Annotated in this window: 51 protein-coding genes (1 of these 51 cut by a window edge); 31 read left to right on the top strand and 20 right to left on the bottom strand. The window is 72.4% G+C overall.

The window, feature by feature from the left end:
* Positions 1-851, top strand: the end of a protein-coding gene (gene nhaA / locus J5X07_RS05600; RefSeq protein WP_208478935.1) for a Na+/H+ antiporter NhaA. 1,015 nt of this gene lie to the left of the window's left edge; the window shows 851 of its 1,866 coding nt (coding positions 1,016-1,866); the start codon falls outside the window, past its left edge; the stop codon is at positions 849-851.
* Between the two features lie 120 nt (positions 852-971).
* Here the strand turns inward: nhaA and J5X07_RS05595 are convergent, their stop codons facing one another.
* Entirely contained in the window at positions 972-1,544 is a 573-nt protein-coding gene (locus J5X07_RS05595; protein WP_185731999.1) for a DM13 domain-containing protein, read from the bottom strand.
* A gap of 254 nt (positions 1,545-1,798) precedes the next feature.
* On the opposite strand from J5X07_RS05595, the gene J5X07_RS05590 reads away from it, so the two are divergent.
* From J5X07_RS05590 to J5X07_RS05565, 6 genes are all read left to right on the top strand, one after another.
* Complete coding sequence (locus J5X07_RS05590) at positions 1,799-2,260, top strand: YbjN domain-containing protein (protein WP_208478934.1); 462 nt, start codon at positions 1,799-1,801, stop codon at positions 2,258-2,260.
* The gene (locus J5X07_RS05585) at positions 2,260-3,162 is read left to right on the top strand and encodes a type III secretion system chaperone family protein (RefSeq protein ID WP_124933410.1); all 903 of its coding nucleotides are present in this window, start codon (positions 2,260-2,262) and stop codon (positions 3,160-3,162) included. Before J5X07_RS05590 ends, J5X07_RS05585 begins: the two co-directional genes overlap by 1 nt.
* Before the next feature lie 6 nt (positions 3,163-3,168).
* On the top strand, positions 3,169-4,155 hold the full coding sequence (gene miaA, locus J5X07_RS05580) for a tRNA (adenosine(37)-N6)-dimethylallyltransferase MiaA (RefSeq protein ID WP_208478970.1): 987 nt from the start codon (positions 3,169-3,171) through the stop codon (positions 4,153-4,155).
* Between the two features lie 108 nt (positions 4,156-4,263).
* Positions 4,264-5,247 (top strand): diaminopimelate epimerase, encoded by a 984-nt coding sequence (dapF, locus tag J5X07_RS05575; RefSeq protein WP_208478933.1) that lies wholly within the window; start codon positions 4,264-4,266, stop codon positions 5,245-5,247.
* Between the two features lie 71 nt (positions 5,248-5,318).
* Positions 5,319-6,722 (top strand): branched-chain amino acid transport system II carrier protein, encoded by a 1,404-nt coding sequence (gene brnQ, locus J5X07_RS05570; RefSeq protein WP_341769414.1) that lies wholly within the window; start codon positions 5,319-5,321, stop codon positions 6,720-6,722.
* A gap of 56 nt (positions 6,723-6,778) precedes the next feature.
* Positions 6,779-8,395, top strand: a complete 1,617-nt coding sequence (locus J5X07_RS05565; protein WP_341769413.1) for an MFS transporter — start codon at positions 6,779-6,781, stop codon at positions 8,393-8,395.
* Positions 8,396-8,409: 14 nt separating this feature from the next.
* Here the strand turns inward: J5X07_RS05565 and J5X07_RS05560 are convergent, their stop codons facing one another.
* Together J5X07_RS05560 and J5X07_RS05555 are read right to left on the bottom strand one after the other, a co-directional pair.
* Positions 8,410-9,054: a class I SAM-dependent methyltransferase gene (locus J5X07_RS05560; protein WP_124933407.1), complete on the bottom strand. Its 645-nt coding sequence runs from the start codon at positions 9,052-9,054 to the stop codon at positions 8,410-8,412.
* Positions 9,055-9,277: 223 nt separating this feature from the next.
* On the bottom strand, positions 9,278-10,675 hold the full coding sequence (locus tag J5X07_RS05555) for an MFS transporter (protein ID WP_341769412.1): 1,398 nt from the start codon (positions 10,673-10,675) through the stop codon (positions 9,278-9,280).
* 271 nt (positions 10,676-10,946) lie between these two features.
* Here J5X07_RS05555 and hflX point away from each other — a divergent pair, with 271 nt between their 5' ends.
* Positions 10,947-12,527: a GTPase HflX gene (hflX, locus tag J5X07_RS05550; RefSeq protein WP_208478967.1), complete on the top strand. Its 1,581-nt coding sequence runs from the start codon at positions 10,947-10,949 to the stop codon at positions 12,525-12,527.
* A 7-nt stretch (positions 12,528-12,534) separates the two neighbouring features.
* The gene (locus J5X07_RS05545) at positions 12,535-14,559 is read left to right on the top strand and encodes an ATP-dependent DNA helicase (protein WP_481736487.1); all 2,025 of its coding nucleotides are present in this window, start codon (positions 12,535-12,537) and stop codon (positions 14,557-14,559) included.
* Positions 14,560-14,605: 46 nt separating this feature from the next.
* On the opposite strand, the gene J5X07_RS12915 is transcribed toward J5X07_RS05545, so the two are convergent.
* Positions 14,606-15,664: a LysM peptidoglycan-binding domain-containing protein gene (locus J5X07_RS12915; RefSeq protein WP_243896508.1), complete on the bottom strand. Its 1,059-nt coding sequence runs from the start codon at positions 15,662-15,664 to the stop codon at positions 14,606-14,608.
* A 237-nt stretch (positions 15,665-15,901) separates the two neighbouring features.
* On the opposite strand from J5X07_RS12915, the gene lexA reads away from it, so the two are divergent.
* Positions 15,902-16,690 (top strand): transcriptional repressor LexA, encoded by a 789-nt coding sequence (gene lexA / locus J5X07_RS05535; protein WP_124933406.1) that lies wholly within the window; start codon positions 15,902-15,904, stop codon positions 16,688-16,690.
* A 125-nt stretch (positions 16,691-16,815) separates the two neighbouring features.
* Here lexA and J5X07_RS05530 read toward each other — a convergent pair whose 3' ends face one another.
* Positions 16,816-17,817 carry an L-lactate dehydrogenase gene (locus tag J5X07_RS05530; RefSeq protein WP_124933405.1) on the bottom strand — a complete coding sequence of 334 codons (1,002 nt, stop codon included), beginning with the start codon at positions 17,815-17,817 and terminating at the stop codon, positions 16,816-16,818.
* A gap of 324 nt (positions 17,818-18,141) precedes the next feature.
* Between J5X07_RS05530 and nrdR the strand changes: the two genes are divergently transcribed.
* Entirely contained in the window at positions 18,142-18,603 is a 462-nt protein-coding gene (gene nrdR / locus J5X07_RS05525) for a transcriptional regulator NrdR (protein WP_124933404.1), read from the top strand.
* A 60-nt stretch (positions 18,604-18,663) separates the two neighbouring features.
* Positions 18,664-19,794, top strand: coding sequence for a glycosyltransferase (locus J5X07_RS05520; RefSeq protein ID WP_208478930.1), 1,131 nt, complete (start codon positions 18,664-18,666; stop codon positions 19,792-19,794).
* 105 nt (positions 19,795-19,899) lie between these two features.
* Here J5X07_RS05520 and J5X07_RS05515 read toward each other — a convergent pair whose 3' ends face one another.
* Positions 19,900-20,631 carry an IclR family transcriptional regulator gene (locus J5X07_RS05515; RefSeq protein WP_124933402.1) on the bottom strand — a complete coding sequence of 244 codons (732 nt, stop codon included), beginning with the start codon at positions 20,629-20,631 and terminating at the stop codon, positions 19,900-19,902.
* Between the two features lie 203 nt (positions 20,632-20,834).
* On the opposite strand from J5X07_RS05515, the gene leuC reads away from it, so the two are divergent.
* The 5 genes from leuC to J5X07_RS05490 all read left to right on the top strand — a co-directional run bounded on the left by leuC (position 20,835) and on the right by J5X07_RS05490 (position 26,458).
* Entirely contained in the window at positions 20,835-22,298 is a 1,464-nt protein-coding gene (leuC, locus tag J5X07_RS05510; RefSeq protein ID WP_208478929.1) for a 3-isopropylmalate dehydratase large subunit, read from the top strand.
* Positions 22,299-22,316: 18 nt separating this feature from the next.
* A complete protein-coding gene (gene leuD, locus J5X07_RS05505) occupies positions 22,317-23,024 on the top strand; it encodes a 3-isopropylmalate dehydratase small subunit (RefSeq protein WP_208478928.1) in 708 nt (235 codons plus the stop codon).
* Positions 23,025-23,181: 157 nt separating this feature from the next.
* A complete protein-coding gene (murA, locus tag J5X07_RS05500) occupies positions 23,182-24,504 on the top strand; it encodes a UDP-N-acetylglucosamine 1-carboxyvinyltransferase (protein WP_124933399.1) in 1,323 nt (440 codons plus the stop codon).
* A gap of 92 nt (positions 24,505-24,596) precedes the next feature.
* Positions 24,597-25,364 (top strand): lysophospholipid acyltransferase family protein, encoded by a 768-nt coding sequence (locus tag J5X07_RS05495; RefSeq protein ID WP_124933508.1) that lies wholly within the window; start codon positions 24,597-24,599, stop codon positions 25,362-25,364.
* Positions 25,361-26,458: an NAD(P)H-dependent glycerol-3-phosphate dehydrogenase gene (locus tag J5X07_RS05490; RefSeq protein WP_341769411.1), complete on the top strand. Its 1,098-nt coding sequence runs from the start codon at positions 25,361-25,363 to the stop codon at positions 26,456-26,458. Before J5X07_RS05495 ends, J5X07_RS05490 begins: the two co-directional genes overlap by 4 nt.
* 64 nt (positions 26,459-26,522) lie before the next feature.
* On the opposite strand, the gene J5X07_RS05485 is transcribed toward J5X07_RS05490, so the two are convergent.
* Positions 26,523-27,284 (bottom strand): AMIN-like domain-containing (lipo)protein, encoded by a 762-nt coding sequence (locus tag J5X07_RS05485; protein WP_208478927.1) that lies wholly within the window; start codon positions 27,282-27,284, stop codon positions 26,523-26,525.
* Between the two features lie 84 nt (positions 27,285-27,368).
* Here J5X07_RS05485 and J5X07_RS05480 point away from each other — a divergent pair, with 84 nt between their 5' ends.
* From J5X07_RS05480 to J5X07_RS05470, 3 genes are all read left to right on the top strand, one after another.
* A complete protein-coding gene (locus tag J5X07_RS05480) occupies positions 27,369-28,556 on the top strand; it encodes a D-alanine--D-alanine ligase family protein (RefSeq protein WP_208478926.1) in 1,188 nt (395 codons plus the stop codon).
* Positions 28,543-29,607 carry a thiamine-phosphate kinase gene (locus J5X07_RS05475; RefSeq protein WP_208478925.1) on the top strand — a complete coding sequence of 355 codons (1,065 nt, stop codon included), beginning with the start codon at positions 28,543-28,545 and terminating at the stop codon, positions 29,605-29,607. The genes J5X07_RS05480 and J5X07_RS05475 overlap by 14 nt, the downstream gene beginning before the upstream one ends.
* Before the next feature lie 114 nt (positions 29,608-29,721).
* Positions 29,722-30,165 (top strand): GNAT family N-acetyltransferase, encoded by a 444-nt coding sequence (locus J5X07_RS05470; RefSeq protein ID WP_208478924.1) that lies wholly within the window; start codon positions 29,722-29,724, stop codon positions 30,163-30,165.
* 104 nt (positions 30,166-30,269) lie between these two features.
* Here J5X07_RS05470 and rpmB read toward each other — a convergent pair whose 3' ends face one another.
* Positions 30,270-30,461: a 50S ribosomal protein L28 gene (rpmB, locus tag J5X07_RS05465; RefSeq protein WP_124933394.1), complete on the bottom strand. Its 192-nt coding sequence runs from the start codon at positions 30,459-30,461 to the stop codon at positions 30,270-30,272.
* A 282-nt stretch (positions 30,462-30,743) separates the two neighbouring features.
* Here rpmB and J5X07_RS05460 point away from each other — a divergent pair, with 282 nt between their 5' ends.
* Together J5X07_RS05460 and J5X07_RS05455 are read left to right on the top strand one after the other, a co-directional pair.
* A complete protein-coding gene (locus J5X07_RS05460; protein WP_208478923.1) occupies positions 30,744-32,720 on the top strand; it encodes a DAK2 domain-containing protein in 1,977 nt (658 codons plus the stop codon).
* A 93-nt stretch (positions 32,721-32,813) separates the two neighbouring features.
* Positions 32,814-35,069 (top strand): ATP-dependent DNA helicase RecG, encoded by a 2,256-nt coding sequence (locus J5X07_RS05455; RefSeq protein WP_208478964.1) that lies wholly within the window; start codon positions 32,814-32,816, stop codon positions 35,067-35,069.
* A gap of 183 nt (positions 35,070-35,252) precedes the next feature.
* On the opposite strand, the gene rsmD is transcribed toward J5X07_RS05455, so the two are convergent.
* Positions 35,253-35,819: a 16S rRNA (guanine(966)-N(2))-methyltransferase RsmD gene (rsmD, locus tag J5X07_RS05450; protein ID WP_208478922.1), complete on the bottom strand. Its 567-nt coding sequence runs from the start codon at positions 35,817-35,819 to the stop codon at positions 35,253-35,255.
* Between the two features lie 147 nt (positions 35,820-35,966).
* On the opposite strand from rsmD, the gene coaD reads away from it, so the two are divergent.
* From coaD to J5X07_RS05410, 8 genes are all read left to right on the top strand, one after another.
* Entirely contained in the window at positions 35,967-36,467 is a 501-nt protein-coding gene (coaD, locus tag J5X07_RS05445; RefSeq protein ID WP_124933391.1) for a pantetheine-phosphate adenylyltransferase, read from the top strand.
* 25 nt (positions 36,468-36,492) lie between these two features.
* The gene (locus J5X07_RS05440) at positions 36,493-37,065 is read left to right on the top strand and encodes an ATP synthase subunit B family protein (protein ID WP_124933390.1); all 573 of its coding nucleotides are present in this window, start codon (positions 36,493-36,495) and stop codon (positions 37,063-37,065) included.
* Positions 37,066-37,107: 42 nt separating this feature from the next.
* The gene (locus J5X07_RS05435; RefSeq protein WP_208478921.1) at positions 37,108-37,749 is read left to right on the top strand and encodes a YceD family protein; all 642 of its coding nucleotides are present in this window, start codon (positions 37,108-37,110) and stop codon (positions 37,747-37,749) included.
* Complete coding sequence (gene rnc / locus J5X07_RS05430; protein WP_124933388.1) at positions 37,749-38,588, top strand: ribonuclease III; 840 nt, start codon at positions 37,749-37,751, stop codon at positions 38,586-38,588. The genes J5X07_RS05435 and rnc overlap by 1 nt, the downstream gene beginning before the upstream one ends.
* Positions 38,581-39,681 carry a bifunctional DNA-formamidopyrimidine glycosylase/DNA-(apurinic or apyrimidinic site) lyase gene (gene mutM / locus J5X07_RS05425; protein ID WP_208478920.1) on the top strand — a complete coding sequence of 367 codons (1,101 nt, stop codon included), beginning with the start codon at positions 38,581-38,583 and terminating at the stop codon, positions 39,679-39,681. Before rnc ends, mutM begins: the two co-directional genes overlap by 8 nt.
* Positions 39,682-39,917: 236 nt before the next feature.
* Positions 39,918-41,456, top strand: a complete 1,539-nt coding sequence (locus tag J5X07_RS05420; protein WP_208478919.1) for an Abi family protein — start codon at positions 39,918-39,920, stop codon at positions 41,454-41,456.
* Positions 41,457-41,888: 432 nt separating this feature from the next.
* Positions 41,889-42,182, top strand: coding sequence for a GNAT family N-acetyltransferase (locus J5X07_RS05415; RefSeq protein WP_208478918.1), 294 nt, complete (start codon positions 41,889-41,891; stop codon positions 42,180-42,182).
* A 112-nt stretch (positions 42,183-42,294) separates the two neighbouring features.
* Positions 42,295-42,912, top strand: coding sequence for a response regulator (locus J5X07_RS05410; protein WP_424924089.1), 618 nt, complete (start codon positions 42,295-42,297; stop codon positions 42,910-42,912).
* 291 nt (positions 42,913-43,203) lie between these two features.
* Here J5X07_RS05410 and J5X07_RS05405 read toward each other — a convergent pair whose 3' ends face one another.
* Genes J5X07_RS05405 through cydD form a run of 3 tightly spaced genes read right to left on the bottom strand, consistent with a single transcriptional unit; the run spans position 43,204 to position 48,951 of the window.
* The gene (locus J5X07_RS05405) at positions 43,204-45,180 is read right to left on the bottom strand and encodes a sensor histidine kinase (protein WP_208478963.1); all 1,977 of its coding nucleotides are present in this window, start codon (positions 45,178-45,180) and stop codon (positions 43,204-43,206) included.
* A 58-nt stretch (positions 45,181-45,238) separates the two neighbouring features.
* Complete coding sequence (gene cydC / locus J5X07_RS05400; protein ID WP_208478917.1) at positions 45,239-47,119, bottom strand: thiol reductant ABC exporter subunit CydC; 1,881 nt, start codon at positions 47,117-47,119, stop codon at positions 45,239-45,241.
* Positions 47,116-48,951, bottom strand: coding sequence for a thiol reductant ABC exporter subunit CydD (gene cydD, locus J5X07_RS05395; protein WP_208478916.1), 1,836 nt, complete (start codon positions 48,949-48,951; stop codon positions 47,116-47,118). Before cydD ends, cydC begins: the two co-directional genes overlap by 4 nt.
* Before the next feature lie 173 nt (positions 48,952-49,124).
* Between cydD and J5X07_RS05390 the strand changes: the two genes are divergently transcribed.
* Positions 49,125-51,485, top strand: a complete 2,361-nt coding sequence (locus tag J5X07_RS05390) for a glycogen debranching protein (RefSeq protein ID WP_208478915.1) — start codon at positions 49,125-49,127, stop codon at positions 51,483-51,485.
* A 497-nt stretch (positions 51,486-51,982) separates the two neighbouring features.
* Here J5X07_RS05390 and J5X07_RS05385 read toward each other — a convergent pair whose 3' ends face one another.
* From J5X07_RS05385 to J5X07_RS05350, 8 genes are all read right to left on the bottom strand, one after another.
* A complete protein-coding gene (locus J5X07_RS05385; RefSeq protein WP_208478914.1) occupies positions 51,983-52,201 on the bottom strand; it encodes a hypothetical protein in 219 nt (72 codons plus the stop codon).
* A gap of 440 nt (positions 52,202-52,641) precedes the next feature.
* The gene (locus J5X07_RS12910) at positions 52,642-53,715 is read right to left on the bottom strand and encodes a hypothetical protein (protein WP_243896507.1); all 1,074 of its coding nucleotides are present in this window, start codon (positions 53,713-53,715) and stop codon (positions 52,642-52,644) included.
* A 17-nt stretch (positions 53,716-53,732) separates the two neighbouring features.
* The gene (locus J5X07_RS05375) at positions 53,733-54,050 is read right to left on the bottom strand and encodes a hypothetical protein (RefSeq protein ID WP_208478913.1); all 318 of its coding nucleotides are present in this window, start codon (positions 54,048-54,050) and stop codon (positions 53,733-53,735) included.
* Positions 54,051-54,631: 581 nt separating this feature from the next.
* On the bottom strand, positions 54,632-55,054 hold the full coding sequence (locus tag J5X07_RS05370) for a hypothetical protein (protein ID WP_124934856.1): 423 nt from the start codon (positions 55,052-55,054) through the stop codon (positions 54,632-54,634).
* 21 nt (positions 55,055-55,075) lie between these two features.
* Entirely contained in the window at positions 55,076-55,471 is a 396-nt protein-coding gene (locus J5X07_RS13385; protein WP_341769419.1) for a restriction endonuclease fold toxin-2 domain-containing protein, read from the bottom strand.
* A 446-nt stretch (positions 55,472-55,917) separates the two neighbouring features.
* Positions 55,918-56,337 (bottom strand): hypothetical protein, encoded by a 420-nt coding sequence (locus tag J5X07_RS05360; RefSeq protein WP_243896506.1) that lies wholly within the window; start codon positions 56,335-56,337, stop codon positions 55,918-55,920.
* Positions 56,338-56,357: 20 nt separating this feature from the next.
* Positions 56,358-56,753, bottom strand: a complete 396-nt coding sequence (locus J5X07_RS13380) for a restriction endonuclease fold toxin-2 domain-containing protein (RefSeq protein WP_341769418.1) — start codon at positions 56,751-56,753, stop codon at positions 56,358-56,360.
* A 21-nt stretch (positions 56,754-56,774) separates the two neighbouring features.
* A partial coding sequence (locus J5X07_RS05350) for a transposase family protein (protein ID WP_208478910.1) occupies positions 56,775-57,082 on the bottom strand: 308 nt, incomplete at its 5' end.

The following is a 57,082-nucleotide window of genomic DNA, read 5'->3' as shown; positions in this document are numbered from 1 at the left end:
TCACCTGGGCGGTCATCATCGGCCTGGTGCTGGGCAAGCTCGTGGGGGTCACCCTCGGTGCGGCCCTGGTGCTGCACATGGTGCCCTCATCGCGCCTGCCCGGCCTGGACCTGCCGCGCATCATGGGCATCGGGGCCCTGTCGGGGATGGGCTTCACCATCTCCCTCCTGGTGGCCGGCATCGCCCTGGACGAGGAGGCGGTGCGCGATCAGGCCCGCATCGGCGTGCTGTGCGCCTCGGCCGCCGCCCTGGCCCTGGCCGCGCTCATCTTCCGGATCTCGGACTACCTCAGCCCCCTGCCGCCGTCACCGGGCCAGCGGCTGCGCCGCGGCGTCGATGAGGGCGTGGACCTGACCACGGGGGATCCCCGCGCCCCCCACACGCTCATCAACTACGCCGACATGAGCGACGAGGACCGCTGGCGCCTCATGGAGGCCCTCCACGGCATCGCCCACCTGCGCGACGCCGGCCAGGTGCGCCTGGTCCTGCGCCACAAGCTCTCCGGACCCGAGAGCCTGCTGGCCGCGCTGGCCCTGGAGGCCGCCAGGCACCAGGACAAGTCCCGCCTGTGGCCCTTCCACGACGCCCTGGCCAGGCTGTGCGGGCAGGTGACCCCGAGGACCATCACCCGGGCCGCCCAGGAGGCCGGCCTGGATCCCCACGCCCTGTGGGAGCGCATCGACTCCGGGATCGATGAGCCCAAGGTGCTCAAGGACGCCCTGGAGGTCGAGGGGCTCACCGAGGGCGGCGGCCCCGTGGTCTACATCGACGGTGAGCGATTCGAGCACCTGCTCAACCGCTGGACCTTCTCCGAGGCGCTCAACGGGATGTGGGAGAAGGAGCCCGGCTGAGGACGGGACTGTGATCGAGACTGGGACGAGACGGGACGAGAGACGGGAAGTGCCGCGGTCCCCGGGCGATGGGCCCGGGGACCGCGGCACGGTCGGGACTGGTGGCCCGCAGGGGCCGGATCAGGGCTGCTCCAGAGCGGCGGCGCCGAAGGAGACGCTGAAGTCCTCGCACCACAGGTCCACGGTCGGCCACGAGGACGGGTCGAAGCCCTCGGGCAGGTCGTAGACCTGGTTGCCGCGGTTGCCCTTGATGGCGGCGACATCGAGGTGCTCGTGCTGGCCCGCGGTGAACCAGCCGTCCCTGCCCTCGACCACCGGGCCGGCGCTCAGCCACACGCGCACATCGGGGCCGTTGGAGGTCTCCAGGTCCTCCAGGACCAGCTGGTGGGAGCCATCGGGATGGCGCACGATGCTGGCCGTGCCGCTGGTCTCGTGCTCGTGGGAGATGAACGTCCCGCTGGAGACCACCACCGCCGCGCCGGGGTCCTGCTGGGCGGCAGCGGGGTCAGCGGCGCCGTCCTCGCCACCCGGGGCACTGGGCGCAGCCGCAGCGACCACGGGCACCTCGTCGTCGACCTCGACGTCGACCAGCAGCAGCCATGGCTTGAACACCGCTAGGCCGGCGGCCAGGACGACCAGGCCCAGGGCCCCCAGGATCAGCAGGGGGCGGCGGTGCTGACGTGCAAACTTCATGATATCCCCTATGGATCTAGAGTGTTCATGCCCATCCCTCCTATGGGTGGGTCGCCTGTGTCAACCGAGTCCCCACCGCTGCTATTCCCGCTGTGTCCCACTGCGTCCCACTGCGTCCCGCGGCGGAGGCGCACCGGAGCCCACGGGCCCGCAGGGGCGCAGACCGGGGCGCAGGCGGGAGGGCATTGCGCTCATGGTGGAGCGCCCCGGGAGGCGCCGTCGGGCCGATGCCCTGACCGCCTACCCTGGACGCCATGTCCGGATCCGATGCCCCCGTGCCCGCGGCGCCCTCACCGGTTGACGCCGAGCGGGTGCGGGCCTGCGTCCAGGAGCTCGGGCTGAGGTACTTCGTCGACGACGAGGGGGACGTGGGCATCCCCTGGAGGCTGGTGACCGTCCACGTCGTCTTCCAGGACACGCGAGCCGTCCAGCTGCGCGGCGTGTGGCACCGCATCGCCGAGACCGAGTCCCTCGCCGCCCTGCGCGACCTGGTGGAGGACTGGAACATCACGCGCATCGGCCCCAAGGCCTACCTGACCATCTCCGACAACGGCGTCGTGCGCCTCCACGGCGAGGTGACCTACCCCCTGGGGGCGGGCATGACCGACCAGCAGCTCTCCGACTTCATCTTCACCGGGTGCCGGCTCATCATCGCCCTCATGAGGCAGGCCGAGGACCAGTTCCCCGACCCGCTGCGCGGTAGCCTGGAGCCCTGATGGCACGACGCAAGAACCGCCTCACCGACTTCATCCTCAGGCTCCTGGGCAAGGGCTGGGACCAGCGTGCCCTGCCCCCGCAGGACCCCGACCCGTGCCCACCGGCGGGTGCCGCGGGCCCCCAGGCCGGCCCGAGGGGCCGGGGATCCAAGGCCCCCGCCGGGCGCGGCCCGGGCCCCCACCCCCGCAGGCGCGGCGCCCCGCAGGCTTCGGCCGATCCCATGGGGCCCGGTACCGCCTCCGCCCCTGAGCGGGCCTCCTCCCCACCTGGCCCCCAGAGGGCCGGGAACGGCAGCGCGGACGCCACCGGCGCGCAGGCCGCCGGAGCCGGCCGGGCCAGGGGCGCGCAGCCCGCGCCCTCCGCCGCCTCATCGCGCTCCACGGCCCCGGCGGCCCCGGCGCGCTCCGCCAGGAGCGCCGGCATCCTCGGAGCGCAGGGGGCCTCGGGGACCGGCCGGGTCCTCGGCGGGCCCGAGGCGATCGGCGACCTCGACCTCGATCGCGTCGAGCGCACCATCACCGGCACCATGGGCTACTCCGTGCGCCGCCACGACGAGGACGGGCACGCCTGCCTGCTGGGCACCTGGGACGACTTCCCCTTCGTCATCGAGATCCCCCAGGGTCACGACGGCTGGCTCCTGGTCTCAGGCGACTGGCAGGAGCCGGCCCCGGTCTCCCAGCGCGACGAGATCGCCGCCAGCGCCAATGACTGGAACCGCGACAAGTTCTTCCCCACCGTGGGCATCCTGGACAGCCCCGTGGGGCCGCGGGTGCGGGCCACCTACATGATGGACATGAGCTCGGGCATCACCAACTCCCAGCTGCGCCTCCACCTCAACACCGCCCTGTCGGCCTGCACCCAGGCCCTCAGCGCCGTCGGCCCGCTGCTGCCGGAGATCTGAGTGGGCCTGCGCATCGCCGTGGTGGGGTCCACCGCCACCGGCAAGTCCGACCTGGCCCTGGACCTGGCCGAGCGCCTGGGCGCGGCCGGCCGCGGCGCCGAGATCATCAACGCCGACGCCTCCCAGCTCTACCGGGGCATGGACATCGGCACCGCCAAGGTGCCCGTCGGCCAGCGCCGGGGCGTGCCCCATCACCAGATCGACGTGCTGGAGGTCCATGAGGAGGCCAATGCCGCCTCCTACCAGCGCCACGCCCGTCAGGACCTGGCCGCTGTCGAGGCCCGCGGCCACCTGCCGATCATCGTGGGCGGCTCCGGGCTCTACGTGCGGGCCCTGACCGACGACATCGACTTCCCCGGCACCGACCCCCAGGTGCGCGCGGCGCTGGAGGAGCGCTCCCGCACCCAGGGGCCGGCGGCGCTGCGGCGCGAGCTGGCCCGCCGCGACCCCCTGGCGGCCCAGCGCATCGAGGCGGGCGACACCCGCCGCATCGTGCGGGCCCTGGAGGTCATCGAGATCACCGGGCGGCCCTTCTCGGCCAGCCTGCCCGGCCACCGGGACGCCGCCCCCACGCTCCACCTGGCCCTGCGCCCCGAGCGCCAGGCCCTCAACACCCGCATCGACGCCCGAGCCCGGGCCATGTTCGAGGCCGGGCTCCTCCAGGAGGTCGAGCACCTGGTGGGCCGGGGGCTGCGGCGGGGCAGCACCGCCCCCCGGGCCATCGGCTACAGCCAGGCGCTGGACCTGCTCGACGGCCTCATCGACCGCGAGGAGGCCATCATCCGCACCGCCCAGGCCACGCGCACCCTGGCCTCCCGCCAGATCAAGTGGTTCCGCCGCGACCCGCGCGTGCACTGGATCGACCTCGCCGCCGACAGTGCCGCCGACAGCGCCGCCGACAGTGCCGGCGCCCCGCCGTCGCGGGCTGCGGGACGCCGGGCGCTGGAGGCCGCCATGCGCCTGCTGAACCCCCTCCTGGCCCAGCGCCTCTGAGAGGCGCGGGCCGGATGAGGCCCGCAGGCCCCATCCGGGGCGGGCCCAGCCGGCCCGGGCACGACGGCGATGGCCGGGGACGGCCGGCCGTCCCTTAGGCTGGGGCCCATGCCGGACACCTCAGGCCCCAGCCAGGGCAGCGCCATGGGCCTCCAGGGGCGTGAGCTCCTCAAGGGCCACGCCACCCTCAACGACTTCCTCCTGCTCATCGACCCCGACTGCCGGGTGGCGCTCAGCGCCGACGACATCGCCGCGATCTGCGACCGGCGCGCAGGAGTGGGCGCCGACGGCCTCGTGCGCGTCGTTCGCACCGAGGCCCTGCCGGGGGCCCGGGGCTTCGCCGACGCCGTCCCGGAGGCGCAGTGGTTCATGGACTACTACAACGCCGACGGCACGGTGGCCGAGATGTGCGGCAACGCCGCCCGGCTCTTCGCCCACGTCCTGGACGCCGAGGGCCTGGCCGCCATCCCCGACGGGCAGAGCCTGACCATCGGCACGCGCGGAGGCGCCCGTGCCATCACCCGCCTGGGCGACCTGTGGACGGTGGACATGGGGCCCGCCCGCCTGGCCCATCCCCAGCGGGCCCAGGAGGAGGGGTGGGACACCGCCGTCGTCGTCCCCGGGCTGGAAGGGCCCCGGGCGGCCCTGAGCGTCCGCATGCCCAACCCGCACACCGTCGTCGCCCTGGCCGACGAGGAGGAGCTGGAGGCCGCCGACTTCGCGGGCCTGCGCGGCTCCGACGAGCCGGTGCGCTACGACCCCCGCCCCGAGGCCGGCACCAACCTGGAGCTGGTCGTCCCCCTGGGCGAGGAGGCCGACCCGCGGACGGGCCGCAGCGTCGGCGTGGCGCGCCTGCGCATCCTGGAGCGGGGCGTGGGGGAGACCGGCTCCTGCGGGACGGGATGCTGCGCCGCTGCCGTGGCCCTGAGCATCTGGAGCGGGGAGGAGGCGGGGCCCGCCCCCCAGGACTACCGGCTGCTCGTGCCCGGCGGAGAGCTGGGCGTGCACGTGGGAGCCGACCCCCTGGCCCCCGATGCCAGCGTGCTGCTCACCGGGCCGGCGCGATTGACCGCCCGTGTCCGCCTGCCCTGAGCCCCGAGCCATCGACCCATGACCCGCTTGCCGCGACCCGAATGTCCCGGCACGAGCCAAGAGAAGACACCGTGAGCCACCCATCCATCGACAGGACAGCGCCGTCCTCGCAGCCCCGGAGCGCTGCGGGCGCCCTGAGCACCGTGACCACCGGTCTCATGCTCTTCGCCCTCTTCTTCGGCGCCGGCAACCTCATCTTCCCCCCGGTCCTGGGGGCCTCGGCGGGCAGCGGGCTGCCGGCCGTGCTGGTGGGCTTCCTGACCACCGGCGTGCTCATGCCACTGGTGGCGATCATGGCAGTGTCCACCTCCGGGGAGGGCATCCTGGGGCTGGCCCGCCGGGTGGGGCCGCGCTTCGGGGTGCTCATGCCCCTGGCCGTCTACCTGTCGATCGGCCCGCTCTACGCCGTGCCCCGCGTGGTCACCGTCGCCTACGAGCTGGCCACCCGCCCGGTCCTGGAGCTGGCGGGACTCAGGCCCGGGGGCTGGGCCCTGGCCCTCCACATCGTCGTCTTCCTCGGCCTGGCCCTCCTCATCGCCATGCGGCCCACGACGATGACCAACTCCATCGGCCGGTGGCTGACGCCCGCGCTCCTGGCCCTGCTGGCCCTCCTGTGCGGGACGATACTGCTCACCGCCCCCGGGACACCCCGGCCCGCCGAGGGCCCCTACGCCCAGGCGCCCCTGGGCACCGGCCTGACCCAGGGCTACCTGACCATGGATGTGCTGGCCGCCACCGTCTTCGGCATCGTCGTCATCACCTCCCTGCGCCAGCGGGGCCTGAGGCGGCCCCGCCAGATCCTGAGGGCCACCTCAGCGGCGGGCCTCATCGCCGCTGCCCTCCTGGCCTGCGTCTACATCGGCCTGGCCCTCGTGGGCGCCCGCACCCCCGGGCCCGCCGACGACGGCGCCGCCCTCCTGCGGACCGCAGCCGCCCAGGCGCTGGGGGCCCTCGGCGTCGTCATCTTCGCCGCCATCGTCATCCTGGCCTGCCTGACCACGGTGGTGGGCCTCCTGGCCGCCTGGGCGGGATACGCCTACGCCGCCTGGCCCGCGGTGCCCTTCAACCGCCAGCTCCTGGGCGCCGCCGCCCTGGCGACGGCGCTGGCCAACCTCGGGCTCGGCGCGATCCTGACCATCGTCTCGCCCCTGACGCTCCTGCTCTACCCGATGACGATCAGCCTGGTGGTGGTCACGCTCCTGGACGCCCTCATCCCCGGGCGCCTGCGGGCCGCCTACACCTGGCCGGTCGCCGTGGCCGGAGTGCTGGGGGCCGTCTCCGCCCTGGAGGAGCTCGGCTGGTCCGCCCCCGGCCAGGCCCTGGCGCGCACCGGGGCCTGGAGCGCCTCGACCGGATGGATCCTGCCGGCCCTGCTCGCCCTGGGGATCGGCCTGGTCATCGACCGGCGCCGCGGGCGCTGGTCGGCCCCCGGGGGGCCCGCGCAGGCGCCCGCCGAGCAGTGCCCCGAGTCATGATCCGCGCAGGGCCCCGGCGCTGTACGACCGAGGGCCCGGAGGAATAGCCTCGCCCGGTGCCCGCACTGCCAGACTCCTCCGACTCCTCCGACTCCTCCGACTCCTCCGACTCCTCCGAGCCCACCGGCCCGGCGGCCCCCGCGGACCGCTCATCCGGCCGCCCCGCCATGACCCCCGGGCAGCGCAGCCTCCTGGCCATCGTCCTCATCCCGGCCTTCGTCTCGCTGCTGGCGGTCTCCAGCATCAACGTCGTCCTGCCCGCCATCGGCAGCGGCCTGGGCACCGGCAGCGGCGGGCTGCAGCTGCTGGTCTCCGGATACGCCCTGGTCTTCGGGGTGCTCCTGGTGCCCGCGGGCCGGGCCGGCGACGTGCTGGGGCGCGGCCGGCTGTTCATCATCGGGCTGCTCGTCTTCGGAGTGGGCTCGCTGGCCTCGGGACTGGCCCCCGACATCATCACCCTCAACCTGGCGCGCCTGCTCACAGGCATCGGCGCGGGCCTGTTCAACCCGCAGGTCACCGGCATGATCCAGCAGTACTTCGCCGGGGAACTGCGAGGGCGGGCCTTCGGGCTGCTCGGCGGCATCATCGGCATCTCGGTGGCGCTCGGGCCGATCCTGGCCGGGGTGCTCATCGGCTGGCTCGGCCCGCAGTGGGGCTGGCGGTCCTCCTTCCTCATCAACGTTCCCTTCGCCCTGGCGGGCGCCTGGGCGGCCTGGCGCGCCCTACCCGCCAGCGCCTGGAGCCGGGCGGGGCGGGGCGGTTCGGCCGGCGCCGGCCCCACCGCCGTCGATGCCGCGGGCGGAGGCCGCCGGGGGAGCGCGGCGCCCCGGTCCGCCCAGGGCCCCTCCCGACGCGCCCGTCCCGATCTCGACCCGGTGGGCATGCTCCTGCTCACGATGGGCACCGTCCTCATCATGGCGCCCTTCACGGCCGCCGGACACGGCGGGTGGATCTGGTCGATCCTCGTCGTGGGCCTCCTGGTCATCCTGGCCTGGGTGGCATGGGAGCGGCGCTACGCCGGGCGCGGCAGGTCCCCCATGGTGGACCTGGAGCTGTTCCGCATCCCCTCCTTCGCCTTCGGCAGCCTGGCGATCTCCATCTACTTCATGGGGTACACCGCGGTGTGGCTCATCATCGTCCAGTACGTGCAGAGCGGCCTGGGCCTCAGTGCGCTGGCCAGCGGGCTCATCTCCGTGCCCGCAGCGCTGGCCAGCGGGGCCTCCTCCGCGGCCGCCGGCCGGAGGGCGACCCGGGCGGGCCGGGCCATGGTCATGTGGGGCATGGCCCTGGCCATCATGGGGATGGCCGCCTCGATCGGGGCGGTCCGCCTCCAGGCCGGTGCCGGGTGGAGCCCCTGGTGGATGGCGGTGACCCTGGGCATCCTGGGCATCGGCCAGGGGCTGGTGGTCACCCCCAACCAGACGCTGTCCCTGGCGGATGTGCCCGTGGAGCATGCTGGAGCCGCCGGAGGCGTCATGCAGACGGGTCAGCGGATCGGCACCTCCATCGGCATCGCGATGATCACCGGCCTGGCCTTCGCCGTCGCCGAGCGCTGGGGCTGGGGGGCGGCCACCCAGGTGGGCCTGGCCGTGGAGATCCTCATCATCGCCCTGGCGGCTGCGGTGGCGGCGGCCGACCTGCGCATCGCCAAGCGCGCGCAGCGCAGGGCCTGAGGGGGCTGCCGGCGTCAGCCCTCGGGACGGGCGACGCGCAGCACCCGGAAGCCCTTGGAGGAGGCCTCCTTCGTCGTGGGCCAGCCCTGGCCGGTCAACCACCGCGCCAAGGAATCAGCGCCCAGGTTTCTGCCCACCACCAGCCAGGCCTCGCCGCCCGGTGACAGCAGGGCCAGCCAGGTGCCCAGCAGCTCGTGCAGGGCCGCCTTGCCGATGCGCACCGGCGGGTTGGACCAGATGAGGTCCACCCTCCGGCCAGAGGACCGCAGCTCGTCGAGCAGGTCATCGGCCGCGCAGGCCCTGACATTGCCCAGGCCCGCGCGCTCCGCGTTGCGCGCGGTGAGCTCCACGGCGCGCTCGTTGACATCAGCGGCCAGCACCTGCGCCCCGGGGGAGGCCTGCGCCAGGGCCAGTGCGATGGGCCCCCAGCCGCAGCCCAGGTCCAGCAGGGTCCCCTCCTGCGGGGGCAGGGGGGCATGGTCCAGCAGCACCTGGGTGCCCTTGTCCAGGCGATCGGCGCTGAAGACGCCTGAGGCGGTGACCACCTCGTAGTGGTGGCCGTTGATGAGGAGGCGGTGAGATCGCTCCTGCGCGGGAGCCGGGGGCGCGGGGCTGAAGTAGTGCTGCTCGCTCACACCCGCCAGGCTACCGCCCCCCATCCGCCGCCATTCCCGCGCTGCACATCTTCAACCGGGCCCCCAACGCCATCATGCGCAGAACCCGGGGTCCTGGGCCGGATCCGGGTCCGAAGATGTGCAACGGCCCCCGTGCTGCACATCTTCACGGCCCTGCAGCTGGCGAGCCGGCCCAGCACTGCCGGAATCATGCGGTTCCTGCAGGAGGCCGGCCGGTGAAGATGTGCAGCAGGAGGGGCGGGGTGGCTCAGGCCGCCCGCCGCGCCAGCAGCGGGGTGGCCGCCAGCAGGACCACCAGGACGAGGACGATCCCCACCAGCCGGTCCTGCTCCACCCCCAGATCGGTGGGGGCCACGAAGGCGGCCGCCAGGGTGCCCAGGGTGGCGGCGCCCGCCGCCGAGGCGATGGTCACCGAGGTGGCGGAGCGGGCCTCGGAGATGCCGTCCCCGGCCCGGTCGCCCTCCGCCGGGGGCTGGCTCACGCAGCGGATGATCGTGTCCTGGTGGGTCAGGCCCATGCCCGCCCCCGCCAGGGTGAAGCCCACGTGCAGGCACCACCAGGGCGCCTGCCCGTGGAAGGCCTCCGCCATGACCAGCCCGCCGACGACGAAGCACACCGCTCCCAGGCGGATCCTGCGCATGTAGCGGCCAGGCGCCCGGGCGGGCCTGGAGCCGCTCCACATGGCCACCACGGACCAGGCCACCCCCGCCGTCGTCAGCGCCCAGCCGATCATGTCCGCGTCCAGGCCCAGGACGTCGTGGGCCGCGGGGGCCACGAGGTAGTCCAGGGCCAGGTAGGCGGTGCAGACCCAGGCCAGGGTCGCGATCCCGGCCCGTCGCCCCGGGGCCAGGCGCAGCGTGCCGGGTGGGAAGACCCGCGCGCAGGCCCACAGTGCCGCCGCCACCCCCACGGCGCAGCCCGGCCAGAACCAGGGGCTGGCCGCGGGCAGGACCCCGATGGCCCCCACCCCGCCCGCCAGGGCCAGCGCCGCCGGCCATGGTGCTGTGGCGCCCTCCTCCTGGCCCACTCGCAGGCCGCGGATCTCACGGGACATCACCAGCCTCGCCCCGATGAGGAGGGGGATGTAGGCCACCAGCGCCCAGCGCCAGCCGTAGAGCTCGGAGATGGTGGCGGCGTAGGCGGGGCCCAGGAGGGAGGAGACCACCCAGGTCGCCGACCCCACGGCCAGGAACAGGCGCCGCCAGGCATCGGGCAGGCCCGCCACGAGCACGCCCATCGACACGGTGGCCAGCGCCCCGGCCGCCAGGCCCCGCAGGATCTCCCCCGCCACGTACACCTCGATGCCCGGGGCCAGAGCGCCCAGGACCGCCCCCGCCACCAGCAGGGCCGTCAGCGCCGTCATGAGCCGATCGGCCCGCCAGCGGGCCAGCATCGCCCCGCCCAGCGGCATGGTCAGGAAGGTGGGCACCTGAGCCGCCGCCGTCACCAGCCCGTAGTGGCTGCGGGCGTGCAGCTCGGTGGCCAGCAGGGGCAGGACGGTCTGGTTGATGTAGATCTGCATCCCGGCCAGCAGCTCGACCACGAGCATGGCCATCACCAGGTGGCCCTGGCGGGTGACCAGGGTGTTGCGCAGGGAGGGTGCGGGGGCGGACGAGCGCTCATCAGCGGCGGGGGCGTGACTCACAGCGCCCAGGGTATCGAGCCGCCCCAGCGCCTCGAGGCGCGCGCCCGGGCCGGACTGGCCTCCTGCGGTGCCGGGGGGCTATAGTCCTGCCCCATGTGGATCCTTCGCATGCGCTGAGCGGCCTGTGACGCCGCAGGCACACGACCCCCGGCCCCCTGCCGGCCCGACGGCCCCCGGGCCGCCCCCTCCCGCCCGGGAGCGGGCCGACGCACCTGCTCATGAGAAGGAACCCCCCGTGACCCACCGCCCCACCCCTGACCCCGTCATGCCCATGGCCTCCGCCGACTCCACCGACTCCACGGTCCCGGCACGCGCGACGACGGCCGAGGACATCGTCGCCCGTGTCCTGTCGCGCACGGGCACCGCTCTGGAGTCCACCGCCTCCGCCGTCCCGCCCAGGGGGCGGCAGGGCCCGGGCGAGGTCGACGACGGTGCCATCGAGCGCGAGGCGCGCGCCGGCCTGCGGCGCGTGGCCGGGCTGTCCACCGAGCTCGAGGACGTCTCCGAGGTCGAGTACCGCCAGGTCCGCCTGGAGAGGGTCGTCCTGGTCGGCCTGGACCTGCCCGCCCGGCGGGCCGCCCCGGGCCCGGGCCCCACCACCGCCCGCGAGGAGCAGGACTCCCAGGACGCCGAGACCTCCTTGCGCGAGCTGGCCGCCCTGGCCGAGACCGCGGGCTCGGAGGTCCTCGACGCCCTCATCCAGAGGCGCGACCACCCCGACCCGGCCACCTACCTGGGAAGCGGCAAGGCCCGCGAGCTGGCGGAGATGGTGGCGGCCTCGGGCGCCGACACGGTCATCGTCGACGGCGAGCTGGCGCCCTCCCAGCGCCGCGCCCTGGAGGATGCCGTGGGCGTCAAGGTCGTGGACCGCACTGCCCTTATCCTGGACATCTTCGCCCAGCACGCCAAATCCCGGGAGGGCAAGGCCCAGGTCGAGCTCGCCCAGCTGGAGTACCTCCTGCCGCGCCTGCGCGGCTGGGGGGAGTCGATGTCCCGGCAGGCCGGTGGGCGCGTGGCCGGGGGCCAGGGGATCGGCTCGCGCGGCCCCGGCGAGACCAAGATCGAGCTGGACCGGCGCCGCATCCGCGAGCGCATGGCCAAGCTGCGCAGGCAGATCAAGGCCATGGAGCCTTCCCGGGAGGCCAAGCGCGGGTCCCGGCGCCGCGGGGGGATCCCCTCGGTGGCCATCGCCGGCTACACCAATGCCGGCAAGTCCTCGCTGATGAACCGGCTCACCGACGCCGGGATCATGGTCCAGGACGCCCTGTTCGCCACCCTGGACCCCACCGTGCGCCGGGCCGAGACCGCTGATGGGCGCGTCTACACCCTGACCGACACCGTCGGGTTCGTGCGCAACCTGCCCCACGAGCTCATCGAGGCCTTCCGCTCCACCCTGGAGGAGGTGGCCGGTGCCGACCTGCTCCTGCACGTCGTCGACGCCGCCCACCCCGACCCGGTCGGCCAGGTCGCGGCCGTGCGCACAGTGCTCTCGCAGATCCCGGGAGCGCTGGAGGTCCCCGAGCTCATCGTGCTCAACAAGGCCGACCTGGCCGACGCCGTCACCCTGGCCGCCCTGCGCACGCGCCTGCCCGGTGCCATGGCGGTCTCGGCGCGCACCGGGGAGGGGATCGAGGCCCTGCGCGAGCGCATCGACCAGATGCTCCCGCGCCCCGAGGTGACGGTGGACCTGGTGGTGCCCTACTCGCGCGGCGACCTGGTCTCCCGGGTGCATGCCGAGGGCGAGATCGACACCATCGAGTACTCCGACCACGGCACCAGGCTCGTGGCCCGGGTCGGCGCATCCCTGGCGGCCGAGCTCGAGTCGGCCGGCGCCCCACCGGCGGAGGCCTGAGAATCCGGTGGCGACCACGGCGCCCCCGCCCGGGGAGCACGAGCCGCAGGTGCTGGGGGCCCTGGAGGCCGCCGTCGAGCGCCTGGGCGGCAGCCCCCGCCAGGGGCAGGCGGCCATGGCCGCCCGGGTGAGCCGCAGCATCGAGGAGGGCTCCCATCTGCTGGTCCAGGCGGGCACCGGGACGGGCAAGTCCCTGGGATACCTGGTTCCCGCCATGGTCCACGCGGTGGCCGGCGGGCAGCGGGTGGTGGTCTCCACCGCGACCCTGGCCCTTCAGCGGCAGGTCCTGGTCAAGGACGCCCCGCTGGCGGCCGAGGCGGTGGAGCGGGTCAGCGGCACCCGCCCGGTGACGGCGCTGCTCAAGGGGTGGCAGAACTACCTGTGCCTCCACCGGCTCCAGGGCGGGTACCCCGAGGATGACGGCGCTCTGTTCGACGCCGGGCTGGCGGTGGCCCGGCCGGCGGTCGGCGAGGGCGGTGAGGCCGGCGTGGGGGAGCAGGTGGTGCGGTTGCGGCAGTGGGCGGCCCGCACCAGCACCGGTGACCGCGACGATCTGGTGCCCGGGGTCTCGGACCGGGCCTGGGCCCAGGTCTCGGTGGCCAGGAGCGAGTGCCTGGGCGCCTCCTGCCCCCTGAGGCGGGACTGCTTCGCGGAGGCGGCCCGGGCCCGGGCCGCCCAGGCTGATGTGGTGATCACCAATCACGCCATGCTGGGGGTCGTGGCGGCGGGCAACCCGGGGCTGCTGCCCGAGCACGAGGTGCTGGTGGTCGATGAGGCCCATGAGCTGGCTGACCGGGTGCGCTCCCAGGGCACGGTGATGCTCTCCGCGGCGGCGGTGGCCCGCACTGCCGCCACGGCGCGCAAGCACGCCTCGGTGCTGGTCTCAGAGCTGGAGGCCGCCGGCCAGCAGCTCCAGCTGGTGCTGGCCGGGATGCCGGAGGGCCGGCTGGAGGGCGGGGTGCCCGCGGTCCTGGGGGATGCCCTCGTGGTGCTGGAGGCCGCCGCCCGCCGGGTGGCCGCGGATGTGCGCGAGCAGGCCCGAACCGCCGGCCAGCGCGGCGGGGCCGAGGCAGCGGCCGGTGCCGGTGGCCTGGCACTGGCCCGCACCGCGGTGGGGGATCTGCTGGATGCCGTGGAGAGGATGGTCTCGGACTCGGTGGCCGAGGGCCGCGATGTGGCCTGGGTGGAGCGGCCCCGCATGGGCAATGACCCGGCCCGGCTGCTCATCGCACCCATTGATGTGGCACGGCCGGTGGCCGATGCCCTCCTGTCGGACAGGGCGGTGGTCCTGACCTCGGCGACCCTGGCCCTGGGCGGCAGCTTCGACCCGGTGGCCCGATCCCTGGGGCTGGCGCTGGCGGGCCACCCCTGGGAGGGCCTCGATGTGGGCTCCCCCTTCGACTACCCGCGCCAGGGCATCCTCTATGTGGCCGCCCATCTGCCCCGGCCCGCCGCGGGGATCTCCGAGGCGGCCCTTGATGAGATGCTGTCCCTGGCCGAGGCCTCGCAGGGCGGCATGCTGGGGCTGTTCTCCTCGCGGCAGGCGGCCCAGGAGGCGGCGCAGGTGCTGCGCGGCAGTACTGATCTGCCGGTCCACGCCCAGGGGGAGGACAGCCTGCCCGCACTGGTGGAGGCCTTCGCGGCCGATGAGCGGGCCTGCCTGGTGGGCACGCTCAGCCTGTGGCAGGGGGTGGATGTGCCCGGGAGGACCTGCCGCCTGGTGGTCATGGACCGCATTCCCTTCCCGCGTCCCAACGACCCGGTGGCCCAGGCGCGCACCGAGGCTGTGAATGCTGCGGGCGGCAACGGATTCATGAGCGTCTCGGCCACCCACGCCGCCCTGCTCCTGGCCCAGGGCGCCGGGAGGCTCATCCGCCGGGCCAGTGATCGCGGTGTGGTCGCGGTGCTGGACTCCCGGCTGCGCACCGCCCGCTACTCGGGATTCCTCACCCGCTCCATGCCCGCCCTGTGGCCGACGACGGACCCTGCGGTGGTCCGCGGCGCCCTGGAGCGCCTGGCCGCCCAGGACTGAGCCCCGGCTGCCGCATGCGGCCCCGTCCCGGTGGGGCGCGGCCGCCTCAGTGCACCGGGATGGTGAGGGTCTCGCCGGCGCGGATGGTGGGGCTGTCCAGATCATTGAGCTCGACGATGGTGGCCACTGTCTGGGCCACGTCCGGGGAGCCGGTGGCCGAGGCCACCTCCCACAGGGACTGCCCGGGCTGGACCACCGTCGTCGTGGTGCGCATGGGCTCGGTGCCCACCAGGCCGGAGAGGGCCAGTCCTGAGGAGATCACCGCGATGGCCACCAGGCAGGCGCCCAGGGCGGCGATGAAGCGGCGCACCGGCCGGGGCAGGGCGGGAGCCTGGGCGGCGGGGGAGTGCGGCGGCCTGCGCTGCTCGCAGCCGGGCAGTGCCCGCGCGCCCCGGGCGCTGAGAGCGGGGCCCTGCTGGGATCGGCGCCTGGATGAGCGCACCGCGGGGTGGTTGGGGGCCAGGCGCGCCGCCCTGCCCGCCTCCGCCATGCTGCCGGCCACCGCCCTCCGGGAGCCCTCCCGCAGGCCCGTGGCCGGGGTCCTGCGCGGCTGGTCGGGGCGCGAGTCGATCCCGGTGGCCCCCTGCCCGGCGCTCCTGTGCCGCGCGCCGCTGCGCCCGTCGCCCGCCGGGCGGGGGCCGCGCTCGCGCAGGGGCAGGGGCGGGCCGGGGCGTCGGGGCGGCCCGGCCCGGTGGACCGGCGCCGTGGCCCCGGCGGGCGTCAGCGGCGAGGCGGCACTGGCTGGGAGTGGGGCTGCGGGGGAGCGCGAGGGCCGCGGGTCGCCCGGCACCGGGGCCGCAGCCGCGTGCCGCACCTCGGCGACCGCTCCGGTTCCCGCGCCGGCGATGGTGCCGATCGCGGCAGTGGCGACCAGGCGCAGGTGGCGCGTGGGGCGGCTGCCGCCCCACGGGTGCGGCACCGGGCCGGGCAGTGCTCCTGCGCCCCCCGGGGCTGCCGACTCCTGCGCCCCGGTGCCCGGCACGAGCCGCAGCGCGGGTCTGTGGGAGGAGGACTCCGCGGGGCTCCCGGCACTGGGCAGGGCGGGGGAGATGCGGTCCGAGTCGAGCCGCCTCGTGGGCCGGGGCGGGGCGATGATGGCGCTCATGTCTTCCTCCTGAACGTATGTTCGACGAACATCTGTTCGATAGACTACTGCCTGGAGGCGGGGGCGTCCAGCATCTCTTCGAACAGGTGTTTGAACTGCGCCCGTCCAGCCTCTAGGCTTGATGCGTCAAGACCACCACGGGGCACCGACACGAAAACCGACACGAGAGCACGGCTCCGAGCGCCGTCGTCGCGCTCAGGGGCGACATGGCCGGGGCAGGACGGGGAAGGCGGGGAGATGAGCGCCACAGTGGATGAGGGAGCGGCAGGGGGGATGGCCGCGCCCGCCGTCGCCGAGATCCTGAGCGACCTGGATGAGCGGGCGCTGGCCGTCTACGAGGCGGTGCGCGAGGCCGTCTCGGTGCGCGGGTACCCGCCCTCGCTGCGGGAGATCGGTGCGCGGGTGGGCCTGACCAGCCCCTCCTCGGTCAAGCACCAGCTCGACAAGCTCGAGCGGCTGGGCCTGGTGCGCCGCGACCCCAAGCGCCCGCGGGCCATGGAGGTCGTCTCCCCCTCCCCGGCGCCTCCGCTGCCGGGAGGGCGGGAGGAGCCCCCCGCCCCGCCCCGGGGCCCCGGTGGGCCTGGATCTCAGGGCCGGCGCTCAGGCGCGCTGCACGCCCTGCCCGGCGTCGAGGCGGGGCAGGCCGTGGCGGTGCCGCTGGTCGGGCGCATCGCTGCGGGAAGCCCGATCCTGGCCGAGCAGGAGGTCGCCGATGTCATGGCCCTGCCGCGGCGCCTGACCGGCGGGGGGGATCTGTTCATGCTCGAGGTCCACGGCGACTCCATGATCGACGCCGCGATCTGCGACGGCGACTGGGTGGTGGTGCGCGCCCAGGCCGATGCCGCCAATGGTGAGATCGTCGCCGCGCTCATCGAGGACGTCGATGGTGCGAGCGCCACGGTCAAGGTGCTCTCCCGGCGCGACGGCCACCAGTGGCTCCTGCCGCGCAACCCCGACTACGCCCCCATCGACGGCGACCGGGCGACGATCATGGGCAAGGTCGTCACCGTCCTGCGCTCCCTGTAGGCCTGGGCGGTCATCGACGGGGCCCGGACGCGGAAGGCGTCCGGGCCCCGTCTGCGGTCATGGTCGAAGGCTCGTCGAAGGCTCGTCAAAGGCTCGTCAGCCGCCGATGGCCGCTGGATGCCTCCTCAGTAGCCCAGGCCGCGGGCGACCTCGCGCAGGTGGTCCGCGGAGGCCTTGAGGGCCTCGTGCTCCCCGTCGGTCAGCGGCAGCTCCAGGCGCCGACCGGCGCCCTCACGGCCCACGATGGTGGGAACGGCCATGCACACATCCGAGATGCCGTGCCAGTCCTCCAGCAGCGGGGAGATGGTGAGCACGCGCTGCTCGTCGTTGAGGACGGCACTGATGATCCGCTGGACCGCCAGGCCCACGGCGTAGTTCGTGGCGCCCTTGCCCTCGATGATCCGGTAGGCCGACCGCACGACATCGTGAGCGATGCGCTCGCGCTTGGCCTCGTCGAACTCCCCGCCGTCCAGGGTGGCGCCCCACTGGGTGATCGGAACGCCGCCGATCTCCGTGGAGGACCACAGCGGGACCTCGGAGTCGCCGTGCTCACCGGCGATGTACCCGTGGATGTTCTGGGTGGCGGTGCCGGTCTCCAGGGAGACCAGGTAGCGCATGCGGGCGGTGTCCAGCACCGTGCCGGAGCCGAAGATCTGGTTCTCGGGCAGGCCGGTGATCTTCTTGGCGCAGTAGGTGACCACATCCACCGGGTTGGCCACGAGCAGGAAGATCGCGTGGGGGGCGACCTCGACGAGCTTGGGGAGGATCTTCTCCATGATGCCCACGGTCGCCCCGGCCAGCTCCAGGCGGGACTGGCCCGGCTTCTGCTTGGCCCCGGCGGTGATGGCGATGACATCGGCATCCCGGCAGATCTCCGGGTCATCGGAGCCCGAGACCGCCCCGGCGGAGGTGAACTGGATGCCCTGGGCGATGTCCAGGGCCTCGGCCTCCACCTTCTCCTTGGCGATGTCCTGCAGCACGATCTCACGGGCCACGCCCTTGGTGACGCAGGCGTAGGCGAGGGTGGAGCCGACGGCTCCTGCGCCGATGATGGCGACCTTGGAGGGGCGACCGGAGCGGGAGGTCGGGTAGGAGCCTTCAGCAGTGTTGGTGATGCGGTCGGACACGGTTCATACTCCTCGATGGGATCGACTGGCGGACTGTGCTGTCGCCCGCCCGGGGCCAGCCTACGTGCTGGCTCCGTCCGCCAACAGCCTCCGCCCCCTGATGGTGCGCCATGGCGCCCACCCGCGTGCTCCGCTCCCGCGCCCTGCGCGCCCCGCGTGGTCCTTCGGTCCCGGGCCGCCGGGCCGGGCGGCGGCAGCGGGCGAGGCGCGCGGGAGCCCCTGGTGATCAATTCCCGCCCACCTATGACCGGCCCCTTGCTATTGGAGGAGGTGGGCGTTTAACCTCCCAGTGACCGCGAGGCCATGAAATCGGAGGATGTCCGCGTGCACTGCCCCTTCTGCCACCATGACGGCTCGCGCGTTGTTGACTCCCGCACCGCCGAGGACGGCGCCTCCATCCGCCGTCGGCGCCAGTGCCAGCAGTGCGGACGGCGCTTCACCACCCTGGAGACCACCGGCCTGTCGGTGTGCAAGCGCTCGGGCGCCGTGGAGCCCTTCAGCCGGGAGAAGGTGATGACCGGGGTGCGGCGCGCCTGCCAGGGCCGGCCCGTCTCCGATGACGACCTGGCCCTGCTGGCCCACAAGGTCGAGGAGTCCATCCGGGCCGGGGGCCAGGCGCTCGTGGACTCCCACGAGGTGGGCCTGGCGATCCTGGGTCCCCTGCGCGAGCTCGACCAGATCGCCTACCTGCGCTTCGCCTCGGTCTACTCCTCCTTCGACTCCCTGGAGGACTTCGAGGCCGCCATCGCCGAGCTGCGCGCGGGCGGGCGGGGCGAGCCCGCCTGAGCCCAGCCGGGAGCGGCGGGTGCGGCCAGGGTCGCCGCGGGCGCGTGGCACACTGGCGGCGTGAGAGTCCTCATCGTCTCCGACTGCTATGCGCCGCGCCTGGGCGGGATCGAGACCCAGGTGCGCGACCTGGCCCGCAACCTCCTGGCCGCGGGCCACGAGCCCGCCGTCGTCACCGCCACCCCCGACGGCCCGGGCCGGGGCCGCAGCGTGGAGGGCCCCGACGGCTTCCCGGTCTTCCGCACCACGGTGCCCCTTCCCGGCGAACTGCCCGTCCATCCCCGGGGTCGCCGGGAGATCGAGGCGGTCATGGAGCGCTGGCGGCCCGAGGTCGTCCATGCCCACGTCGGGATCGTCTCGCCCTTCGCCTGGTCGGGCATCGCCGCGGCTCGGCGCCAGGGCCTGTCCCTGGCGGTGACCTTCCACTGCGTCCTGGGGCCCTGGGCCCGCGCCGGGGCGGCGCTGGGCCCCCTGAGCCCGGTGAGCCGCTGGCGGGGCATCGCCGACATCACGGCGGTGTCCTCCATGCTGGCCCGCGAGGTGGAGCGCGCCGGGGCGCGCGGGGGCGTGACGGTCCTGCCCAACGGCATCACCCTGGACCACTGGCGCCTGGAGCGCCCAGACGGGCCGGACGGCCCACGGCCACTGCGGGTGGTGGCCTCGCTGCGCTGGATCGAGCGCAAGCGCCCCCTGCAGGTGGTGCGGGCCTTCACCGCGGCTGTGGAGCGCAGCGGCGCGGATGCGGTCCTGGAGATGTACGGCGACGGGCCCCTGCGCGACCGTCTCGCCCAGGAGGCCGCCGACAGCCCCGTGGCCGATCGCATCACCCTGGTGGGCCGCCTGGAGCGCAGCGAGCTGGCGCGCGCCTTCACCCGGGCCGACATCTACCTGCAGACCTCCCCGGCCGACTCCTTCGGCATCAGTGTCCTGGAGGCCCGCGCCGCCGGCCTGGCCGTGGTGGCGCTGGGCTCCTCGGGGGTGGCCGACTTCATCACCGACGGCGTGGAGGGCCTGCTCGCCGATGATGACGCGGGGCTGGCCTCGGCCCTGACCGCCCTGCTGGAGGACCCCGCCCTGCTGGCGCGCATGAAGGAGCACAACTACGCCGTCGCGCCCCCGCTCCAGTGGGGCGATGTCGTGGAGCGCAATGTGGAGGCCTACCGCCGCGCCATCGCCCTGCGCCGCCGCTGAGGCGCGCCTCCCGATGGCCCGCCGCGGTGGTGGGGCGCGGAACGCCGGGGGCGCAGGCCGGCCGGGCTGCCTCTCCGGCCGTCAAGCCCCCATCCCCGTGCGCGCTCAGTCCTCGTTGCGCAGCACCTCTGACAGGCGCCGGGCCGCCGCCATGACCACGGGGCCGTGGGTGCGCCCGGGCTGGCGGCCCATGCGCTCGATGGGGCCCGAGATGGAGATGGCGGCCACCACCTTCCCCCCGGCGCCGCGCACCGGTGCGGAGACCGAGGCCACGCCCGGCTCGCGCTCGCCGACGGACTGGGCCCAGCCGCGGCGCCGCACCGCTGAGAGCATGGTGGCGTTGAAGCGGGAGCCCACCAGGCCCCGATGGAGGCGGTCGGGCTCCTCCCAGGCCAGGAGCACCTGGGCCGCCGAGCCCCCCTGCATGGACATCGTGGCGCCCACCGGGATGGAGTCCCGCAGGCCGATGGGCCGCTCGGCGTTGGCCACGCAGATGCGCACGTCCCCCTGGCGCCGGTAGAGCTGCGCGGACTCGTGGGTCTTGTCCCGCAGCGCGGCCAGGATCGGGGCCGCCACGGCCAGGAGGTGGTCCTCGCCCGCGGCGGCGGCCAGCTCATTGAGCCGGGGCCCCAGGGTGAACCTGCCGTGCGCGTCGCGGGTCACCAGGCGGTGGAACTCCAGGGCCACGGCGATGCGGTGGGCGGTGGGGCGCGCCAGGTGCGTGGTGGTGACGAGCTGGGCCAGGGTGGCCGGGCCTGATTCCAGGGCGTTGAGCACGAGGCAGGCCTTGTCGATGACGCCGACGCCACTGCTCTCGCTCTCGATCGAACTGTCCATACTCTGATACTCCCATTCCAGGAGGTGAGACCTCAAGTAGTCTCCTCCAACTAGAGGTGGCGCGGTGTCAGCATCCTGGCCACCATGCTAATGGTGGCCGACGCGCAGCGCCCGCTCAGCCCCGGGGCCGATCGGCCCGCCGTCGGGGCCGGGGCGGCTCGAGCGGCCTGTCAACGACCTGTCAACGGAAGGAAGTGCGTGCGATGGGAATGACCCTCGCGGAGAAGGTCTGGCGCGATCACATCGTGTCCCAGGGCAGTGACGGCGCCCCCGATCTGCTCTACATCGACCTGCACCTCGTCCACGAGGTCACCAGCCCCCAGGCCTTCGAGGGCCTGCGCCTGGCCGGGCGCAGGCTGCGCCGCCCCGACCTGACCCTGGCCACCGAGGACCACAACACCCCCACCCTGGACATCGACCTGCCCATCGCCGATGTCACCAGCCGGGCCCAGATCGAGACCCTGCGCGCCAACTGCGAGGAGTTCGGGGTGCGCATCCACTCCCTGGGGGACGCCGACCAGGGCATCGTCCACGCCGTGGGCCCCCAGCTGGGGCTGACCCAGCCGGGCACCACCGTGGTGTGCGGCGACTCCCACACCTCCACCCACGGCGCCTTCGGCGCCCTGGCCTTCGGCATCGGCACCTCCCAGGTCGAGCACGTCCTGGCCACCCAGACCCTGCCCATCGCGCCCTTCAAGACCATGAGCGTGACCATCGAGGGCGACCTGCCCCCGGGCAGCGGCGCCAAGGACATCATCCTGGCCATCATCGCCAGGATCGGCACCAATGGCGCCCAGGGCCACGTCATCGAGTACCGCGGCAGGGCCATTGAGGCGCTGTCGATGGAGGCCCGCATGACCATCTGCAACATGAGCATCGAGGGCGGCGCCCGCGCCGGCATGATCGCCCCCGACCAGGTCACCTTCGACTACCTCTCCGACCGCCCCCACGCCCCCCGGGGCGAGGACTGGGACGCGGCCGTGGAGTACTGGTCCTCCCTGCGCACCGACGACGACGCCGTGTTCGACACCGAGGTGGTCCTCCAGGGCGCCGACATCGAGCCCTTCGTCACCTGGGGCACCAACCCCGGCCAGGGGCTGCCCATCTCCGCCGCCGTGCCCGACCCCGAGCTGATCGCCGACGCCACCGAGCGCCTGGCGGCCGAGCGGGCCCTGGAGTACATGGACCTGGCCCCGGGCACCCCGCTGCGCGAGATCGCCGTCAACACCGTCTTCCTGGGCTCGTGCACCAACGGGCGCATCGAGGACCTGCGGGCGGCCGCCGAGGTCATCCGCGGTCGGCGCAAGGCCGAGGGGGTGCGCATGCTGGTGGTGCCGGCCTCGGCGCGCGTGCGCCTGCAGGCCGAGGCCGAGGGGCTGGACCGGGTCTTCAAGGACTTCGGGGCCGAGTGGCGCAATGCGGGCTGCTCCATGTGCCTGGGCATGAACCCCGACCAGCTCTCCCCCGGGGAGCGGGCGGCCTCCACCTCCAACCGCAACTTCGAGGGCCGCCAGGGCAAGGGCGGGCGCACCCACCTGGTCTCCCCGGTGGTGGCCGCGGCCACGGCCGTGCGCGGGGCCCTGTCCACCCCCGCGGACCTGCCCCCGCTCGATGAGGGCGGCGCGGCCGCGGACCGCATGGCGCCGTCGGCCGTCGCCGTGGCCTGAGCACGAAGGAGTCGCATCATGGAGAAGTTCATCCGCCACACCGGCATCGGCGCCCCCCTGCGCCGCAGCGCTGTGGACACCGACCAGATCATCCCGGCGGTCTACCTCAAGCGCATCACCCGCACCGGCTTCGACGACGCCCTGTTCGCCGGCTGGCGGGCCGGGGAGCCCGACTTCATCCTCAACCAGGAGGCCTACAAGCGCGCCTCGGTGCTGGTGGCGGGCCCCGACTTCGGCACCGGCTCCTCGCGCGAGCACGCCGTGTGGGCGCTGAAGGACTACGGCTTCCGCGTCGTGCTGGCCCCGCGATTCGCCGACATCTTCCGGGGCAACGCCGGCAAGCAGGGCCTGGTGGCCGGGATCATCGGCCAGGAGGACTGCGAGCAGCTGTGGAAGATCCTGGAGACCGAGCCGGGGGCCGAGGTGACCGTGGACCTGGAGTCGCGCACGGTGGAGGCGGGGGTCTTCCGCTGCTCCTTCGAGATCGACGACTACGTGCGCTGGATCCTCATGGAGGGCCTGGACGACATCTCCCTGACCCTGCAGCACGAGGAGGAGATCGTCGCCTACGAGCAGCGCCGCCCGGCCTACAAGCCCCGCACCCTGCCGGCCAGGCACCTGCCCAAGGAGGAGGTCGTGCCCGCGCGCTCGGCCGAGATGCCCGTGGTCCACATGCCGCTGCCATCGGTGCGCCCGGGAGCCGCGCCCAGCAGCCCCCGGGGGTGAGGGCGCCGCTGAGGGTTGGGTCCTGAGGCCAAGGCCACCCGTGCCCGGGCGCCCGAGCGGCGTCCCGCCACAGCCGGTGCGCTTATGCTGGGACAGCTGCGCGGCCGGGGGCAGCCCCGGCGGTGGCAGTTTTCCACAGCACACGATGGAGGTACGCATGGTCGACGGTCTGCTCCAGGTCGAGGGCGGCCGCCCGCTCAGCGGGGAGATCACGGTCCGGGGGGCCAAGAACCTGGTGCCCAAGGCCATGGTCGCCGCGCTCCTGGGGGCCACGCCCTCGGTGCTGCGCAACGTGCCGGTCATCCGGGACGTCGACGTCGTCTCGGGCCTGCTCACCCTCCACGGGGTCTCCATCGACCACGACCCGGCCGAGGGCGTCCTGCGCCTGGACCCCTCCCGGGTGGAGTCCGCCCACGTCGCCGATATCGATGCCCACGCGGGATCCTCGCGCATCCCCATCCTCTTCTGCGGCCCCCTCCTGCACCGCCTGGGCGAGGCCTTCATCCCCGACCTGGGCGGCTGCCGCATCGGGGACCGCCCCATCGACTACCACCTGCAGATCCTGAGGCAGTTCGGCGCCAGCGTGGACAAGCAGGTCCAGGGCATCCGGCTGACCGCCCCCGACGGCCTTCACGGCACGGTCATCGACCTGCCCTACCCCTCGGTGGGCGCCACCGAGCAGACGCTCCTGACCGCCGTGCGCGCACACGGCCTGACCGAGCTGCGCGGAGCCGCCGTCGAACCCGAGATCATGGACCTGGTCGATGTCCTGCAGAAGATGGGCGCCATCATCTCGGTGGACACCGACCGCACCATCCATGTCGAGGGCGTCGAGGAGCTCTCCGGCTACAACCACCTGGCGCTGCCCGACCGCATCGAGACCGCCTCATGGGCCTCCGCCGCCCTGGCCACCCGCGGCGACATCTTCGTGCGCGGGGCCCACCAGAGCGACATGACCACCTTCCTCAACATCTTCCGCAAGGTCGGCGGCGCCTTCGATGTGCGGGACGAGGGCATCCGCTTCTACCACCCCGGGGGCGACCTGAGGTCCATCGTGGTGGAGACCAATGTCCACCCCGGTTTCATGACCGACTGGCAGCAGCCCCTGGTGGTGGCCCTGACCCAGGCCGCGGGCCTGTCCATCGTGCACGAGACCGTCTATGAGAACCGCTTCGGCTTCACCGGTGCCCTGCGCAAGATGGGCGCCACCATCCAGGTCTACCGCGAGTGCCTGGGCGGGACCGCCTGCCGCTTCGGCCAGCGCAACTTCTACCACTCCGCCGTCATCTCCGGGCCCACCCCGCTGACGGGGGCCGACATCGTCGTGCCCGACCTGCGCGGCGGCTTCTCCCACCTCATCGCGGCCCTGGCCGCCGAGGGCACCAGCCGGGTCGAGGGCGTCAACCTCATCGACCGCGGCTACGAGAACTTCATGTTCAAGCTCGCCTCCCTGGAGGCCGCCGTCACCCGCCTGGCCTGAGCGGCCCACCCGCGCCCTGGCTGGGGTCGGGCGCGGGGCCGCGCCGCCCCTGGGGACCCGGTAGGCTTCGGGCCGTGCCCACCACGCGACGCATGTCCCCGTTCTACCGATTCGCCTCCCGCGGGGCGATCATCCCCTTCCTCAAGGCGGTCTCCCGCCAGCGGGTGGAGGGGGTGGAGAACATCCCCTCCCAGGGCGCCTTCATCGCCGTGGCCAACCACCTCACCGAGCTGGACTCCCTGACGGCCATGCGCGCCCTGGTGGACCAGGACGTCCCGGTCTACTCCCTGGCCAAGTCCACGCTCTTCGATGTGCCCGTGCTGGGCTCCATCCTGCGGGCGGGCGGGCAGATCCCCGTCCACCGCTCCAGCTCCGCGGCCTCCTCCTCCCTGGGTGAGGCCGAGCGGGTGCTGCGCGCGGGGGAGTCCATCATGGTCTTCCCCGAGGGCACCCTCTCGCGCGATCCGCTGCGGTGGCCCATGACCGGCAAGACCGGCGCGGCCCGCCTGGCCATGGCCACCGGCGCCCCCGTCCTGCCCATGGGCCAGTGGGGGGCCCACCTCATCCTCGATGGCTACTCCAAGAGACTGCGGCCCTTCCCCCGCAAGGATGTGCGCGTCCTCATCGGCCCGCCCCTGGACCTGACGCGCTTCGGCACCGACACCGCCGACCACGAGGCGGTGCGCGCCTGCACCGCCGAGATCATGAGCGCCATCACCGCCCTGGTCGAGCAGCTGCGCGGGGAGAGGGCGCCGCGGCCCTATGACATGAAGTACGACGGCGACCCGGGCAAGGGCCAGATCGGGGTGCGCCGGCCGGATCCCGAGCCGCAGGAGCCCGAGCACGGGGAGGCCCCGTGAGCATGGTGCCCGGGGCGGCCGGCGGCGCCGGCGCGCCCGACGACGTCGCCGCACCCGCCGTCCTCAGCGCGCCCGCCCCTGAGCGGGCGGCCGTCATCGGCTCGGGCGCCTGGGGCACGACCTTCGCCTCCGTCCTGGCCCAGGCGGGCACGCCCACCACCATCTGGGCGCGGCGCCAGGAGATCGCCGCCGACATCAATGCCGGGGCCAATGAGCGCTACGTCCCCGGGCACCGCCTGCCCCCCGGGGTGCGGGCGACCACCGATATGAGCGCGGCGGTGGAGGGAGCCGTGCTGGTCGTGGTGGCCCTGCCCTCCCAGCAGGCGCGCGCCATCATCTCGCCCCTGGCCGGGGCGCTGGCGGATCAGGCGGTGGCCGTGTCCCTGATGAAGGGCGTCGAGCTGGGCACGGGTCTGCGCATGAGCCAGGTCCTGGCCCAGGCCCTGGGCCTGGAGGCCGGGCGCGTGGCCGTGGTCTCGGGCCCCAATCTGGCCGACGAGATCGCCGCGGGCCAGCCCACCGCCACCGTCATCGCCGCCCAGGACCCCCGGGTGGCCGCCCGCGTGGCCTCCCTGTGCGCGACCGGCTCCTTCCGGCCCTACACCAACACCGACGTCCTGGGCGTCGAGCTGTGCGGGGCGGTCAAGAACGTCATCGCCCTGGCCGTGGGGGCGGCCAGCGGCCAGGGCCTGGGGGACAACTCCAGGGCCACCATCATCACCCGCGGGCTGGTGGAGATCACCCGCCTGGGCATGGCCCTGGGCGCCCAGCCCGAGACCTTCGCCGGCCTGGCGGGGATGGGGGACCTGGTGGCCACCTGCTCCTCGCCGCTGAGCCGCAACCTGGCCTTCGGGCGCCACCTGGGCCAGGGCATGAGCCCCCAGCAGGCGGCGGATGCCTCACGGGGCGTGGCCGAGGGCGCCAAGTCCGCCCGGGCGGTGCTCGACCTGGCCACCGCCCACGGCGTGGAGATGCCGATCACGGCGGGGGTGGTCGCCGTCGTCGAGGGCGCCGCCAGCGTCGCCGAGGTCACCGATGCGCTGCTGGCCCGCCCCCGCAAGGCCGAGGGCGTGCACGCCGCCCCTCAGCAATAGGGCCGGGCGGGCCCCGCTCGTGCTCGGGGCCGGGTTGTGGCGGGCCCCAGTGGCAGGGCGGGGCTCAGCCCTCCCCATCGGGGTGGCCGACGTCGATGACCAGGCGGGTGGGGCCCTGAAGGGCCAGCACCCGGTAGTCCTGGGTGCTGGTGCCCAGGACCACCTGGAACTCGCTCTCGAAGGGCATGTCCACATGCGCCCCCGCAATGCCCCGGCCCTGGACGCTGAAGTCCAGGGGGCCGCTGCGCATCCGGGCCTGCTGCTCGGGGGTGGGGGCGCCGAGCGCGCCGGTGCCGGTGATGAGGAGCAGATGATCGCCCCCGACCTCGATGGGCTCGCCCTTGCCCGGCGTCGTCGCCTCCTGGGCCCACCGCGGGGCCAGCCAGCCGGGGGCGCCCTCACCGGAGAACTCGACCACCAGGCGGTCGTAGCCCTCCTGGTCGTGGGTGCCCACGCGCACGTCGGTGATGACCAGCGCGGCGCCCTCGGAGGCCGGGCTGCCCTCCGCGCCCGCGCCCCAGGCGGGGAGCCCGGCGGTGGCGGTCTCATCACTGCCGCTGAGGGACCCGGTGGCGGTGGCTGGGCCGGCGGAGGGGGCCGGCCCGCCTGAGGCCGTTCCTGCCGGGCCTGCCTGCCCGGGCGCGGTGGTGGCGGAACCGGCGGCGGAGGGGGCCGGGGGACGGGCTCCCTCCCCGCATGCGCTCATAGCCGCTCCGCCCAGGAGCAGCGCCGCCGCGGGGAGGACCGTGCGGCGCCCGAGGAGACGGCCGGGCAGTGGCTGGGGCGGGAGCGCCGTGCCAGTGGCTGCAGGGGGCTGCTGATTCATCGTGTCTCCTGAATATCCCATGATCATGCGCTGGATGCGCTGGCGGCGCCAGGATAAGGCCGGTTGAGGCGGTAGCGTGGGAGCATGCCACGTAAGCACAGCCCCGCCTCCCCACCTGCCAGCGCCCCCAGCGCCCCAGGAGCTCCCAGATCGCGCAGGCCGCGCGTCGCCGTCGTCTTCGGCGGGCGCAGCGGCGAGCACACGATCTCCTGCGCCACGGCGGCAGGGGTGCTCTCCGCCATCGACCGCCGGCGCTACGAGGTGGTGCCGGTGGGCATCACCCCCGAGGGCCAGTGGGTGCTGGTCGACGACGATCCCGCCGCCCTGGAGCTCAGCGACGCGCGCCCGCCGGTGCGGATCACCCGCGAGGGCCTGGGGCGCGGCGAGCTGTCGGTGCCGCTGGGCGGTGGCGAGATGGTGGTGCGCACCTCGACGGGCACCCGGGCCCTGGAGGAGGTCGACGTCGTCCTGCCCCTGCTCCACGGGCCCTACGGGGAGGACGGCACCATCCAGGGAATGCTGGAGATGCTGGGCCTGCCCTATGCGGGCTGCGGGGTGCTGGCCTCGGCGGCGGGCATGGACAAGCAGGTGACCAAGGTGCTGCTGGGGGCGGCGGGGATCGCCACCGCACCGCATGTGGCGGTCAGTGCGCGCAGCTGGGCCGGTGAGCGCGAGCGGGTCCTGGAGGCCTGCGAGGCGCTGGACCACCCCCTGTTCGTCAAGCCGGCCCGCGCCGGCTCCTCCCTGGGCATCACCAGGGTCGAGCGGGGCGGGGACCTGGTGGCCGCCATCGAGGCGGCGCGGGAGGTGGACCCCAAGGTGCTGGTGGAGTCGGGCATCGAGGGCCGCGAGATCGAGGTGGCCGTCCTCCAGGGCCGCGATGGCGCCCCGCCGCGGGTGGCCGAGCCCGGTGAGATCGTCATGGACGCCTCCCAGGGGGCGGGGGAGTTCTACGACTACGAGACCAAGTACCTGGCCCATGACGCGGTGGCCATGGTCTGCCCGGCCCGCATCAGCCCCCGGGAGCGCGAACTGGTCATGGACACCGCCGCGCGGGCCTTCGAGGCGCTGGGCGCCGAGGGCCTGACCCGCGTGGACTTCTTCCTGACCCCCCAGGGCCAGGCGGTGGTCAACGAGGTCAACACGATGCCGGGCTTCACGCCCTTCTCCATGTACCCCTACATGTGGCGGGTCTCGGGCCTGGACTACACCTCCCTGGTCACCGAGCTCATCGAGCTGGCCCTGGAGCGCTCCACGGATGTCAACCGCTGAGGCCCTGCGCGCCCGGACCGTGGCCGAGCTGGGGGAGGAGGGCCTGCTGGCGCTCATCGCCCCCAGGCTGCCCCACGCCCCCGGCGAGCTGGTGGGCAGCGGGGATGACTGCGCGGTGCTGTCCCAGCCCGACGCGCGGGCGGTGGTGAGCACCGATGTGCTGGTCGAGGGCCACCACTTCCGCACCGCCTGGTCCACTGGCCGGGACGTGGGGCGCCGGGCGGCCGCCCAGAACCTCGCCGACGCCGCCGCCATGGGGGCCCGGCCCACGGCCCTGGTGGTGGGACTGGTCCTGCCGATGACGACGAGGGCCGGCTGGGTGGAGGACCTGGCCTCCGGCCTGGCAGAGGGCTGCGCGCCCTGCGGTGCCGGGGTGGTCGGCGGCGACCTGAGCGCCGGGGAGTCCCTGGTGATCGCCGTGACCGTCCTGGGCGACCTGGAGGGGCGGGCCCCGGTGCTGCGCAGCGGGGCCAGGCCCGGTGACGCCGTGGTGCATGCGGGCACCCTGGGCCGCAGCGCGGCGGGCCTGGCGCTGCTCAGCGCGGGCGCTGCGGCCCAGGGCGCCGCGAGGGCGCTGAGCCCCGTCGGGCGGCAGTGCGTGGAGGTCTTCCGCGCGCCCCGGCCGCCACTGGCCGCGGGGCCCGCCCTGGCCGCCTGCGGGGCCGGGGCGATGATGGATGTCTCGGACTCCCTGCTGCGCGATGCGGGACGCATCGCCCGGGCCTCCGGGGTGGTCATCGACCTGGAGGAGCCCGGGAGGGGCGCTCTGGCCGGGGACCTGGAGGCCCTGGAGCCCGTGGCGGCCGAGCTGGCCGGCCTGCCGGCGGTCCCGCCCGAGCCGGATCCGCGCGCCCTGGCGCGCCGGTGGGTGCTCACGGGCGGAGAGGACCACGGGCTGCTGGCCACCGTGCCGCCCGAGGCGGTGCCGGACCTCCCCGACGGCGCCCGTGTCATCGGCTCGGTGCGGGCCCCGCGCGGTGGTGAGGGCGCCCGCCTCCTCATCGACGGCGCCGAGCCGGGCCCGGGCGCCGGATGGGATCACTTCGGCTGAGCCGGCCGGGCCCACCGGCCCGTGGGCGCGCCCTCGCCGGCTCCCGCGGCGCCTGGCAGAATGGGGCGCGGCGGCGATCACGGGCCGATGCCGGGGGAGGACTGGAGGCGATCGATGAGCATCGAGACCTGCCTGGAGCACACGGCTCCCCGCCGTGAGGAGCTGGTGGATCTCTACGACTCGGTGGGGTGGCGCCCCTACACCGAGCACCCGGAGCGCCTGGAGGCGGCGGTGCGCGCCAGCCTGTGGCTGGGCGCCCTGCGCGAGGCGGGCACGGGGCGCCTGCTCGGCCTGGCGCGCGTGGTGGGCGACGACGTGAGCATCGCCTGGCTCCAGGACCTGCTCGTGCGCCCCGAGGCCCAGCGCCAGGGCCTGGGAGGCCTGCTGCTGCGCGCAGCCCTGGAGCGCTTCTCCCATGTGCGCCAGTTCCAGCTGCTCACCGATGCCGATGAGGGCACCGAGGCCTTCTACCGCTCGGTGGGCCTGGTCAGTGCCCAGCAGGAGGGGACGGTGTGCTTCATGCGGCCCCTGCCTCCCCCGCCCGCGCCCCGGGCCTGAGCCGGGCTCCAGGGCAGGGGCGGCCGGGCCATCGGCCGGGCATGACGAAGGCCGCCGGCCTCAGGGGAGGCGGCGGCCTTGTGCTGCCGGTCGGAGGCGGGCGCTCAGATGTTGCGCGTCACCTTTCCGGCCTTGAGGCAGGACGTGCACACGTTGAGGCGCTTGGGAGCACCGTCCACGAGAGCACGCACGCGCTGGATGTTCGGGTTCCACCGGCGGTTGGTCCGCACGTGGGAGTGCGAGACGCTCTTGCCGAAGATGGGGCCCTTGCCGCAGACGTCGCACACAGCAGCCACGGTCTCACTCCTGATCTTCAATGCTTGAGCACTCGAGCCGACCGGCCCGGCGCTAGGTCCACCGCCCAGCGCAGAGGCGCCGGGCAACCCGCATACAATAGCGGACGCCGCCGAGCGCCCCCAAGCGCCGTGGGCGTGTGCTCAGGCACATGAGTGCCGTGCGGGCCCATGGTGCTGACCAGCCCCGATGGGACAAGCGGGAATCTACCGGGTAGCCTGAATATTCGGGGACTGTGGCTGCGGCCCGGTACCCGGCGCAGATCAATGAGTGAGGAGGCGGTGATGGCCCAGCCTGACGGAAGCGGCCCGGTCCTGCCCCGTGCTGTGCCCGAGGCCGTCGATGGGGCCGTGCTGCGCCGCTGGTTGGCCCTGGCCGAGGACGTCGCCGCCGAGGTGCGCGACCTGGTGGACTCCCTCAACGTCTTCCCCGTGCCCGATGCCGACACCGGCACCAATGTGCTGCTCACCCTGCGCTCCGCCCGCGACGCCCTGGCCCGCCTGCCCCGCGCCGCCGACGCCGCCCAGGTCTCCCGCGCCGCCGCCGACGGCGCCGTGCGGGGCGCCCGCGGGAACTCCGGCCTGCTCATCTCCCAGGCCCTGGCCGCACTGGCGGACATCTGCGCGCAGGCCCCCGACCCCTCGCGGCTGCGCCCCGTCGAGCTCGTGGCCGTCTACGAGCGCATGGCCTCCACCACCTGGGCGGCCATCTCCCGCCCCGTGACCGGGACCCTGCTGAGCGTTGCCCGCGATGCCGCGGCAGCGGCCCGGGCCGGCATGGAGGAGTCGGCCCCCTCCGCCCCGGCCACGGTGGGCTCCATCGCCTCGGCCGCGGCCTTCGGCGCCCAGGAGTCGGTGGTGGAGACCGCGGGACTGGGCCACGGGCCGGTGGACGCCGGCGGGGCGGCCCTCATGCTGCTGCTGACCTGCCTGTCCGACACCATCGAGACCAGCACGGACGGGATCGGCTCGGGGCCTCCGGCCGGCCGGGGGGAGGAGGGCCTGTGGACGCGGGCCCCCTACACGGCGGTGGCCCGCCAGATGATCGCCGACCTGGCCGAGGGCGGGGCCCTGCACGGCCCGGCCTCGCCGGCCCGGGGCGTGTCCAGCGGCGAGTTCGAGGTCATGTACCTGCTGGAGGCCACTGCGGCGCAGGCGGAGCAGCTGCGCCACGACCTGGAGGCGCTGGGCGACTCGGTGGGCGTCGTGGGCACCCCCGATGCCCTGGGCGTGGGCCTCTACCAGGTCCACGTCCACACCGACACCCCCCGGGCGGCGCTGCCCCGCCAGGGGAGCGCCCGCCAGATCTGCATCCACCACCTCCACCCCACCGCCCTGGTGATGGCCACCGCCGAGCCGCCCTCCCCCTGGGGACCGCACTCCTCGGGGCCCGACGGGCGGGTGGTGTCCTTCGAGCGCCTGGCCGCCCGCAGGGCCGAGCGCAAGGCCCAGTCGGTGCGCACCCACCCCTCCCAGGCGGCCATGCCCCGGCCGGCCCCCCCGGTCCCGGCCGCCGCCCGGGCGGGGGCGGCCGGCCTGCCCGCCGCCCCCGCCCGTGATCAGGGCGTGGGCGTCATCGCCTGCACCCGGGCCCCGGGGCTCATCGAGCAGCTGGCCCGCTCCGGCGCCGCCGTGGTCATGGACCCCGACCGCGACGGGATCGTGCGCGCGGCGGGGGATCTGGGAGCGCCCCAGGCGATCGTCCTGCCCTGCGACCCGGCCTGCACCGAGGCCGCCCATGAGGCCGCCCGCCTCCTGGCCGCCCGCTCGGCCGCCGCCTCAGCGGGCCGCCCCGCCGCCCCGGGCCACGCCGCGGCCGCGCACGCGGTGGGGGAGAGCGGATCCCAGCAGCCCGAGGGCATCCAGCTGCTCGTCTGCGACACCGACGACGAGGCCCGCGTCCTGGCTGCCGCCGTCGCCGTGGCCGGGCGCTCGGGGCAGACCGAGGTCTCCGACCTGGCGCGCCGGGCCTGGAGCGCCTCGGCCAGGCTGCGCACCATCGGCCTGAGCGGGGCGCAGGCCGAGCCGGAGGCCGTGGCCCGCACCATCGCCTCGGCCCTGCGCCCCGATGACGAGCTCCTCACCGTCATCACCGGCCGCCACGCCGGCGGCGATGTGGGCGTCCTGGCCGCCGGTGCCGCGGGAGCGGTCAGCGGGGTCCTCGAGGCCGATATCGAGGGGTCGGCCTCCGCCGGCGGGCTGGAGGTCGCCGTCCACGCCGGGGGCCAGGAGTCGCCCGACGTCCTCATCGCCATCGAGTAGAGCCGCCGCAACCCATCACCGCGCATGAGACCACCGGCACCACCCTCCTCCGCAGCGCCGCGGCGCGGCGCCCTGCCGCTCCTGGACCGCCCCCTGGAGCGGCTCGTCGGCAGGGCCACCGCCAAGCAGCTGGCCGCCCAGGGCCTGAGCACCGGGGCCGACCTGCTGCGCCACCTTCCCCGGCGCTACGAGACCTGGGGGGAGCTGACCGACCTGCGCGTGCTCAAGGACGGCGAGCAGGCCACCATCCAGGCCCAGGTGGTGCGCTCGGCCTCGCGCCGCACCCGCTCCGGGCGCCCCCCGGCGCTCATGGAGGCCACCGTCACCGACGGCGCCTCGACCATGGGCATGGTCCTCTTCGGCTCCCCGGGCCAGATGAAGGCCAGTGCCGAGCAGCTCAGAGCCGGGACCACCGTCCTCCTCAGCGGCAGGGTCGGCCTGCACCAGGGCCGCAAGCAGCTGGCCTCCCCGAGGTTCCAGGTCCTCGACGAGCTCGACCGGGCCGAGCGCGAGGCGCTCCTGGCCCGCCCCATGCCCATCTACCCGGCCACCGACGCCCTGCCCTCCTGGCGGGTGGCCAAGGCCGTGCGCACCGTCCTGGACCAGCTCGGCCCCGACGACGTTCCCGAGCCCCTGCCCGAGGATATCCGCCGTCAGGCCGGGCTCATCGACGCCCTGACCGCCTACCAGTGGGCCCACCGCCCCCAGGACGCCCACCAGTGGCGAGCCGCCCGCGCCCGGCTGCGCCACGAGGAGGCGCTCATCCTCCAGGTCGCCCTGGCCCAGCGCCGCGCCCGCCACGAGGCCACCCGCACCGCCGTCGCCTGGCCCCGGCCCGGGCCCGACTCCCTGCGCGCCGACCTGGACGCCGCCCTGCCCTTCGAGCTGACCGCCGGCCAGCAGCGGGTCGGGGACCGGCTCGCCGCCGAGCTGGCCGGCACCGTGCCCATGCAGCGCCTCCTCCAGGGCGACGTCGGCTCGGGCAAGACCGTGGTGGCCCTGCGCGCCATGCTCCAGGTGGTGGGCGGCGGGGGGCAGGCGGCCCTCCTGGCCCCCACCGAGGTCCTGGCCGCCCAGCACTGCGACTCCCTGCGCGCCATGCTCGGGCCCCTGGGCCAGGCGGGCATGCTGGGCGGGGCCGAGCGCGCCACCCGCATCCACCTGCTGACCGGCTCGACCCCCGCCGCCCAGCGCCGTGCCATCCTGGCCGAGCTGGCGGGCGGGCAGGGGGCCATCGTCGTGGGCACCCACGCCCTGCTGTCCGACACCGTCCAGATCCCCTTCCTGGGGCTGGTCGTGGTCGATGAGCAGCACCGCTTCGGCGTGGCCCAGCGCGACGCCCTGCGCGAGCGCGGCGGGGCGGCCGACCCGGCCACCGGGCAGCGCCGCACCCCTCACCTGCTGGTGATGACCGCCACCCCCATCCCGCGGACCATCGCCATGACCGTCTTCGGGGACCTGGCCACCAGCGTGCTGGACGAGGCGCCCGCCGGCCGCAGCCCGGTGACCACCCACCTGGTGCCCTGGGAGCGCAGCACCTGGGTGGCCGGCATCTGGCGGCGCGCCGCCCGGGAGGTGGCCGCCGGCGGGCGCGTCTACGTGGTGTGCCCGCGCATCGACGCCGGGGAGGATGACGCGGGGCCCGAGGAGCAGGGGGCCGGGCACGGTGCCGGCCCCCTGCCACACGGCGGGGGCCGGGACGGCGGGGAGGGAGGCGACCCGGCCCCCGCCCGGCCCCTGGCCGCCGTCGAGGACTGGGCCGGGCGACTGCGCGCCGAGCCCGCCCTGGAGGGCATCGGCGTGGCCACCCTCACCGGCAGGATGACCAGCGCCCAGAAGGAGGAGGCCATGGAGGCCTTCGCCTCGGGGCGCGCCCCCATTCTGGTGGCCACCACCGTCATCGAGGTGGGCGTCGACGTCGCCGAGGCCTCGATGATGGTCATCCTGGACGCCGAGCGCTTCGGCCTGTCCCAGCTCCACCAGCTGCGCGGGCGCGTGGGCCGGGGCCGGCGCGAGTCCCTGTGCACCGCCGTCACCGGGGCCCAGGTCGGCAGCCCCGCCTTCCACCGCCTCAAGGCCTTCGCCTCCACCACCGACGGCTTCGCCCTGGCCGAGGCCGACCTGGAGCTGAGGGCCGAGGGCGACGTCCTGGGCGCCTCCCAGTCGGGGCGCTCCTCCGGGCTGGACCTGCTGCGCGTGACCCGCGACGCCGAGCTCATCGCCACCGCCCGGCGCCAGGCCGAGAGGATCGTGGCGGACGATCCCGGGCTCGATGAGCACCGGGCGCTCGCGGCCGCCATCGCCGACCGCCTCGACGAGGAGTCCCAGGCCTACCTGGAGCGCTCCTAGACCCCCTTCCCCGGGAGGCTGTGGATGCGGTCGGGCGCGGGAGGCGCTGCGGCCGTGAGCCAGGTGCTCGTGGGACAGCCGGGATGGCGGGCCTGGTGGGGCTGATCTGCTCGCCGGGGCGCCGCCTGTCGAGCCTCCGGGATGCCGTGGAGCACGTGCGACCGGGCCCGCGCCGGGAGGGCCTCAGGAGGCCTCGGGCTCGGCGAACCACAGGAGGGTCTCGCCGTACCTCTTGGAGGAGAAGCAGTGGAGCCCGGGGGGCCAGATCGGCTCGGGCGTGCGCGAGGAGCGCTCGACCACCACCACCGAGCCGGGCGCCAGCCACGGGTCCTGGTCCCGTGCCAGGGGGGCGAGGATGCCCGCCAGATCGGCCTGGCCCATGTCGTAGGGCGGATCCAGCAGCACCAGGTCGATCGGGGCTCCGGCGGGGCCCGCCAGGTAGGTGGCCGCCTTCGCGCCCACCGCGCGCACTCCCCGCAGCCCCAGGGCCCGCGCATTGCGCTGGCAGGCCTGGACGGCCGCGCGGGCCGAGTCCACCAGCGCCACCTCGGCGGCCCCGCGGCTGGCCGCCTCCAGTCCCAGCGCGCCCGAGCCCGCGCACAGGTCGAGCACGCGCGCGCCCTCGATGACCCCGTAGTGCTCCAGCCGGGCGAAGAGCGCCTCGCGGACCCTCTCGGACGTGGGGCGCGTCCCGGTGCGCGGCACCTCGATACTGCGCCCCCCGGCGCTGCCCGCCACGATCCTGGTCATGGGCCCGACCCTACCCGCCGTGCCCGGCCGCCCGGCGCCATCGCGCCGGGGAGGCGCAGCGGCAAGGGCCCGGCGGCCAGGTGTGATCCCAGCGTGATCCCGGCGTGCGTCCCGCCCCGCTGCGCACCGCGCCGCTACCGTGAGCCCATGAGCCTGGCCGTCTACCCTGGGAGCTTCGACCCGCTGACCCTGGGGCACCTCGATATCGCCGCCCGCGCCGCCGCCCTGTTCGGGACCGTCGTCATCGCCGTCGCGCACAACACCTCCAAGGCGGGCCGTCACCTGCTCAGCGCCGAGGACCGCCTGGACCTGGCCCGCCGGGCCACTGCCGATATGGGGGGCGTGGAGGTCGACCTCGTCCCCGGGCTGCTGGCCGACTACTGCCGCTCGCGCGGCGCCTCGGCCATCGTCAAGGGGCTGCGCAGCGGGACCGACCTGGACGCCGAGCTGCCCATGGCCCTGCTCAACCGGGACCTGGGCGCCCCCGAGACCGTCTTCCTGACCGCCGCTCCCGCCCATGCCCACATCTCCTCCTCCCTGGTCAAGGAGGTCGCCGCCCTCGGGGGGGATGTCTCCGGCCTGGTGCCCGGCGCCGTCGCCCACGCCCTGGCCCATGCCATGCGCCGCCAGGGCCACCCGGTACCCTGAAACCCGCGAATCGAGAGGAAGAACCGTGACGACCAGCCGTGACGCCGGAGACGACCTGCTGAGGATCCTCGATGAGCTCGACGAGCTCATCGCCTCGGCCCGCTCCATGCCCATGAGTGCCTCAGCCATCGTCAACCGCGAGGCCGCCCAGGAGCTCATCGCCCGGGCCCGCCGCTCCGTGCCCACCGCGGTGCACCGGGCCGAGGAGATCGTCGCCGACGCCGATGCCGTCCTGGCCCAGGGGCGCGAGGAGTCCGAGCGGCTGGTCACCCACGCCCATCAGGAGGCCGAGCGCCTGGTGGCCGGGGAGAACATCGTGCGCATGGCCAATGACCGCGCCGATGCCATCATCACCGCCGCCGAGGACAAGGCCTCCGCGCTGCGCCACGGGGCCGACGAGTACTCCGACAAGGCCCTGGCGGCCCTGGAGGGGGAGGTGGCCAAGATCGCCGAGCAGGTCCGCGCCGGCCGGGAGGTCCTGGCTGCCCGCCTGGAGACCTGGGAGGGCGAGCCGCTGTCCCAGCCCGCCGTCGGGGAGGTCCAGGAGCCGGTGCGCCGTCGGGCGAGCTGGTCGGTCGACCCCGGCCCTCTGCGCTGAATGCCCCGCCCCACCGACCACCACGCACCCTGGGGAGAAGACATGCCCGGACTGGTCATCGACATCGTGGACCTGCCCCGCCCCGCGGGCTCGGTCAAGCGCCTGCGCCTGAGCGCGCCGGCACCCGCCCGGCTGGGCAATGAGGTCATCGGCGTGCCCGAGGGCAGCGGCCTGGACATCGAGGTCACCCTGACCTCGATGGACGAGGGGGTTCTGGCCCAGGCCCGGGCCCAGTGCCGTATCCATGGTGAATGCGTGCGCTGCCTGCGCGACCTCGATGAGGAGCGCACCGTGAGCATCGATGAGCTCTACTTCCTGCCCGAGGCCATCGAGGCCCAGCGCGCCCAGGGCGATGAGGAGGCCGAGGATCTCCTGGAGCTGGGGGAGAGCACCCTGGACCTGGAGCCGGCCCTGCGCGACGCGATCATCCCCACGCTGCCCCTGCGGCCGCTGTGCCGCCCCGACTGCCCCGGGCTGTGCCCCGAGTGCGGCGAGCGCCTGGAGGACCTGCCCGCCGACCACCACCACGAGGTCATCGACCCCCGCTGGGCGGCCCTGGCCGGATTCGTGGACCGGGCCGCCGGCCCCGCGAGCCCCGGCTCCGAGGCCGGTGCTGACGACGCCGCGGGCCATGCCCCCGGCGGGGAGCCAGGTGGCGGGCGGCACCGGGGCGAGGGCGCCTGATGGCCCGGCGCCGCACCGCCCCGCCCGCGCGCACCGACACCGAGGCGCTGGTCTACCGCTGGGGCCCCGCCATTGACGCGCCGCTGCTGGAGCTGGCCCTGACCCACCGCTCCTGGGCCCATGAGAACGGCGGCCTGCCCACCAACGAGCGCCTGGAGTTCCTGGGGGACTCCGTGCTGGGCATCATCGTCACCGAGCACCTCTACCGCGCCCACCCCGAGGTCCCCGAGGGCCAGCTGGCCAGAATGCGCGCCGCCACCGTCTCCGAGCCGGCCCTGGCGGCCGTCGCGCGCGACCTGGGGCTGGGGGAGTTCATCAAGCTGGGCAAGGGCGAGGCGCTCACGGGCGGCCGGGACAAGGACTCCATCCTGTCCGACACCGTCGAGGCCCTCATCGGGGCCACCTACCTCACCCACGGCCTGGAGACGGCGCGCGCCGTCGTCACCCGCCTGGTCTCGCGCTTCCTGGACTCGGCCCGCACCCGTGGGGCGGGGCTGGACTGGAAGACCAGCCTGCAGGAGCTCACCGCCGCCCACCGCCTGGGCTCGCCCTCCTACGAGGTCAGCGGGGAGGGCCCGGACCACCACCGGGTCTTCTCCGCCCGGGCCATCGTCGATGGCCGGGCCATGGGCTCGGGCAGGGGCTCATCGAAGAAGGTGGCCGAGCATGAGGCCGCCGAGGCCGCCTATGCCGCGATCCTGGCCTCCCATGGGGACGGGGGACTGGACCTGCCCGGGGTCAATGACGCCCTGCGCGCCGACCTCAGCGCCCACCTGGCCGGTGAGGAGCGGGCGGGGCGGGCGGACCGCCGGGGGCGGGGCCCGGCCGGCGATGCCTGAGCTGCCGGAGGTCGAGTCCGTCCGCGCGGGCCTGGCCCGGCACCTGGCCGGGCGCACGATCACCGCTGTCGAGGTGCTCGACCCCAGGCCCCTGCGCCGTCAGGACGGTGGGCCGAGGGCCTTCTGCGACCAGTTGACCGGGCGGGTCATCACCGCGGCGGTGCGCCGCGGCAAGTTCCTGTGGCTGCCCCTGGACGATGGGCGGGCGCTGGCGGCCCACCTGGGCATGAGCGGCCAGCTCCTCGTGCGCGGGACCGGCGCCCCGGGCCCCGGCCGGAGTGCCGCGGAGGCGGGCGATGAGCGGGTGGGGGAGGCGCCCGCCGTCGCCGGCGGGGCGGATCCCGCGCCCTTCCTGGGGGCGGCGCAGGGGCCCCGGGTCGATATGACGGCCACCCGGGCCCCGAGCCTGGTGCGCGAGCTGTCGGTGCGTCCCAGGCACCTGCGCGCGCGCCTGCAGCTGAGCGCACAGCCCCAGGACCCCGGCACCGGGGCGGCCCTGGACCTGGTGGACCAGCGCATGCTCGGCGGGCTGTGGGTTGACGACCTGGTCCCCACCGCGGATGGGGCGCCCGGGGGAGTGGGGGACCGGGCGGCGCTGCTCCCCGCCGGCGCTGCCCACATCGCCCGCGATCTGCTCGATGAGGCCCTGGACCGCCGTGGTGCCATCGCCCGGATGCGGTCCTCGCGGCGCGCGGTGAAGTCCCTGCTGCTGGACCAGGGGATCGTCTCGGGCGTGGGCAACATCTACGCCGATGAGGGCCTGTGGGGTGCGGGCATCCACGGCCTGCGCCCGGGCACGGCCCTGGGCCCGCGGGTGAGCGGGCGCCTCCTGGAGGCGGTCGCCCAGGTGATGCGCCGGGCCCTGGCGGTGGGCGGGACCAGCTTCGATGCCCTGTACGTCGATGCCGAGGGGGCCGCCGGGTACTTCGCCCGCGAGCTGGCCGTCTACGGGCGCTCGGGCCAGGAGTGCCGCCGCTGCAGGGCGCAGTTGCGCTCGGAGGTCATCGGCGGGCGCTCCCACACCTTCTGCCCCCGCTGCCAGACCCGGCCGCGCCTGATGAGGGAGCCCCGCTATGGCGCGTCCCGCTCCTGAGGGCCTGCCGGCCCATGGCGGCTTCGAGCATCCCACTGATAAGCAGGCGCCTCCTTACTCCTTAAGCCGATCAGAGCGGCGAGGACCTTGTGTGCCGCTCGGGACGAGGTCGTGACGCTTGACCCGCGTGCAGATACCTCGTACACTCGTATCAACATGGCAGGCCCGCTTCTCTAGATGAGACGCGAGCCTGTTCTTCTGTTTCCCAGTGCTGGGGAGGCGAGGACGAAGAACGCATGAGCGCACTGGACAGTACCTACACCAAGCCGTTCCTGACGATTCCTGAGCAGATCCGGCGGTTGCGTGAGCGGGGCATGGATTGCGGTACAGACTCGTTCGCGTCAGGCGTCCTTGAGCGCTATGGCTATTACCGACTGTCGGGGTACTGGCACCTCCATCGAGCTCGGCCAGAGCCACCGGCGCCTCGTTTCGACGAGGACGGCCGCGAGATCCGTCTGGACTCGTTCCAGCCGGGAGCCACTCTCCGGCAGGTGGTCGCCTTGTATGAGTTCGACCATGAGCTCCGGACCCGCCTGGGTCGTGCGATCAGCATGGTCGAGACGGCGTTCCGCTTCCACATCGGACACCGGCTCGGTAAGGAAGATCGGTTCGCGCACCGGCATCCGGAGAAGCTCGGTGCGCTCAGGAAGTCGGACCCGGGCACATCGCCCGAGCCGACCACTGCCTATCTCGAGTGGATTGAGGAGTACGAGCGTCACGAGAGGCGGGCGAGAGGCGACTTCGTCGTGCACTTCCGCGAGGTCTATGGCCCGCACCTGCCGATCTGGGTAGCGACGGAGGTCATGTCCTTCGGTGTGCTGAGCGGCCTCTACAACCTGATGCCCCAGGCTGACCAGGAGATCCTGGCCGCGCGGTTCCAGATCCGCACCGCCAACGACAGGGGCGACCGCGGCGCTCTGAAAAATTGGCTCAACAACCTCCGGCACGTCCGGAACATTTGCGCGCACTACGGTCGACTATGGAACCGCACGTTCGACGTGGTCATCGACGCACCCGGGCGGGCGCGCAGGGACGCGAGCGATCTCCTGGCCCCGCTCGCCGACGGCGGGGTGGGCAACAAGCTTTACGGTGTGATGCTCATCCTGCGCCATCTCTTGTTGAGTATCGCGCCGGAGCGTCCCGATGTGGTCGACGTGGCAGATTTCATCGAGGACAGTTCGCAGGACATCGGATTTTCCATGAACCAGCTCGGGTTTCCCGACGGCTGGCGGAGCAGCCCGCTATGGGATCGTGACTTCACGCTCGATCCCTCGTCCATGCTGGCAGCCAGCCTGCTCGACCGAGTTGACTGCCGGACAGCCGCTGAGACGCGAACCGCGCTGACATGTGCGGATGTCACCGAGTCCGAGCGCGATCGAACCCCGGAGCAAGCGCAGCGAGCAATGAAGGCAGCCCAGCGCAGCTTGCTGCGGACCTATCTCAAGCACCGGGTCTTGATCGAGGTTGAACTGGGGAAGACCAGGCACTATCCCGCTTTCCAATTCCGCGACGGCAAGATTATCGACGCTCTCGCGGAGATCAACAAGGTGTTCGCAGCAGTCTGCGAGGACGTGGAGCCGACACTGGTCGCCGCGGCGCTGCTGGACTGGTGGCAGACGCCGTATCCTGGCTTGCCGAAGGGCCCGGAAGGCTCGAATCGATCGCCGGTCGACCTGCTGCAGTCGGTCTCCGAGCGGGACTTCAAGATGGCAATTGAGGAAGCGAGCGCTATGAGCGGCTTCGTTGCACCGACGCAGAGCTCGCTCCTGGGATAGTCGGCGCCACTCGGAGGGCCGGCCAGCCGATGCGCTGCGTGTCGGCGCTGGGCATGCGGCCCACCCGGTCTCACCGGCACCCGGGAAGCCTGGCTGGCAGACGGCAGACTGCGGGTCCGGGGGCATGCGGCATCCTTGCGCCATGGCCCCCACACCCTTCGCCACCAAGCCCACCCTGGTGGGCGAGCTGGTCACGCTGCGGCCGATCCGGGCCGAGGACGCCGACACCATCGACGCCCTCATCCGCACTGATCCCGAGATCAGCATCCTGACAGGGTCGGTCCACTCCTCCACCGAGCCGCCCATGGGCGTGGGCATCCCCGTGGGCGTGGGCATCGAGGAGCTGCGCGGCATCTACGGCAGGTGGGCCCAGGCGGAGGATCGCCTCGTGCTGGCCGTCATCGACAACTCCAGCGGGCGGATGGTCGGCGCGTGCTCCTGGACTGGGATGAGGCCAACCGGTCCTGCGGCTTCAGGGCGCTCATCGGGAAGCAGGGCCGTGGGCGCGGGCTGGGCACGGAGGCCACCCGCCTCATCGTCGAGCACGGCCTGGGCGCCATGGGCCTGCACCGCATCAGTCTGGAGGTCTATGACATCAACCCCCGGGCCCGTCATGTCTACGAGAAGGTGGGCTTCATCCATGAGGGCACCGGCCGCCAGGCCCTCCTGCTCGACGGCGAGTGGGTGGATGTCCACTGCATGGCGATCCTGGACCCTGAAGCCTGAGCATCGCCCCTTGTCCCACTCCCGGGATCACGCGGTGCTTGTGACCTTGATCCCCAGCGCTGGTAGTCTTCAGGCCATGCCGAACGCCCCTGCAGCGGACAGAGTCCGCGTCATGATCGTGGATGACCACGAGATCGTTCGCCGCGGGATCGCCGAGATCATCGACAGGGCCGACGGCCTGGATGTCGTGGCCGAGGCCGGTTCACGGGCCGAGGCGGTGCGCCGCGCCGAGCTCGTGCGCCCCGACGTCATCCTCGTGGACCTCCAGCTCCCCGACGGCACCGGCATCGAGCTCATGCACGAGCTGGGGGAGTCGGTGCCCGAGGCCATGCCCATCGTGCTGACCTCCTTCGACGACGACGAGGCCCTGGCCGAGGCGCTGCAGGCCGGTGCCCGGGCCTACCTGCTCAAGACCGTTCACGGCGCCGAGATCAGTGACGTCGTGCGGGCCGTGGCCTCGGGGCGGGTCCTGCTCGATGAGCGCACCGTCACCCGCCGCCGCGCCGACCACGACGACCCCACCGCCGACCTGACCAATGCCGAGCGCAAGGTCCTGGAGCTCATCGGCGACGGACTGTCCAACCGGGAGATCGGCGAGCGCCTGGGCGTGGCGGAGAAGACGGTGAAGAACCACATCACCTCCCTGCTGGCCAAGATGGGCCTCCAGCGGCGCACGCAGGTGGCCGCCTGGGTGGCGGGGCAGCGCGCCTCGGGCTGGCGCCGCGGCTGAGCCGGCTCCCCTGCGCCGGCCCGCCCGGGGCAGGTGGCGGTTGCACATCTTCAGGCCTCGGTGGGCAGTCCTCAGTGCGGGGATGGCCGTGATTCCGGGGCTCGGGCCCGCGTCAGCGGGATGAAGATGTGCAGCGCGGACGGAGCTGCACATCTTCGTGCCTCTGGGGGACTCCTGTGATGGGGGCATCGGCGGGATCGCGCCGATCGCTCATCTGGGCCGGGCGTGAAGATGTGCAGCCCCAGGAGCCCCAGGGGAGGGCGGGGCCATCCCCGGCTCCCGCAGCGCGGCTCAGGGCCGCTCCAGGGGGGCCCTCCAGGTGAAGCAGGTCCCGCGCCGGGCCCCGTCGGAGCGGGCCCGCGGGCCGATGACGAAGGATCCGCCGTGACGGCGCGCCCGCTCCGCCATATTGGCCGTTCCCGAGCGGCGCGTCACCCCCGGGTCGACCCCCACGCCGTCGTCGCGGCAGACGATCTCCACCACGGGGGCGTCGTCGGCAGCCGCATTCCCGGAGGCCGGCCCCAGGGCGGGGCCGGCGGCCCGCCCTGGCAGCACCCCGTCGATCTTGATATCCACGGTCACCGAGGAGGCGTGCGCGTGGCGGGCCACATTGCTCAGGCCCTCGCGCACCACCGCCACCATGTCGTCGGCCAGATCGGCATCCACCGCGGCCTCCACGGCCGCGATGAGCTCGTCCTCCTCCTGGCGCCCGGCCTGGGCCAGGCCGGAGCCGTCGACGCTGAGCAGCAGGGAGGGGGCGTAGCCCAGGGCGGTGCGCGCCAGGGAGGCCTCCCGGCGCAGGCGCTCGACAACGCTGACATCCTCGTCGCGGTCGCGCAGGGAGCGCACGATGGAGCGGATCTGGCGCACCGAGTCGTCCACCGCCTCCAGGGCCGAGGCCAGCACCGAGCAGACGGTCTCGCGGTCCAGCTCCTCGGCCTGGCGCAGCCGGCTCTGGGCCGAGGACAGCTGCATGCCGGTGGCGAAGAGCTGCTGGATGGCCAGGTCGTGCAGGTCCCGGCCGATGCGCGCGCGCTCGTCGAGCAGGGTGGCCATCTCCTCGGCGTGCTGGGCGTCGGCCAGCTCGAAGGCCATCGTGGCCTGCCCCGCGACCAGCTCGGCGATCTCCAGGTCCTTGTCGGTGAAGGGCGCGGCGTCCTGGGCGCGCAGCAGCAGCATCACCCCCACCCCCCGGCCCCGGTGGATCATGGGGGCGTAGAGGGCGGGGCCGAAGCGGGCCAGCTGGGGCAGGCGCAGGTCCCCGCGCTGCCAGGCCGCGGCCAGGGAGCGCACCACCATGCCCGTGCGCTGGGACAGGGTCGTCAGGGCCCTGCCCTGGGGCGGGAAGAAGGTGCCGATGAGGTCCTCCGCGTGCTCCCCCTCGGCGATCTCGCAGATCCAGGTATCGGCGACGCTGGGCAGGATGAGGGCGGCGGTGTCGGCGTGGGCGACCTCGCGGACCCGGCGGGCGATATGCGTCAGGGCGTCGTCCTCCTCGGCCCCCGACAGCAGCAGGGTGGTCAGCTCCTGGGACACCGACATCCACTGCTCGCGGTCGCGGGCCTCGCGGTAGAGGCGGGCATTCTCCACGGCCACGGCGGCGGCCTCGGCCAGGGTCAGGACGGCGTCGACATCGCTGGGGCCGAATCCCCCGGGCTTGTCGCACAGGTAGAGGCGGCCGTAGACCTGGCCGTGGACGCGCAGGGGAGCGCTGAGCAGGCTGCCGGCCTCCTCGTCCTCGATGGCGCCGGTGAAGGCGGCCGCACCGGACAGGTCGTTGTCGATGACCACGTCGGAGCCCTGCGGGCCGGTGGGGCTGACCCTGCCCGCCAGCAGGGCGAGCTCGTCGGCGGAGGCGGTGGGGGCGCCGCTGGAGACCGTGGTGCCCGCACTGCCCGTGGGCGACCCGCTGGCGGCATCGGCGCGGCTGAGGACGGCGATCGTGCCCCAGGCGGCGCCGGTGATGGAGCAGGCGGACTCCACCAGGCGGCGCAGTGCCTCGGGCACGCGCAGGGAGCCGGTCAGGCGCAGGGCCGCCTGGATGAGCTCGACGGTGCCCCCGTCCAGGCAGGGCCGGCGCCCGGGCTCCTCGGGGCGGTGGCGCGTGGAGGTCAGCTGGTCGGCGTGGACGGCGTAGGCCAGGCGGCGCACCCCCACCGGGTCATCGGGGCTGGGGCCGGTGGGGACCTCCAGGGCCAGGTCGTCGGGCACGCCGGGCAGGGCCAGGGGGATCTCCCCCGCCCCGGCCGGGGCCGCGCCGGGCCTCATGGCCCCGCCGGGCCCACCGGGGGCCGTGCCATCGCCCGGTGCTGCGGGGCCGGTGCGCTCACCGCGCGGCGGATGCGGCATCGCTGTCCTCCTGCCTCAGGGCCCAGCGGTAGGGCTCATGGGTGCGCACCAGCTCCTCGTGGCCGGCGCGGGCGATGATGCGGGCGGGCGCCTCGGGCCCGGCCTGCTCGGGGCGGCCCAGGACGATGATCTCCTGGGCGGCGTCCAGGGCGCTGAGACGGTGGGTGACGAGCACCACCCCCCGCTGCCCGCCGCTGCCCGCCGTCAGCAGATCCGTGACGAGACGGTCGGCGGTCGCGGGGTCCAGGTGCTCACCGGGCTCATCGAGGACCATGAGCGGGGCGGGCGCGGCCAGGGCCCGGGCCAGCAGCAGACGACGGCGCTCACCTCCGGACAGGGTCGAGCCGCCGGTGCCGATGAGGGTCTCCAGGCCCTGGGGCAGGCCCTCCAGCCATGCCCCCAGCCCGGCGCGGCCCAGCAGCTCGCGTGCCTCCTGGGCGGTGACATCCCCGCGGGCCACGCGCAGGTTCTCCAGGACCGTGGTGGCGAAGACATGGGCGTCCTCGGCGGTCAGGCTGATGCGCCGGGCCGCCTGCTCGCGGCTCATGGACCACGGCGGCGTGCCGTCGAGCAGGAGGGTCCCGCCCCGGGGCTCCAGCAGGCCGGCGAGGGTGAGCATGAGGGTGGTCTTGCCGATGCCCGAGGGGCCCACGAGTGCCAGGCGGCTGCCCGGGGCCAGGTCCAGGTCGATGCCCGAGGCCAGGATCGGCCCTCCGGGCCAGCCCACCGCCAGGCCCCGCGCCGTGAGGCGGGGGCCCGATCCGCCGGCGGGGCCAGCGGGGGAGGCCGGCGGGGCCCAGGATGCTGCGCCATCGCGGTCCGGGGCCGTACCCGTGCCGGCGGTGACGCCCGCGCTGGCCGGGGCGGTCGCGGCGGCCCGGGCGCCGTCGATGAGCTCCATGATGCGCCCGGCGGCTCCGGCCGAGCGCACGAGCTGGACGCTGGCCGGCCCCAGGGCCGCGGTGGCCTCGAAAGCGGCCAGGGGCAGCAGGACGATGACCGCCAGCCACTGCCCTCCCAGCTGCCCGGAGGCGACCGCCGGGATGCCCACCAGGAGGCTGCCCAGGACCGCCAGGCCCAGGGCCAGGGTGTCGATCATGGCCGCCATGGCGGCGGGCCGGGCAGCCAGGTCCCGGGTGCGCCCCAGGTCGCGCTCCAGGCGCTCCAGGGCCCCCAGCGCCTGGTCCAGGCGCGAGTCCACCGCCAGCTGGGAGCCGGACTCGGTGATGGCCACCACTGCGGCGGACAGGTCGGTGGCGCCCTCCTGGCGGGCCAACTCGGCCAGGCGCGCCGAGCGGATGGACAGCAGCGGGCCCCCGATCCCCGCCAGCAGCAGGCAGGCGGCGATGATGAGCCCGGCGGGCCAGTAGACGAGCCCCATCGCCAGGGCGGTGCCCGCCCCCAGGACGGTGGCCACCGCCATGGGCAGGTAGGCGCGCACCACCACATCACCCACGGCATCGACGTCGGTGCCCACGCGCGCCAGCACATCCCCCCGTCTCAGGCCGGCCACGGTGTCGGCCCGCGCCGAGGCGAGGATCTCGTAGAGGCGGGCCCGGAGCTCCCCCATGCCCCGCAGGGCGGTGTCATGGGAGGCCAGGCGCTCGCAGTAGCGCAGCACGGAGCGCGAGATGCCGAAGAGCCGGACCATCACCGGGGACACGCCCAGGGCCACCACCTCCGGCACCTGGGCGGCGCGCGCGATCATCCAGGCCGCCACCCCCGCCAGCGCGATGGCGCTGGCCATGCCCGTGGCACCGAGCGCGACAGCCGCGGCCGCCCTGGCCCTGCTCAGGTCCAGCAGGGCCACCGCCCGCCGCAGCGCACGGCGCTCTGGAGCCGACAGGATGCCCCTCATCGCGCCACCCCCCGACCGGCCGGGGAGGCGGGGCCCGGTGACTCCTGGGAGCGGGGGAGTGCCCCGGCCCGGGCCGGGCCGGGCCGCGCCGCCGGCGATGGCCGGGCGCCATCGTCGGCAGCGGCGCCGTCGGGCGCGCCGGGGCGGACCTCGATGACGTGATCGGCCAGGGCGACGAGCGCGGCGCGGTGGGCGATGACCAGGACGGTGCGGCCCTGGGAGGCCAGGGCGCGAACGCCGTCGAGCACATGGGCCTCACTGGCGGCGTCCAGGTGCGCGGTGGGCTCATCCATCACCACCAGGGGCGCAGGGCTGGCCAGGGCCCGGGTCAGGGCCAGGCGCTGGCGCTGCCCCAGGCTCAGGCGCACCCCGCCCTGGCCCACCATCGTGTGCCAGCCCCCGGGCAGCTGGTCGAGCACCTCATCGAATCCGGTGATGCGGGCGGCCTCGACCAGGGCATGGGGGACGTCGCCGGCGGCCGGGGAGGAGCCCGGCGCGGCGTCCGCGGAGGCGCCCAGCACGTTGTCCAGGACACTGCCCGGGACGATGACGGGGCGCTGGGGCACCCAGGCGATCTGCTCCCACCAGCCGCCCGGCTCGACCTCGGCCAGGTCGGTGCCGGCCGGGCCGGTGCCCGCATCCTGGCCGGCGGGGCGCAGCAGGACCCGGCCCTCGTCGGGGGCGAGCAGGCCCAGCACCACCTGGGCGGTGGTGGTCTTGCCCGCGCCAGAGGGTCCGGCCAGGGCGGTGATGCCACCGGCGGGTATCCGGGCGCTCAGGCGGTGGGGGGCCCACCGGCCGCGCGCGCGGACCCCGATGCCCTCCAGGTGGATGTCCGTGCTCCCCAGGGCGGGGGCGGGCCGGGTGCCGCGCGCTGGCAGCGGGGCCTGCAGGATCTCGAAGACGGCCTGCGCCGCGGCCACGCCGTTGGCCGAGGCGTGGAAGTGGAAGCCGACCTGGCGCAGCGGCTGGTAGGCCTCGGGGGCGATCATGAGGACCAGCAGGGCGGTGGGCAGGTCCATGGTGCCGTAGATGAGGCGGAAGCCGATGGCCACCGCGATGATCGCCACTGACAGGGTGGTGAGGAACTCCAGGACCGCCCCGGACAGGAAGGCGACACGCAGCGTGGACATGGTGGCCAGCCGGTAGTCCCGGCCCAGGGCGCGCACGCGATCGGCGGGGCCGCGCTCGCGGCCCAGGGCCTTGAGGGTGGGCAGGCCGGCGATGAGGTCGAGCACCTGGCTGCCCAGGCGCTCCATGGTGGCCAGGCGCTCCTGGGAGAAGCTCTGGGTCATCCGGCCGATGAGGATCATGAAGATGGGGATGAGGGGGATGGTGAGGATGACGGTGATGGTGGAGGGGAGGTCCTGCGTGGCCAGGACGGCGATGGTGGCGGGGGTGACGGTGGCGGCCAGGAGGAGCTGGGGGAGGTAGCGGGTGAAGTAGGGCTCCAGGTCCTCCAGGCCACGGGTCAGGACGGTGGCGGTGGAGGCGCCGTGCTCGGCCTGCCAGCGCGGGCCCAGGGCGGCGGCGTGCTCCAGGGCGGCGCGGCGCAGCTCGATGATGGTGCGGGTGGCGGCCCGGTGGGCCAGGGCCTCCTGGAGGTAGAGGACCAGGCAGCGGGTGGCGACGACGATGATCAGCCCTGCCGCCATGGCCCCCACCCGGCCGGTGGCCCCCGGTTGCAGGATCACCGGGGCGATGGCCCGTGAGATGAGGACGGCCTGGGCCACCACCAGGCCCGCGGTGAGGATGCCGGTGATCGTCGTGATGACGATGTACCGGCGCGCGGCGCGGGCGTGGCGCAGCAGCCGAGGGTCGAGTGGCTTCACCCGGCCAGTCTAGTGGGGCCTGGGACGAGGGTCCCGCATGGCGCTGAGTGCCGACGTCCTCGTGCTGCGCCCGCCGCCCTCCCCGCCCACAGGGCCCCAGGGCCGGGCGCGCGCATGGTCAGGGGAGCGCGGTGCCCAGCCCGCTATCAGGCTCGGGTGCCAGGCTCGCGGCCATGCCTGTTGATTCCTCTGCGCCGTCGCCGTTCCCGCTTGAGCAGTCCACCTGGGCCGAGGCCGATTGGCCGCTCGGCACCCACCTGGGGCCCGACGGCGTGACCGTCGCGGTCTGCGCCCCGGCCGCCACCCGCGTCCAGCTGGAGGTCTACCCCGAGGCCCTGGGGGCGGGGGCCTCCGCTGTCTTCCTGCCGGCCCGCGGCGCCGATGGCGTGTGGCGGGCCAGGATCGGGGGCCTGGGGGCCGGGGCCCTGCTGGGCTGGCGCGTGTGGGGCCCCAACTGGCCCTTCGACGAGGCCTGGGTGCCAGGCTCCGCGGCGGGCTTCATCGCCGACCTGGATGAGGACGGCAATCGCTTCAACCCCAACAAGGTCCTGTTCGACCCCTACTCCCGGGAGATCACCCACAGCGCCTTCACCGACGCGCTGGGGGAGCTGGGCGTCAATGATGGCGTGCTGGGGACGGGGGGCGATCTGGTCGACGGCGTGCCGCGCCGTCAGATCGACACCGGCCCCTACGCGCCCAAGGGCATCGTGGTGGAGGAGACCGGGGCGGGGGGCCGCATCCCCAAGCCGCGGATCCCGGCCGAGCAGGCGATCATCTATGAGGCCGGGGTGCGGCAGCTGACCGGCCACCCCTCGGCCGCCCGCCTGAGCGAGCTGCTGGCGGGGGAGTCGGGCTTCGAGGACGTGGTGGACATCCCCGAGGAGTACCGGGGCACCTACCGGGGCGCGGGGATGCTCGCCCCCTATCTCAAGGCCGCGGGCGTGACGACGGTGGAGCTGCTGCCGGTCCACGAGACCAACGCCTCGGAGTCGGGGCGCTCGGGTGCCACGAACTCCTGGGGGTACATGACCCTGGCCTTCTTCGCCCCCAGCCGGCGCTACGCCGCGGACCGCAGCTGGGGCGGGCCCACCCGGGAGTTCAAGGAGATGGTGGACGCCTTCCATGCCGCGGGGATGGAGGTCTACCTCGACGTCGTCTACAACCACACGGCCGAGGGCGGCAACTGGAACGGCGAGGTGACGACCACCGGCTTCACCAGCCTGGGCGGGTTCGCCACCGCCGAGTACTACCAGCTCACCCGGGACAAGATGCTGGTCGACGGCGCCACGGGCACCTCCAACCAGGTGAACTTCTCCTCGCCCGCGGCCCGGCAGCTGGTGCTGGACTCCCTGCGCTACTGGTGCTCCCAGATGGGCGTCGACGGCTTCCGCTTCGACCTGGCCACGGTGCTGGGGAGGATGCCGGGGGAGGCCGAGCCCGATGACTGGGGCAATCTCAAGCGCTTCTTCAGTGATCATCCGCTGCTGACGGCGATCGCCGAGCTGGCCGAGCAGGAGCATGTGGAGGTCATCGCCGAGGCCTGGGACCTGTGGGGCTATGAGGTGGGCAACTTCCCGCGGGGCTGGGGGGAGTGGAACGGCCGCTACCGCGATGCCGTGCGCCGCTTCACCAAGGGCGATGGCAACACCGGCGAGTTCATCGACATGGTCAACGGCGACTACCACCACTTCGCCGATAACGGCGGGCCGCAGAAGTCGGTGAACTTCATCGTGGCCCATGACGGCTTCAATATGGCCGACCTGGTGAGCTACCAGGCCAAGGTCAATGATCAGCCGGCGCCCTTCGGGCCCTCCGACGGCGGCAGCGATGACAACATGTCCTGGGACTCGGGGGGTGACCAGGCGCTGCGCCGGCAGCGGCTGCGCAACCTGTGGGCGATCCTCCTGCTCTCGCGGGGCGTGCCCATGGTGGTGGCCGGGGACGAGATGGGGCGGACCCAGAACGGGAACAACAACCCCTGGGCGCTGGACACGGTGGCGATGCTCAACAACTACGCGATGGTGGCCACGAGCGCCCCGCAGCGCGTGAGTGTGGAGGACGGATCGGGGGCCGCCTACCACGACAACCTCGGCGCCTTCGACTCTGAGAGCGCGCGGGTCAACCCGCTCTTCCGCTTCGCGACCTTCCTCATGCGCCTGCGCCATGAGCATCCCGCGCTGCACCAGGCGAACTGGGGCGATGACCAGGTCGGCGGCGATGATGTGTCCTACCTGTTCCGTGCCCCTGATGGGGCCGGCTCGCCGCAGGAGGGGGATCGGGCGCTGGCGATCCATATCGATGCTCCCGGGGAGGCCTTCTGGGTGATGGTCAACATGGCTGGGGAGTCGGTGGACTTCCAGTTGCCTGAGGCCGGTGGGGGCCGGGTGTGGCGGCGCCTGGTGGATACCGCGGCGTGGGCGGAGCGGGAGTCGAACTGCTGGCGCGAGGGCACGGGCGAGGTGCTCAGCGGAAGGCAGTCGGTGGCCGCGTGGTCGGTGGTCGTCTGCCTGGCGGGGCCACCAGCGCAGGGCTGAGCGGGGCGCTCGGGGCGGGCGTTAGTCGTACTCCTTGTGATCGCCTTATCGAGTGCCCACCACTCCCATGATTGGGAGGATGCGTCGCTGTCCATCTCCACTCCTTCTGCGGTGGCGATCATGGGGCGGGCACCTGCATCGTGTTGGTGGCAGAAACCGGCTGGGATCCTGCAGGTAGTGCCGCGGGGTGTGTGAGAGCTCGTCAAGATCTCCTGGGTCCGCGGGGTCGCCGTTGGCCACTGCGGTGAGCACCCGCAGCGTTGATGCGGGCAGGTGATCGCGCAGGGGGAGATTGAACGAGTAGTAGTAGTGGCAGCTCATCGGGTTCTTCCTCTCGGCAGGTGCAGGTTGGTGGGGGCCTGATATTGGGTTCTTGGAAGCGGTGGTGCCTGTGTACTGCGGAATATGGTGGGCTGTCGGCGCTTCGTTCCGTACGTGTGATCGTATGGAGTGAGTTGCCGTGATATGTCCTTCGATGTGCTGCTGAGCAGGCAGTGTTAGTGGAAGTACTGGGGGTACTCGATGTAGGGGTCGTGCTCGTCGTGGTCGACCCAATTATCAAGGACCTCTTGTGGTGTAATCCCGGGTGTGAGGACAGTGCGCCCGCTGAAGGAGTTGTCGGTGTACCACAGGGTGAGGTCCGGGTCTGGGTGTATGGAGCGGACCCATGCCGCAACTTCTGTCGACTGCTCCGGGAGTCCATCAATAGATATCATATCATTGTCGCGGAAATGATATATCAATAATGTTGGCGCATGAGGAAAAGAGATTGTAGTGTGTACGTCAATGGGGTTTCCTTCTGGTTTATGTGTCGCGGTAAAAAGTAGTGGCATCGAATGTTGTCTGATTCTGGTGGATGGTAAAAACTATGCGTCTGACGCCCATGCTTTGAATCCTCTTTTGTTTAGGGGATGAGCTGGACTTTGAATAGAATGCTGGGGCTCAGGATGGTCTTAGGTGGGTTCTCGTTCGATATCGCTCCCTAGGGTTCGATTTTGGTGCTCATATGCTCAGCTGTAGGGTGTGATTCGTCTTGTTTTGAGACTACTGAACCAGTTCTGGCGTAAAACTTGATCATTCTGGTCGCTAAATGAACTGGGCCTGATTAATCTGAGCGTAGTCGCCATCTATTCATGGAGTTGAGATTGGCTCGCGCCTATGCGTCGATCTGGCGGAGGAGGTTGTTGGGTGGTAATTGGTTGTTGAGGATGAAGTTGGTGAAGATCGGGGTGGCTTGTTCTGCGGTGAAGATCTCTTCTGGGTGGAGGTGGAGGGTGAAGGGTTCTTTACCGCCGTTGTCCCAACTGAGGGTGATCCAGGCGTCTGGGGTGTGGATGGGCTCGCGTGCCACTGTGTACTGCCGGTAGCCGTCGGTGGGGTGGGGTACTCTGATTTCTAGGGTCATGGCGTCATGGGAGCCGCCTGCTTGGATGTAGTACTGCTCGGGTGGGTCTGGGGGCATGTCTTCGGGGAAGTTGATGCCCTCTGGTAACTGTTCGACGCCGAGTGCGAAGTGGCGTGCATCGCTTAGGAAGGTCGGGTCGTTCAGGTCATGTGTGATCTTGTCGGCGACTTCCTGTGGGGTTTGGGGGTTCATGAAGGAGCGCCTGATGCCCAGTCCTTTGGATGCGGTCCAGGTGGTGAATCGTCGTTGTCCTGGTGGGATAGGGGTGACTAGTGAGCGTGGTTGTGTGATGGCGCCCTGCTCCAGGCCTGGCCAGCTGCTGGGTGGGACGGTGATGCGGCGCAGTAGATGTGCTGGTGGGAGCTGGTTGTTGATGATGTAGTCGCCGAAGACTGGGATGGCCTGCTGGCCTGTGAAGATCTCCTCGGGGTGGCGCTTGACGGTGACGATCTGTGTCTTGTCGTTCTCCCAAGACAAGGGCACCCAGGCGTCCGGATCCCGGACGGGCTCACGTGCCACCACATAATGGGTATAGTCCTCCTTCGCGTTGGGGACCCTGACCTCGATAGTCAACGCCTGAGACGAACCAGAAACCTGCATATACGAATACTGCTCCGGGTTGTCGGCAGGAAGGTCGTCAGGAAAATCAATGCCCTCAGGGAGGGGCTTAACGGCGTAGGTGAAGACCGCTCCAGGCCGAAAGTACTTAGGATTCGTCAGGTCGTGCGAAACTTCTGTGAATATTCTCTCCGGGGTTTGATTGACTTTGAATATTTTGAAAACCCCATCTTCGGCGTCAATGTCCCATATGACGAACTTTCGCATTTCCTTTTCCTTTCGTCTCACTGTGCGGGTGGGAACTCTTGTCTTGGCACTTCAACAACCTCAACGTCTACGATGCTGATCTTTGTGCCGTCGCCAAGCGTCACCTCTGCAGGATTGTCTGCGGAGACGAGTTTGTCAAATGCCTTCTGTTGAGGTGTTAGTGATGCGCTTCCAGACTTGACTTCCAGGCCGATCCATCGTCCATCGTCTAATTGAACGAGTCTATCATAGAATCTGCCATGATTAACGCCTTCGATGCTTGCGCGATGCTTGCTCGATATTTCTCTCGAAATTCCTATGTCTCTCTTTTTTAACTTTCTTTGGAGTTCCTCCATTCCGGCTTGCTCGCTGAGTTCGTAATCTTGGGACCCCCCGTTTCCGTCGGTGAAATGGCCTTTGTCGTCCCTATTGTAGTAGCGGCCGGTGCTGGTTTCAGAATTCTGGTGAGATCTATCTTCTTGCGTGTCTGGCTCGCGAGAGGCGTCATAACTCCCGCGGTTCCCGTGATTGTTGTGGCTGCCCTCGTCTGGATCCTCTGCTCCGGCGGGGCCGTAGCGGCCTCCGCCATTGCCGGAGCCCCCGCGGCCACCGGAATGGCCCGCGGATCCGGATCCGCTTGGGCCGCCATGACCGGCCCCACCATGCCCACTGCCCCCGTGGCCCGATCCGCTGGCGCCCGAGCCCCCGCCCCTGCCCGAGGGCCCGGAGCCACTCTGGCCGTTAGTGCCACGGCGGGCGTCCGCGCCAGTATCGACGGGCTTGAGTGCTTGGATGCCGCTGACTGCTTCAAGGCGGCGTGTTGATCAGATTTCTTGGATGACCATAAGGTGGGCGGTCGGTGCTTCTTTTAGCATGGGTGATCGTATGGAGTGAGCTGCCGTGATGCGCCCTTCGATGTGCTGCAGAGCAGGCAGTGTTAATGGAAGTACTGGGGGTACTCGATGTAGGGGTCGTGCTCACGGTGATCGACCCAATTATCAAGGACCTCTTGTGGTGTGATGCCAAAAAAAAGGATTGTATGACCAGAGAAATACTCGTCTGTGAACCATAGCTCTAGAGATGGATCTGGATTTGTGGCACGGATCCAGGCGGCGACCTCGGCAGAATTGAATGGATTTCCATCGATGTCAATCATATGGTTTCCGGAGAAATGATGTACCATGAATGAAGGTGCGTCTATAGGGTCAATGTTTGCTCCTGCATCGGAATTCATGTCCCTCCTCGTCTCTTTGTAGGTCTGGCATTCCGGCCATTTCTGTTGAGCCTCCTCGATGAATGTTTCGGCGTCGAAGATGGTCTGGTTGGGGTTCATGGTGATGATCATGTAGCCAGTTCCCATCCTGTTTCTCCTTATTGAGTGTTAGGGAATGAGTTGCACTTCGAAGGGTGTGTTCGGATTGAGAATACCCTGGAGCCTTTTGGTGAGAAAAGCCTGAGCTTCGGGTGTGTTGGTGACGATGACTAGTTTGTTGACGGGGTTTCCTGGTGATTGGATAACCTCCTCGTATCTCCTCATCTGGTCGTCGAACTTTGCCATGCTGCTGTTCTGAATGAACGGTTCTGCGTTTCCTTCGTGGATTGCCTTGGGGCCGCCGCCGCTGTGCTTGGCGTCCCATGCGGTGTAGGCGGTTCCGTCGGGGGTGACGGAGTCGGCGAAGACTGAAGTTTTACCATCATCCGCTACTAGTTTTCTTTCAATGTCCGTTCCCAGGACTCTGCGTTGATAGTCATAAGCTGCGGTCTTCGGTTTGGCGATCTGGGTTTCCAGGTTGTTGAACCAGTTCTGGCGAGCGACCGGGTCGTTCCAGTCGGGGTGCGATCCGGGTGGGGGAGCCCCGCCTCCGCCGTCGGCCCCGCCGGATCCTCCGCGGCCACCGGAGTGGCCCGCGGATCCGGATCCCCCTGGGCCGCCATGACCGGCCCCACCATGCCCACTGCCCCCGCGGCCCGATCCGCTGGCGCCCGAGCCCCCGACCCTGCCCGAGGGGCTGGAGCCGGCCTGACCGTTAGCGCCGCGGCGCGCATCGGCCCCAGCGTCGACGGGCTTGAGTGCTTGGATGCCGCTGACTGCTTCAGGGTGGCGTGTTGATCAGATTTGTTGGATGACTATAAGGTGGGCGGTCGGTGTTTCGTTTTGTATGGGTGATCGTATGGAGTGAGCTGCCGTAATGCGCCCTTCGATGTGCTGCAGAGCAGGCAGTGTTAATGGAAGTACTGGGGGTACTCGATGTAGGGGTCGTGCTCACGGTGATCGACCCAATTATCAAGGACCTCTTGTGGTGTGATCCCAGGAAATAGAACGGTATGTCCGCTCAGGACGCCATCTAAGAGCCATAGGATATGGTTAGGATCCGGGAAGAGGGAGCGAACCCAGGCCGCCACTTCGGCAGCATGCTCGGGAGTGCCATCTACGGAGATCATGTGATTATCGGGAAAATGGTCGATCATAAACGACGAGGAATCTAGGAGGCTAATGTTCGCTCCCGCATCAGCAATGAAGTATTCTGTTTTTCTGTATGTCTGGCATCCAGGCCACTGTTGCTGAGCCTCCGCGATGAATGTGTTGGCATCGAAGATGGTCTGATTGGGGTCCATGGTGATGATCATGTAGCCGGTTCCCATTCTGCTCTCCTCATTGTATATTAGGGGGTGAGTTGTACTTCAAAGGGGATGTCTGCCCCTAGGATGTTTTGGAGTCGCTGGGTGAGATAAGCCTGAGCCTCGGGTGTGTTGGTGACGATGACTAGTTTGCTGACGGGATTTCCCGGCGATTGGATGACTGCTGCATACTTCCTCATGTTCTCGTCGAATTTTGCCATGCCACGATCCTGGACGAATGATGTTGCGTTTCCTTCGTGCATAGCCTTGGAGCCGCCGCCGCTGTGCTTGGCGTCCCATGCGGTGTAGGCGGTTCCGTCGGGGGTGACGGAGTCGGCGAAGACTGAAGTTTTGCCATCATCCGCTACTAGTTTTCTTTCAATGTCCGTTCCCAGGACTCTGCGTTGATAGTCATAAGCTGCGGTCTTCGGTTTGGCGATCTGGGTTTCCAGGAAGGTTATTCAGGGGTTGGTGTAGGTGTATAGGGCTAGGGTGGCTGTGATGGTTTCTTTGAAGGTTTCTAGCGGGCGCCTGTAGTCGTGGGATAGGATCTTCCATGATTTGATGTGTGCGATGGTTCGTTCGACGACGTATCGGATGTTGTTCAGGGATTTGTTGGACTGCTTCTGGGCCTTGGTGAGATCGCCGTTGGGTGGTTTCTTGTAGGGGACGGTAATTCCTGTACCGACGTAGCCCTTATCACCGATGCAGCAGGCGAGGTCGAGCCCCTCCAGAACGCCCGAGGCTGTGATGGCCTTGGCGTCATGGG

Origin of the sequence: Actinomyces bowdenii, from assembly GCF_017592395.1 — a bacterium.
Classification (GTDB): domain Bacteria; phylum Actinomycetota; class Actinomycetes; order Actinomycetales; family Actinomycetaceae; genus Actinomyces; species Actinomyces bowdenii.
This window is presented reverse-complemented; position numbering and strand designations above follow the sequence as displayed.

Coding starts and splice junctions, on each gene's coding strand:
- J5X07_RS05595 (WP_185731999.1), bottom strand. CDS start 1,544: ATGAAGTTTGCACGTCAGCACCGCCGCCCCCTGCTGATCCTGGGGGCC.
- J5X07_RS05590 (WP_208478934.1), top strand. CDS start 1,799: ATGTCCGGATCCGATGCCCCCGTGCCCGCGGCGCCCTCACCGGTTGAC.
- J5X07_RS05585 (WP_124933410.1), top strand. CDS start 2,260: ATGGCACGACGCAAGAACCGCCTCACCGACTTCATCCTCAGGCTCCTG.
- dapF (WP_208478933.1), top strand. CDS start 4,264: ATGCCGGACACCTCAGGCCCCAGCCAGGGCAGCGCCATGGGCCTCCAG.
- J5X07_RS05560 (WP_124933407.1), bottom strand. CDS start 9,054: ATGGGGGGCGGTAGCCTGGCGGGTGTGAGCGAGCAGCACTACTTCAGC.
- hflX (WP_208478967.1), top strand. CDS start 10,947: ATGGCCTCCGCCGACTCCACCGACTCCACGGTCCCGGCACGCGCGACG.
- J5X07_RS12915 (WP_243896508.1), bottom strand. CDS start 15,664: ATGAGCGCCATCATCGCCCCGCCCCGGCCCACGAGGCGGCTCGACTCG.
- lexA (WP_124933406.1), top strand. CDS start 15,902: ATGAGCGCCACAGTGGATGAGGGAGCGGCAGGGGGGATGGCCGCGCCC.
- J5X07_RS05515 (WP_124933402.1), bottom strand. CDS start 20,631: ATGGACAGTTCGATCGAGAGCGAGAGCAGTGGCGTCGGCGTCATCGAC.
- leuC (WP_208478929.1), top strand. CDS start 20,835: ATGGGAATGACCCTCGCGGAGAAGGTCTGGCGCGATCACATCGTGTCC.
- leuD (WP_208478928.1), top strand. CDS start 22,317: ATGGAGAAGTTCATCCGCCACACCGGCATCGGCGCCCCCCTGCGCCGC.
- murA (WP_124933399.1), top strand. CDS start 23,182: ATGGTCGACGGTCTGCTCCAGGTCGAGGGCGGCCGCCCGCTCAGCGGG.
- J5X07_RS05495 (WP_124933508.1), top strand. CDS start 24,597: ATGTCCCCGTTCTACCGATTCGCCTCCCGCGGGGCGATCATCCCCTTC.
- J5X07_RS05485 (WP_208478927.1), bottom strand. CDS start 27,284: ATGAATCAGCAGCCCCCTGCAGCCACTGGCACGGCGCTCCCGCCCCAG.
- J5X07_RS05480 (WP_208478926.1), top strand. CDS start 27,369: ATGCCACGTAAGCACAGCCCCGCCTCCCCACCTGCCAGCGCCCCCAGC.
- J5X07_RS05475 (WP_208478925.1), top strand. CDS start 28,543: ATGTCAACCGCTGAGGCCCTGCGCGCCCGGACCGTGGCCGAGCTGGGG.
- J5X07_RS05470 (WP_208478924.1), top strand. CDS start 29,722: ATGAGCATCGAGACCTGCCTGGAGCACACGGCTCCCCGCCGTGAGGAG.
- J5X07_RS05460 (WP_208478923.1), top strand. CDS start 30,744: ATGGCCCAGCCTGACGGAAGCGGCCCGGTCCTGCCCCGTGCTGTGCCC.
- rsmD (WP_208478922.1), bottom strand. CDS start 35,819: ATGACCAGGATCGTGGCGGGCAGCGCCGGGGGGCGCAGTATCGAGGTG.
- coaD (WP_124933391.1), top strand. CDS start 35,967: ATGAGCCTGGCCGTCTACCCTGGGAGCTTCGACCCGCTGACCCTGGGG.
- J5X07_RS05435 (WP_208478921.1), top strand. CDS start 37,108: ATGCCCGGACTGGTCATCGACATCGTGGACCTGCCCCGCCCCGCGGGC.
- rnc (WP_124933388.1), top strand. CDS start 37,749: ATGGCCCGGCGCCGCACCGCCCCGCCCGCGCGCACCGACACCGAGGCG.
- mutM (WP_208478920.1), top strand. CDS start 38,581: ATGCCTGAGCTGCCGGAGGTCGAGTCCGTCCGCGCGGGCCTGGCCCGG.
- J5X07_RS05420 (WP_208478919.1), top strand. CDS start 39,918: ATGAGCGCACTGGACAGTACCTACACCAAGCCGTTCCTGACGATTCCT.
- J5X07_RS05410 (WP_424924089.1), top strand. CDS start 42,295: ATGATCGTGGATGACCACGAGATCGTTCGCCGCGGGATCGCCGAGATC.
- J5X07_RS05405 (WP_208478963.1), bottom strand. CDS start 45,180: ATGAGGCCCGGCGCGGCCCCGGCCGGGGCGGGGGAGATCCCCCTGGCC.
- cydC (WP_208478917.1), bottom strand. CDS start 47,119: ATGAGGGGCATCCTGTCGGCTCCAGAGCGCCGTGCGCTGCGGCGGGCG.
- J5X07_RS05390 (WP_208478915.1), top strand. CDS start 49,125: ATGCCTGTTGATTCCTCTGCGCCGTCGCCGTTCCCGCTTGAGCAGTCC.
- J5X07_RS05385 (WP_208478914.1), bottom strand. CDS start 52,201: ATGATATCTATTGATGGACTCCCGGAGCAGTCGACAGAAGTTGCGGCA.
- J5X07_RS12910 (WP_243896507.1), bottom strand. CDS start 53,715: ATGCGAAAGTTCGTCATATGGGACATTGACGCCGAAGATGGGGTTTTC.
- J5X07_RS05375 (WP_208478913.1), bottom strand. CDS start 54,050: ATGGAGGAACTCCAAAGAAAGTTAAAAAAGAGAGACATAGGAATTTCG.
- J5X07_RS05370 (WP_124934856.1), bottom strand. CDS start 55,054: ATGGGAACTGGCTACATGATCATCACCATGAACCCCAACCAGACCATC.
- J5X07_RS05360 (WP_243896506.1), bottom strand. CDS start 56,337: ATGGGAACCGGCTACATGATCATCACCATGGACCCCAATCAGACCATC.